The organism is Flavobacterium chungangense LMG 26729 (assembly GCF_000735715.2).
Classification (GTDB): Bacteria; Bacteroidota; Bacteroidia; order Flavobacteriales; family Flavobacteriaceae; genus Flavobacterium; species Flavobacterium chungangense.
In genome coordinates this window covers 1-57,671 of sequence record NZ_JASY01000015.1, presented here as the reverse complement: position 1 = coordinate 57,671, position 57,671 = coordinate 1, and the positions used below count along the sequence as shown (strand labels likewise).

At 33.7% G+C, this 57,671-nt stretch carries 46 protein-coding genes and 3 pseudogenes (1 of these 49 running past the window's edge); 19 read left to right on the top strand and 30 right to left on the bottom strand.

Going from position 1 to position 57,671, the window contains the following annotated elements; genetic code table 11:
* The 11 genes from JE46_RS19310 to JE46_RS19260 all read right to left on the bottom strand — a co-directional run.
* Window positions 1–351: the 5' portion of a DUF4280 domain-containing protein gene (locus JE46_RS19310; protein ID WP_031456928.1), read on the bottom strand. It extends 147 nt beyond the left edge of the window; 351 of the gene's 498 nt are visible here — the first part of the coding sequence; it begins with the start codon at window positions 349–351; its stop codon lies off the left edge, out of view.
* A 10-nt stretch (window positions 352–361) separates the two neighbouring features.
* Window positions 362–1,552: a hypothetical protein gene (locus JE46_RS19305; RefSeq protein WP_031456927.1), complete on the bottom strand. Its 1,191-nt coding sequence runs from the start codon at window positions 1,550–1,552 to the stop codon at window positions 362–364.
* A 526-nt stretch (window positions 1,553–2,078) separates the two neighbouring features.
* Window positions 2,079–2,882: a PRTRC system ThiF family protein gene (locus JE46_RS19300; protein ID WP_031456926.1), complete on the bottom strand. Its 804-nt coding sequence runs from the start codon at window positions 2,880–2,882 to the stop codon at window positions 2,079–2,081.
* Window positions 2,879–3,595 (bottom strand): PRTRC system protein B, encoded by a 717-nt coding sequence (locus JE46_RS19295; protein WP_031456925.1) that lies wholly within the window; start codon window positions 3,593–3,595, stop codon window positions 2,879–2,881. Before JE46_RS19295 ends, JE46_RS19300 begins: the two co-directional genes overlap by 4 nt.
* On the bottom strand, window positions 3,592–4,683 hold the full coding sequence (locus JE46_RS19290) for a hypothetical protein (protein ID WP_157505948.1): 1,092 nt from the start codon (window positions 4,681–4,683) through the stop codon (window positions 3,592–3,594). Before JE46_RS19290 ends, JE46_RS19295 begins: the two co-directional genes overlap by 4 nt.
* A 56-nt stretch (window positions 4,684–4,739) precedes the next feature.
* Window positions 4,740–4,958 carry a PRTRC system protein C gene (locus JE46_RS19285; RefSeq protein ID WP_031456923.1) on the bottom strand — a complete coding sequence of 73 codons (219 nt, stop codon included), beginning with the start codon at window positions 4,956–4,958 and terminating at the stop codon, window positions 4,740–4,742.
* Window positions 4,952–5,491: a PRTRC system protein E gene (locus tag JE46_RS19280; RefSeq protein ID WP_031456922.1), complete on the bottom strand. Its 540-nt coding sequence runs from the start codon at window positions 5,489–5,491 to the stop codon at window positions 4,952–4,954. The genes JE46_RS19285 and JE46_RS19280 overlap by 7 nt, the downstream gene beginning before the upstream one ends.
* A gap of 4 nt (window positions 5,492–5,495) precedes the next feature.
* Window positions 5,496–5,702 (bottom strand): hypothetical protein, encoded by a 207-nt coding sequence (locus JE46_RS19275; protein ID WP_083480911.1) that lies wholly within the window; start codon window positions 5,700–5,702, stop codon window positions 5,496–5,498.
* A gap of 47 nt (window positions 5,703–5,749) precedes the next feature.
* On the bottom strand, window positions 5,750–6,811 hold the full coding sequence (locus tag JE46_RS19270) for a DUF932 domain-containing protein (protein ID WP_031456920.1): 1,062 nt from the start codon (window positions 6,809–6,811) through the stop codon (window positions 5,750–5,752).
* Window positions 6,812–6,841: 30 nt separating this feature from the next.
* A complete protein-coding gene (locus JE46_RS19265; protein ID WP_031456919.1) occupies window positions 6,842–7,228 on the bottom strand; it encodes a single-stranded DNA-binding protein in 387 nt (128 codons plus the stop codon).
* 579 nt (window positions 7,229–7,807) lie between these two features.
* The gene (locus JE46_RS19260) at window positions 7,808–12,685 is read right to left on the bottom strand and encodes a DEAD/DEAH box helicase (protein ID WP_031456918.1); all 4,878 of its coding nucleotides are present in this window, start codon (window positions 12,683–12,685) and stop codon (window positions 7,808–7,810) included.
* Window positions 12,686–12,951: 266 nt separating this feature from the next.
* Between JE46_RS19260 and JE46_RS19255 the strand changes: the two genes are divergently transcribed.
* On the top strand, window positions 12,952–15,012 hold the full coding sequence (locus JE46_RS19255) for a hypothetical protein (protein ID WP_031456917.1): 2,061 nt from the start codon (window positions 12,952–12,954) through the stop codon (window positions 15,010–15,012).
* A gap of 225 nt (window positions 15,013–15,237) precedes the next feature.
* Here the strand turns inward: JE46_RS19255 and JE46_RS19250 are convergent, their stop codons facing one another.
* Genes JE46_RS19250 through JE46_RS19235 form a run of 4 tightly spaced genes read right to left on the bottom strand, consistent with a single transcriptional unit; the run spans window position 15,238 to window position 19,914 of the window.
* Complete coding sequence (locus JE46_RS19250) at window positions 15,238–16,200, bottom strand: PDDEXK nuclease domain-containing protein (RefSeq protein WP_236010690.1); 963 nt, start codon at window positions 16,198–16,200, stop codon at window positions 15,238–15,240.
* Window positions 16,201–16,229: 29 nt separating this feature from the next.
* Window positions 16,230–18,212: a conjugal transfer protein MobC gene (gene mobC, locus JE46_RS19245; RefSeq protein WP_031456915.1), complete on the bottom strand. Its 1,983-nt coding sequence runs from the start codon at window positions 18,210–18,212 to the stop codon at window positions 16,230–16,232.
* A 17-nt stretch (window positions 18,213–18,229) separates the two neighbouring features.
* A complete protein-coding gene (locus tag JE46_RS19240; RefSeq protein ID WP_031456914.1) occupies window positions 18,230–19,534 on the bottom strand; it encodes a relaxase/mobilization nuclease domain-containing protein in 1,305 nt (434 codons plus the stop codon).
* Complete coding sequence (locus tag JE46_RS19235) at window positions 19,519–19,914, bottom strand: plasmid mobilization protein (RefSeq protein ID WP_083480910.1); 396 nt, start codon at window positions 19,912–19,914, stop codon at window positions 19,519–19,521. The genes JE46_RS19240 and JE46_RS19235 overlap by 16 nt, the downstream gene beginning before the upstream one ends.
* 628 nt (window positions 19,915–20,542) lie before the next feature.
* On the opposite strand from JE46_RS19235, the gene JE46_RS19230 reads away from it, so the two are divergent.
* From JE46_RS19230 to JE46_RS19220, 3 genes are all read left to right on the top strand, one after another.
* Complete coding sequence (locus JE46_RS19230; RefSeq protein WP_317041411.1) at window positions 20,543–20,833, top strand: hypothetical protein; 291 nt, start codon at window positions 20,543–20,545, stop codon at window positions 20,831–20,833.
* A gap of 358 nt (window positions 20,834–21,191) precedes the next feature.
* A complete protein-coding gene (locus JE46_RS19225) occupies window positions 21,192–22,682 on the top strand; it encodes a DoxX family protein (protein WP_236010693.1) in 1,491 nt (496 codons plus the stop codon).
* Window positions 22,683–22,761: 79 nt separating this feature from the next.
* Entirely contained in the window at window positions 22,762–23,049 is a 288-nt protein-coding gene (locus tag JE46_RS19220) for a DUF6520 family protein (protein WP_031456910.1), read from the top strand.
* A gap of 51 nt (window positions 23,050–23,100) precedes the next feature.
* On the opposite strand, the gene JE46_RS19215 is transcribed toward JE46_RS19220, so the two are convergent.
* The 3 genes from JE46_RS19215 to JE46_RS19205 are packed head-to-tail and all read right to left on the bottom strand — an operon-like array spanning window position 23,101 to window position 30,132.
* Entirely contained in the window at window positions 23,101–25,731 is a 2,631-nt protein-coding gene (locus JE46_RS19215) for an alpha/beta hydrolase family protein (protein ID WP_031456909.1), read from the bottom strand.
* Between the two features lie 12 nt (window positions 25,732–25,743).
* On the bottom strand, window positions 25,744–27,150 hold the full coding sequence (locus JE46_RS19210; protein ID WP_031456908.1) for a RagB/SusD family nutrient uptake outer membrane protein: 1,407 nt from the start codon (window positions 27,148–27,150) through the stop codon (window positions 25,744–25,746).
* Between the two features lie 15 nt (window positions 27,151–27,165).
* Window positions 27,166–30,132 carry a SusC/RagA family TonB-linked outer membrane protein gene (locus JE46_RS19205; protein ID WP_317041410.1) on the bottom strand — a complete coding sequence of 989 codons (2,967 nt, stop codon included), beginning with the start codon at window positions 30,130–30,132 and terminating at the stop codon, window positions 27,166–27,168.
* 1,002 nt (window positions 30,133–31,134) lie between these two features.
* On the opposite strand from JE46_RS19205, the gene JE46_RS19200 reads away from it, so the two are divergent.
* From JE46_RS19200 to JE46_RS19170, 7 genes are all read left to right on the top strand, one after another.
* Window positions 31,135–31,479, top strand: coding sequence for a helix-turn-helix domain-containing protein (locus tag JE46_RS19200; RefSeq protein ID WP_031456906.1), 345 nt, complete (start codon window positions 31,135–31,137; stop codon window positions 31,477–31,479).
* 179 nt (window positions 31,480–31,658) lie between these two features.
* A complete protein-coding gene (locus JE46_RS19195) occupies window positions 31,659–34,634 on the top strand; it encodes an HsdM family class I SAM-dependent methyltransferase (RefSeq protein WP_031456905.1) in 2,976 nt (991 codons plus the stop codon).
* Window positions 34,634–35,320 carry a hypothetical protein gene (locus JE46_RS19190; protein WP_031456904.1) on the top strand — a complete coding sequence of 229 codons (687 nt, stop codon included), beginning with the start codon at window positions 34,634–34,636 and terminating at the stop codon, window positions 35,318–35,320. Before JE46_RS19195 ends, JE46_RS19190 begins: the two co-directional genes overlap by 1 nt.
* Before the next feature lie 762 nt (window positions 35,321–36,082).
* A complete protein-coding gene (locus JE46_RS19185) occupies window positions 36,083–36,415 on the top strand; it encodes a hypothetical protein (protein ID WP_051872942.1) in 333 nt (110 codons plus the stop codon).
* Between the two features lie 448 nt (window positions 36,416–36,863).
* Window positions 36,864–37,286, top strand: coding sequence for a hypothetical protein (locus JE46_RS19180; protein ID WP_031456902.1), 423 nt, complete (start codon window positions 36,864–36,866; stop codon window positions 37,284–37,286).
* A gap of 171 nt (window positions 37,287–37,457) precedes the next feature.
* A complete protein-coding gene (locus JE46_RS19175) occupies window positions 37,458–38,516 on the top strand; it encodes a phosphoribosyltransferase-like protein (protein ID WP_031456901.1) in 1,059 nt (352 codons plus the stop codon).
* Between the two features lie 20 nt (window positions 38,517–38,536).
* On the top strand, window positions 38,537–39,157 hold the full coding sequence (locus JE46_RS19170; protein WP_035136872.1) for an NADAR family protein: 621 nt from the start codon (window positions 38,537–38,539) through the stop codon (window positions 39,155–39,157).
* A 254-nt stretch (window positions 39,158–39,411) separates the two neighbouring features.
* Here the strand turns inward: JE46_RS19170 and JE46_RS19165 are convergent, their stop codons facing one another.
* Window positions 39,412–39,588 (bottom strand): histone H1, encoded by a 177-nt coding sequence (locus JE46_RS19165; RefSeq protein WP_031456899.1) that lies wholly within the window; start codon window positions 39,586–39,588, stop codon window positions 39,412–39,414.
* A 104-nt stretch (window positions 39,589–39,692) separates the two neighbouring features.
* Window positions 39,693–41,381 carry an AraC family transcriptional regulator gene (locus JE46_RS19160; RefSeq protein ID WP_031456898.1) on the bottom strand — a complete coding sequence of 563 codons (1,689 nt, stop codon included), beginning with the start codon at window positions 41,379–41,381 and terminating at the stop codon, window positions 39,693–39,695.
* 354 nt (window positions 41,382–41,735) lie between these two features.
* Between JE46_RS19160 and JE46_RS19155 the strand changes: the two genes are divergently transcribed.
* From JE46_RS19155 to JE46_RS24750, 5 genes and pseudogenes are all read left to right on the top strand, one after another.
* A complete protein-coding gene (locus tag JE46_RS19155) occupies window positions 41,736–42,452 on the top strand; it encodes a hypothetical protein (RefSeq protein ID WP_157505947.1) in 717 nt (238 codons plus the stop codon).
* A gap of 337 nt (window positions 42,453–42,789) precedes the next feature.
* Entirely contained in the window at window positions 42,790–43,653 is an 864-nt protein-coding gene (locus JE46_RS19150; protein ID WP_157505946.1) for a helix-turn-helix domain-containing protein, read from the top strand.
* A gap of 108 nt (window positions 43,654–43,761) precedes the next feature.
* Window positions 43,762–44,442 carry a hypothetical protein gene (locus JE46_RS19145; RefSeq protein WP_031456895.1) on the top strand — a complete coding sequence of 227 codons (681 nt, stop codon included), beginning with the start codon at window positions 43,762–43,764 and terminating at the stop codon, window positions 44,440–44,442.
* A gap of 31 nt (window positions 44,443–44,473) precedes the next feature.
* Complete coding sequence (locus JE46_RS19140; RefSeq protein ID WP_031456894.1) at window positions 44,474–45,022, top strand: hypothetical protein; 549 nt, start codon at window positions 44,474–44,476, stop codon at window positions 45,020–45,022.
* 259 nt (window positions 45,023–45,281) lie between these two features.
* Window positions 45,282–45,552, top strand: a pseudogene (locus JE46_RS24750) (hypothetical protein); the annotation flags it as partial.
* Between the two features lie 228 nt (window positions 45,553–45,780).
* Here JE46_RS24750 and JE46_RS19130 read toward each other — a convergent pair.
* The 8 genes and pseudogenes from JE46_RS19130 to JE46_RS24740 form a co-directional block, all read right to left on the bottom strand.
* Window positions 45,781–46,236: a hypothetical protein gene (locus tag JE46_RS19130; RefSeq protein ID WP_031456892.1), complete on the bottom strand. Its 456-nt coding sequence runs from the start codon at window positions 46,234–46,236 to the stop codon at window positions 45,781–45,783.
* A gap of 94 nt (window positions 46,237–46,330) precedes the next feature.
* Window positions 46,331–46,849, bottom strand: a complete 519-nt coding sequence (locus JE46_RS19125; protein WP_031456891.1) for an AidA/PixA family protein — start codon at window positions 46,847–46,849, stop codon at window positions 46,331–46,333.
* Window positions 46,850–47,180: 331 nt separating this feature from the next.
* The gene (locus tag JE46_RS19120; RefSeq protein ID WP_031456890.1) at window positions 47,181–48,509 is read right to left on the bottom strand and encodes a beta-1,3-glucanase family protein; all 1,329 of its coding nucleotides are present in this window, start codon (window positions 48,507–48,509) and stop codon (window positions 47,181–47,183) included.
* 217 nt (window positions 48,510–48,726) lie between these two features.
* Window positions 48,727–49,473, bottom strand: a complete 747-nt coding sequence (locus JE46_RS19115; RefSeq protein ID WP_031456889.1) for a LytR/AlgR family response regulator transcription factor — start codon at window positions 49,471–49,473, stop codon at window positions 48,727–48,729.
* The gene (locus tag JE46_RS19110; RefSeq protein WP_035136870.1) at window positions 49,460–51,202 is read right to left on the bottom strand and encodes a tetratricopeptide repeat-containing sensor histidine kinase; all 1,743 of its coding nucleotides are present in this window, start codon (window positions 51,200–51,202) and stop codon (window positions 49,460–49,462) included. Before JE46_RS19110 ends, JE46_RS19115 begins: the two co-directional genes overlap by 14 nt.
* Window positions 51,203–51,283: 81 nt before the next feature.
* Window positions 51,284–51,790, bottom strand: a complete 507-nt coding sequence (locus JE46_RS19105; protein ID WP_031456887.1) for a hypothetical protein — start codon at window positions 51,788–51,790, stop codon at window positions 51,284–51,286.
* Window positions 51,791–52,470: 680 nt separating this feature from the next.
* A pseudogene (locus tag JE46_RS24745) lies at window positions 52,471–52,566 on the bottom strand (IS1595 family transposase); the annotation flags it as partial.
* Between the two features lie 78 nt (window positions 52,567–52,644).
* Window positions 52,645–52,884 (bottom strand): annotated as a pseudogene (locus JE46_RS24740) (IS1595 family transposase); the annotation flags it as partial.
* A 189-nt stretch (window positions 52,885–53,073) separates the two neighbouring features.
* Here JE46_RS24740 and JE46_RS19095 point away from each other — a divergent pair.
* The 3 genes from JE46_RS19095 (at window position 53,074) to JE46_RS19085 (ending at window position 56,794) form a co-directional block, all read left to right on the top strand.
* Complete coding sequence (locus JE46_RS19095; protein WP_031456886.1) at window positions 53,074–53,451, top strand: hypothetical protein; 378 nt, start codon at window positions 53,074–53,076, stop codon at window positions 53,449–53,451.
* Window positions 53,452–53,557: 106 nt separating this feature from the next.
* Entirely contained in the window at window positions 53,558–55,684 is a 2,127-nt protein-coding gene (locus JE46_RS19090) for a TonB-dependent siderophore receptor (protein WP_031456885.1), read from the top strand.
* A gap of 21 nt (window positions 55,685–55,705) precedes the next feature.
* Entirely contained in the window at window positions 55,706–56,794 is a 1,089-nt protein-coding gene (locus JE46_RS19085; RefSeq protein WP_031456884.1) for a PepSY-associated TM helix domain-containing protein, read from the top strand.
* Window positions 56,795–56,998: 204 nt separating this feature from the next.
* Here JE46_RS19085 and JE46_RS19080 read toward each other — a convergent pair whose 3' ends face one another.
* On the bottom strand, window positions 56,999–57,325 hold the full coding sequence (locus tag JE46_RS19080) for a helix-turn-helix domain-containing protein (RefSeq protein WP_031456883.1): 327 nt from the start codon (window positions 57,323–57,325) through the stop codon (window positions 56,999–57,001).
* A gap of 61 nt (window positions 57,326–57,386) precedes the next feature.
* Window positions 57,387–57,671 (bottom strand): hypothetical protein (locus JE46_RS24290; protein WP_035136860.1); only part of this gene is annotated, 285 nt, incomplete at its 5' end.

Genomic DNA, 57,671 nt, shown 5'->3' with positions numbered 1-57,671 from the left:
TTCAATACAATCGGGAGTTCCCATTTTGCAGGTAGCTTTACTATCTTCGAGCAGTATATTTCCGCCATTGCTTAGCGTTACCTTATCGTAAAAGTTTTTCCATTCAGAAATATCTACTTTGCATGGATTGTAACTTCCACTACCGTTTGGCTGCATTTTACAAGTTCCAAAAGTGTTCTTCTCTAAAGTTTGTCCAATATCTTTTGTACTGGCTGTTAACTTTTCAGAACCATCTTTATCGTTTGTATAATGTTTTGATTGTATTTTTACTTTTAAAACATCATTTTGTGATTCATTGCTGTACTTGCATGTACAAGTCGCACCTTGTACGACAATATGTTTTTCGCTCATAATTATTTATTTATCGTCCTGTTATTACTTCAAGAAACAACTTAAAAATGCTTGATTTTTTCTCTGTTATTTCTTTATCTAAAAATGAAAAATTTGAACTTAAGTTCAATTTGGCGTTTTCCTTTATATTTGAAATAACAATAGTTAGTTTTTGAGGAATATCTAATTTAATTTCACAGTCCAAATAAACGCTTTCCAGGACGTTGGTATTTGGGTCCAGAAAATAATACGCTGTATAGCTACCTTCTGCTTTTTCGGCATTGTTTTCTTCTGAATCATCTTGAGGAAATAACAAATTGTTTTCAAAGTCATTTTTGCTTCTTAGATCCGAAAGCATACCGGTTTGCGTTATATTAATTAAATTATATGCATCAAGAGTGGGTAAAATAGTCTGCTCAGCAGTAAATGACACATTTCCTGTTTTTTGTGATATAGGAAATTCTATCACCTGTTGAATGGTAAGGTTTTGGGTATATTCAATGTTTAGGCTGTTAAAAAAGACTTTTAAAAACCAATCTTTGGATAATGAATCAAAAATAATTTCATCATTTTGCAGCCTGTCTTCAAATTTAAGCAGTACTTCATGTAATACTTCTCCCTGAAAATCCTTAAGTACATTTCGCTTTACTTTTTGCCAGCGGTTACGGATATCTTCATAATTATATATGGCCACCAATTCTCCTTTTGGATCAATAACTACTTGCAGGGGATAAAAGACTTTAGCCGTTTTCTCAGCTAATTCATCGGCCATTGTATCAGCCTCTTTTCCATCAACATATACTTGGGATATTCTATTAATTTCTATTAGCGAAAAATCATTTTTATCTTTATTTATAAACTTTACATTAATTTCTTCTTTTACTGTGTGCTGCTCTTCACCATTTTCCATGGTGTACATTGCTAAGTAATTATTGTTAAGTCCTTGGGGTGTAAATGGTAATTTGAAGTTGTTTGCAAAATGTACATTTTCACGATGCGTCGCTCTGGCGATTTTAGATTCTTCTGATTCAATTATTAGAAACTTCAAATGTGGTTTAAAGTCAGCTTCGATTAAATCATCCAATGGACATCGCATATTGTGAAAAGCCCTCAAAGAATAAGAATCGACTTCTAGTTCTTCTGCTACCTTTTTTAAGGTGTCACCTTCTTTTATTTTGTAAACGAAATGATCTTCATAAGAAAAATCCGGAATATATAACATGGGGCTAAATTTATTTTTCGGGTTTTTATTATATTGTTATGATGTATTCTCTGCATTAATTCTCTTATAGCCATCCTTGTTTTCAATAGGCTATTGTGAAAAATAAAATCTATTTATTTAATAATTGTAGGTAAATTATTAAGTAAGCATATTAGGGTTTTAGCCCGTAATTCATATTAGTTTTATTTTTCGTACAATGAGTATCTAAAATGGAATAAAATATTAACAAGTTTAATAACACTTTTGAATGTGAATTTTTTTGCGAATATATGTATTAATTTTTGAATCTTGTCTTGAAAAAATCGATAAAAAGTAAATTAATACGCTGATAAGAAACTAACTTATATTTAAAGCGTAGAGGTGTGTTTCTCCATTATTGAAGTGTCTAAAAATAAAATACTAAAACACAAACATCATTAGCTATATTGCGATTGCGTAATGAGCAATATAGCTAATGATGTTGTTCCGTTTTAAAGCGCCCCGCAATTGCCCACCCGTAGGAAGCTCAATTGCGGTTCGGTGGGAATCAGCCCACCATTATGGGTTCTGTTTTAAAATTTCCCAGATTCAGAAAAAATCCTCTGTGGGCGGTCATTCCTTCACGAAATAACTTCCATAAAAGCGATGCTCCCATACTGGCAAGTGTTGCATTTATAAACAAATCCTGTTTTTCGAGTGCCTCGGCAAGGGAACAACTCGGCTCATTGTTATCGCTCTGGGCTTGCAGTAATTCCTTAAATTCATCGGTTACCATTGGAAGACTCGACACAGTGTTGTATAGTTTGGAATCAGGCTGTTGGATTTCGCTGATTGTGGAAAGTATTGCCTGTCCTGTATTTTGAGCATTGCCGAGGTCAAGCCAATATAGGGATTTGGTACGTTCAAAATCGCTGTTTGCGTTGCAATTCAGCAGGAAATCTGCAACATCAAAACGTGCCGATATGGTATCCACACAACTTACATAGAGGTTCGACCTGCCACGATTGGGCAGGGATTTCAGATTTGCTGTTGAGAACTGCTCGATTACAGCTTTCCAATTCGTTCCGAAAAAACGGTTGGTGCGGTTGATGAGTGCTACGGCTTTAGGAAGTCCTACCTCAGCATCAGCAAAAAGCTGTCGTCCCTGATTGGCATTAGTGACTACATCATCATCAAATAAATTGACCTGCAATCCTACATGACCCAAAGCGATAAGGCTGTGGTTCATTCTTGCGAGTTCGGTGAGCATCCTGCTTCCTGTCCCTCCTGCCCCAATGAGATTTACCGTTATTGGGTTGGCTGGGTTTATCAGGTAATTGTGCGTATAATGCATGGTATTTTGTGTGTTCATGATAGTATATTTTTAATTGTTAAATCATTTTTAAGTAAGGATTTTAACGGGAAATGTTTTTCTGTATTTACAAGTTTTTGCCACATTTGGACTAAATTAGTCTTGATAGGACTTTTTTCTATAATCAAATGACTGAAATAGCTGTTAAAAAAATACTGCTCCCAAAGTAAGATAAACTCTTCCAAATGGCAGTTGGGCTTTATGTTAACTGATACCGTTCCCATACAAACCCTGCCATCGGTGTATACATTAAAAAAGGGTGCATGATATAAATTAGTCTGTTCATTTATCTGCGTTTCAGTATCCATTGCATAAATGTAAAGGGTGTTTTTAGAAGCTTTCCACAGCAAAGGCGGTACAAATGCTTCGCCGTTTTTTATCCCTAAACTTTCCACAAAAAACAAACTGACTTTTTGGGCAGGCGTGAACCAAATAGCAGAACCATTCTGCTCGGGATTGAGATGCAGTACATTTTTAGGAAGCATTCCTGATGGTTTTAGAAATTTACGTGTGAGTTCGTCTGACGTATCAAGGGTACTGGCGAGCTGTGTACTTTCTTTCAGGCTTAAGGGATGGGCGTTTATGGGACAGCCATTTTTATCCATGTCATAGGCTTCCACATAAATGGATTTTTCAGCAGAATCTTTCTGATAGACCACAAAGGCTTTTACAGGATTGTATAGGCTTCCGAATTTTTGGGTTATATCTTTCATAGCGTATTATTTAAAAGGGTGCATAAATCATTTAGAAGCGGAAACAATCTGTATTCAAAATCGAGCGCTTTAGGTCTTAACTCGTTTTGGGTATCATAGATTTGCAGTAGTGTCGGTTCTTCTATTTCGGAGCACTCGTTAAATTCATCATTGATTACCCGTGCAATATTCTCATAAAGTGCTCCATCGGTATCTGCGATAAAAGAAATATACTGTTCTGCCCTTATAATCCCTTCCTCACTTTCAAATTCCCGATTCGATGTATTTTGAAAAATTGTACCCGAAGGATATTCGAACATTAATGCCAATGCCTGTTTGGCAACACTCAGACAGTCTTTTTCAAAATCAGTATTGGATTTATAACTGTGGATACGTTTTTGAAAGACGTTTAAATGATAGGGATTATACATTTTACGGTGCATCACATCTCCATAGTAAGAAGCTGTGTTTAATTCTGAAATCATACTATTTTCGCCTTGGCAATCTTCATCCTCCAATTCATCAATCAGCCATTCTTCCATACATTCATAATGATAATACAGACAACTGCTGTCTTCCCTGTAATAGGGAATCCCTGCAATATGGTAGAGATAAGCAAAAACAGAGAGCAGTAATTCTGCGGTTGTTTTCTGTTTCCTGTTTTGCAACAGTCTGTACAGGGGCAGTACAGGAATATAGTACAGCGTATTGCATGTATTATATATATGTCTGGTCGCTAATTTTATACTTCCATCATCATCCTGCATAATAGACAATTCAATATCACACCCCAAACCATTAAGCTGTTTCTGCGCATCCGAATGTGCCAAGAGTATATTATAGGGATAGGATTTGCCTGTGGTATCCAAAACTTCAAAACCATACAGCCCTGTAAGTAGAGCAAGCGAACTGAAAAAATCTTTTTCCACCTGATTTTGGTTTGGCATTTTTTTACCCATCTCGAACAACGGCAGAAAGGAATGTCTTAAAAAACCATCGGCAAAAGGGCGAGCGGAGCGGAGCTGTTCGGGCTGTTTTTTACTTCCTGCGCATCTGCAAGCCGGTCTGTGTTTTCTGCCCATTTTCCTAACTGTCTGTATAGTCTGCATAACTTTTTATTTTTGGGTAGTTTGATACTGCCTGTTATCGTTTGCGTTTTCATGGTTTATCCTTTTGTGCCGATTTGTGATACAAATTTGTACTGCACTGCATCATCATTTATAACAGGTCCTTCTATGGATGCGGTTGTCAATATTGGATAGGTCTGGGCATAAAAGTTTAGTACCGCTTCGGGACTGAATGACGGAGATGGGTCAGCGAGTTTAATATCTATTTCTTTATCCCTAAAAGTAAATATGCGCTCTAAGGTGGTTGCTGTTAACATGGTTCATCTGTATTAGGGTCATTGAAAAGGTCTATTGGGAATTTATCGGAAAGCTCTGCTTTGCGGGCGTGAATAATGTCTTTATATTCAGGATAAAGTTCAGCAGACGGCACTTTCATCCATGCTTCTTTAAACTTTCCTGCTATTTCGAGTTCTTCTGCTTTTTTCATAGCAGATTCGTACTGTTTCTGCAATTCGAATTTTTCTTTGCCCATCTTCAGAATGTTGTCTTTTTCCATCTGCGAGGTCACTTTAGCCTGCTCTTTTTCTTTAAGGAACTGCTCCATATTGGCAAAAAGCTGTGCGGTATCTCGTACAGGCTGTGCAATCGCTTCAAAAAATCCTTTGTCGAGTTCCTCAGCCGTACCTTTGAGCAGAATAGGCGGTACTTTTTTACGGGCATCATCGCCAACAGTATCGTTAAAAAACAAAACCGATACAATGAACTTGTCAGTATCTTCCCTGGCTATGTTTATTTTCCAATTCCCTGCTACCTGCAAGGAAAGGACTGCTTTAAAAAAATTGGTTTCCATTGCTTTACTGTTTTGTTTCTTTTACCTTTAAATCGCTAATTTTTATAAGTTTTTCATACATATCCTGCCAATAGGCTTGTCGTTTCTTATCAAACTTTTCAAAGAGTTTATCGGTATGGGAAAAATTTTTGAAATAATCTGCCTGCTTTATTGCTTGGTTTAAATTGGTAACCTCTACATTTTCTCCGTTTTTATCTTCTATCTGTATCATGCTGTCAGGGTTTAAAAGAAGAGGCAGAAACTGCCTCTCCTGATTGGTTAATTAAGAATCAAAGCATCCGAACCTTTACTTGCAAAATCCACACAAAGATTAAAAGCCGATTGTGTGCGAATCTGCGCTGTGCCACCCATCAAAAGAGAAGTTAATTTGGCTTCTTCATCTTTGTAATTTCTCATATTCTGGAAGTAGCCCGTTACGGCGTTGTACGCACCAAAGACAGTTCCTTTAGTGGTGTCCATAAGCTGTGTGGGGTTGCTCATAGCATACTCGAAAGCACTATCAACCATATTGGTAAAACAAGTTGAAAGTTCATCCTCTTTACCATCTTGTATGGTTTTAAGCACTTCTTTGCTCGGAACAAGGGCAGACTGTATTAGTTTTTTAACTTCATTGTCTGTGATTCGGATTTTTGTCCAATGGTTAAAAATGGATTCCATCTGTGCTGAGAGCATATCGGATATACCCATTACTTTGTGTGCCTGTTCTAAACGCTGTTTAGCATTAGAAGTATGACGAATGCGAACGGTATTGGTCTTGTTGTTCATAGCGGCATTAAGCGTATTGTTACATACTATTCGTATGGGTGTGAATGCTGCTGTAATGCTTCCGCTTCCGTCATGGGAAGTTGTTAAGAACAAGTATTTTTCGATCAAATCATCGTTACCAAGCCTGATATAATCAGGCAGTTTTGCTGTTATAAAAATGCGTTCTCCTTTTCCGAGTGCCCCTGCGGTTTCGTATAGGATACCGTCACCGCCTACGATACTGTCAAAGAAAGAAAAGGCATCCCTGTTTTGTACAATTTGGTAATCTTTGCCGACAACGCCAAGTACGGCATCATTATCGGTGCGCACCGTACTGAAATAATTGGGTACTTCTATTTTATTATGAATGGTCTCATTATCCAAAATAATTTCGGCTGAAGTGGGTGTAAACAGCTTTCGTTTTTCTACTTCATAATCCAAACCTGCGTGCTGAATTGCTTCGGCACTTGTTGGGTAATCGGTAATAATCTGCCCCAAATTGTGCCATGCTGTCTGTTTAGTGCTGAAAAAACTGTGTTTTCCTGACTGCTCGTTGTAATTGATATTGTGTGCCATGATGTTAAATTTTAAGTGATTGTGATGTTGTTAAAAAGGTACGTCCTGTGCTTTTTTTGCTTTTTTTTCCTTTACTGTTGAACTGGCTTTAGCTGTTTCTTCTTTTTTAGGAAAAACCAAAATTTTAATGTTATTGGTATGAAAGGTCAAAGTGCCCACTGCTGTACCTTCGCTGTTATTGTACACATTCAAACCAATGCGCCCAAAGAGCTGTACGAGTGTTCCTTTTTTAAGCCACTGTGCTGTATTGGCATTCAACCAATAGGAACAATTGATATAGGTTGTTACTTCTTTTACTTCACTACTGCCTTTAGGCTTGTAGGTATCATTGATAGCAATACTGAAATTGACTACTTGTTTGTCGCCGTTCACTTTTTGAACTGATGCATCTGCTGTTACTCGTCCTGTGATTTCCATAATTTTAATTTTTAAAGATTACTACTGTTTACTTTTCTCTAATCCTGCCCTAACAAAAATTGTTTTCAAAAGAAAAAACGGAAAAAAAGAAAGCAAGATGCCAGTGGATTAAGGATGCGCAAGTGCTATAAGTCCCGAAGGGTGGCAAGGGAAGCGCCGCCATTATGCGCACGCAGCATGCTTGAGCCACTATCTTAGCTGCCCTTTTAGTCCGTTTCGAGTGAAAGCTTTAATTAAATTTCTTAATGGACTCTAAATGGAGATACCTTTCGGTTGTAACTTAAGAAGACTTCTATAATTGATTAATGGTCTTGTGAAAAGTTTTTGAAGTGTTTTTCAAGCAAAAAAATCTGACACTTTAGGTGTCAGATTAGGTAAGGATTTCTTAAGAAGAAAAATTAATATATTAAAGGAGTTTATAAAAATGCATTAGAAAACAAATCATTAGTTCGTTTTACTTATCCACTTTTTTCAGTAGTAAATGTATAAAAAGGGTTACCTTATAAATGATCGAAGGTTATTTATTGACATTAAGAATGTAAGAATAAAACTCAATGTTATTTATAAAACTAGATATTGTTACTCAAATTTGACTTTAGGCAATCCCTTAACAATCTCTACAGTCTGAACACTTACATTGATAATACTCAAAATCAAATCTAAAATATATCTCTGATTCCCAACTTCGGTAGCCCAATCGTTTGGGTCATTTTTGATGCCGCTGTCTTTGTGGGTGGTTACTGCGTAACGCTCCATAACCCATTCGATGGCGGATTTACCATTTACCACATATTCGTAAGCTATTGCAGGGATATTTGAAATAGAAATACGACTGTTGTAAATGATGGTGTCTTTTTGGTCTTTCTTCGGGAAACGCATTTTTTCTACGGTATAGAATTCGCTTTCTGCTCCTTTTACCTGGACGGCATCAAAAGCCGGAACAGTTTCATAATTGATGTGCAATTCTGCCAGTTTACGACCCGCTTTGCTGAAAGCCCAAAAATCCTTGACATCTTCAATCAAAGGCAAACGAGGCAACATTTTCTTTAAATCATTGGCGAACATTTCACGATATTCCAGGCAATGTAAAAAGCCATAAACATAATAGAAAATATCTTCTTTGGTTACGTTTTTGCCATATTGTTTTTTGGCTCTTTCTAGTATAAAATCACTTACTCCATCACGACGGATGTAGTCGCTGTTATCACCTGTATCGAACAAACCTTTTTGGGCGTTATTGTTTTCTTCGTAATAGAATAAAGGGAAGCATTGAGTATCTCCGTTAAAGTGAAGATTAGCAATTTCATCAGTTATTAATAATGAAAGGCCATCATTTGGACTTGGAGAAACACAGATAACAATATTATTAATTTTTTGGTTTGGAAAAAGTTTTGAGTTTAATCCTGGTCTTTCAATAAAAGGTTTGTCAAAATATAATATTTGTTTAAAAAAAGGTCTGTAACTTGATATTTTAAGCTCTTCAAGATTCATTTCTTGAATTTTATTTTTCTCTAAATCTTTTTTTAAATTAACAGTCCAACTTATTTTAGTTGGGTTTGTATCTATAAAATCATCCATTTTTCTTTGTAAATTTTCCAATTGTACTTCTGAAAATGACTTTTGTTGATCATTATAAAAATTAATCATTCTTGTCATGTTTACTTCAACAATCTTTTTGGAAGAATTGGAAACCCAAGCATCACGCCCTGTATTAACTCCTAATGAATATGTGTTAAAAAAGCTTTGACTTTTTAAATCAAATTTCTTCTCAGGATTTAATGGAATATACTCATCAAAAACAGAATTACGCATACTAATCCAGTCTCCATATTCATTTGGTTCTAAGGTTTTCCAAAACATTTTTTCATTAGAAATTGAACCAAATTTTGTGACGATTTTAAGTTTATCCTGTTGGGTTAAATAGTCGCCAATATCGTGATAATTTACGGTTGCTTTTTCTTGTTTGGCAGCAGGATTTTTTATCAAGAAAGTAATTGATATTGGAGTGCGGGAACCAGAGCCGAATATTTTTCCACCCTCTTTCCTTGATAGTTCTCCGCTGGTTCTTTGATTACCTCTTAAATTGAATACATAAATTGAGCTGAATTCATTTTCTAAACTTTTACGGAATCCGTCCGTACTGTTGCCATCTAACCAAGCACCATTGGAGATAAAGGCAATGATACCGCCATTTTTATCCAAACGGTCGGAACTCCAGCGAAAGGCTTTTATATAAGCATCATATAAAGATTTATTCAAACCAGCATTGGATTCTTTTGCATATGTATTTGCAATACGGCTGTCAAGAATAGGATAGGATTGGTTTTGCGCATTATCATTGGCGGATTTTTGACCAATAGAATACGGCGGATTTCCTATAATTACGCGAAGCGGTGCTTTTTTTTGTCTCTGAACCCGTTCGGAGTTTTGAGGAAACATTTCCGAAAACATTTTTTCGCTGTCGTCTGTTTCTCCCAATTGGAAAGTGTCGGTTAAACAAATGCCATCGTAAGGAATGTATTTTTCTTTGCCAACACCATCATCGGGGTCGAGCGTGGCATCGTGGAAAGCGTTTTCGATATTTACAGCTGCAATATAGTAGGCTAATAAAACAATTTCGTTGGCGTGGACTTCGTATTTGTATTTACGTTCCAAATCTTCCTCTTTTATCAATCCACTTTGGAACAGTCGCGTGATAAAAGTTCCTGTTCCGGTGAAAGGATCCAGAATGTGAACATTTTCATCTGTCAAGTTTCTGCCAAATTCTTTTTGAAGAATATCATTTACTGAATGGATAATAAAATCTACACATTCCACGGGTGTATAAACAATACCCAGTTGCTCGACCATTTTAGGAAAAGCAGTTTTGAAAAACTTATCATAAAGTTCTATAATGATACGCTGTTTTCCTTCGGCATTGTCGATTCCTGCAGCACGCATTTTTACGGATTCGTAGAATTTTTGCAGTACATCAACATCTTTTTCCAGAGCCTGTTCATCCAAAAGAGAAGTCATTTTTTGCATGGCTATTGAGACAACATTGTTTTTCACGAAGGAATACCCCTCAAACAAGGCTTCGAAAACTGGTTTAGTTATGATATGTTGCGCCAACATTTCGATGGCTTGATTTTCATCAATACTCGGATTTATATTTTTTTGCAATCCTTCTAAGAAATTAGCAAAAGCAATTTTGTGTTGTCCATCGGTTCTTATTAGTTTAGCAATACGTTCCATATAGCGCTCAGCAATTTGCGCCACGTCTTTGGCCCAAACTTCCCAATAGTTTTTGTCTCCTACTTTTTTGACCATACGGGCAAATATTGCACTTTGTAATTCTTCAAAATGCAAATTCATTTGGTTGTTTAGATCATTGTTTTTGTTTGAATCCGAAGAGGAATCATCTTTACGAACTGGATTACCATCGTCATCAAAACCGTATTCAGAACCACCAACGATGATTTGATTAGGGCGAACTTTGTTTAATTCTATTTTATTTACAAGCGCATTAAAACGGTCATCATGTGCACGAAGTGCATTAAGAACCGTCCAGACTACTTTGTAACGTTCATTGTCATCCAAGCCTTTTTCAGCAGCTATATTGGAAGGAACGACTACCGGAATAATAATATAACCACATTTTTTTCCTGGTGATTTACGCATTACACGCCCCACAGATTGAACTACGTCTACCTGAGAATTTCGGGCAGATAAAAATAAAACAGCATCAAGAGAAGGAACATCAACACCTTCACTCAAGCAACGAACATTTGTTAATATTCTGCAATCACCTTCTTCTATATCGGATTTAATCCATCCTAAAAGTTCATCACGTTCAGGAGCTGACATAGAGCCGTCAATATGTTTGGAAGCGATGGAAACCATCGTGTCTCTTTTCTCTTTTGGTAAAGAATCAATATAAGAATCAGAAGCGGTATTGTATGTTTCTGTAATTTTTCTAGAAACTTTTATATTTGAACAAAAAGCAACCGCTCTTTTCATTGGGAGAGGGTCTGAATCTTTTATAATTCCCTCGTCTCCCAAAACTTGTTTTGAAAGTGCATTAATGCAACCAATTAATTTTGACGCATCATCGGTAGATATTTCGCTATTTTCATCAGCAATCATTTTTTGAATTGCCGGAGGAATATCGTGATCGTTCAAAGTAAGAATCAAAACTTTGTAATCGGTTAATAAATCTTTTTCTACGGCTTCTCCAAAACCTATTCTGTAGATTTCTTCTCCATACAAATTGACATCATCCATTGAACATAAAACGGCTTCCGCCTGAGCTGCTTTGCTTTTCACTTCGTCATTATACAAACGAGGCGTAGCGGTCATGTAAAGTCGCTTTTTTGCTTTTATAAAATCATTGTCATGTACTTTTGTAAAAGCGGATTCATCGAATCCTGCAATTTTTAATCCTGTAGTTCTGTGCGCTTCATCACAAATAATAATATCAAACTCAGAGAAACCATTTTTAAGGATAACGTTTTGCGCTTTTGCGATAACATCAATTGATTGGTAAGTAGAAAAAACTACTGTCATACCAGATTTATTTGTGCTTTTGAAAAGATTAAATTGTTTTAAAATTTCTTCTGGGTCAGTTGATGCTGGCAAAGCCAAATCGACTGTGCTAAAAGTATCAGTATCTTCGTCTTTTGTTTTCTTTTTTGAAATATCTGGGTCAGAACAAATACAAATTGCGTTGATAGGTTCTTTTGCAAAAGTTGACCATTCGCGCAAAGTTTGACCAAGCAAAGAAATAGATGGTACTAAAAACAAAATCATTCCGCTACCATTGGTTTCGTTTTCAGCAATACGAAGTGACGTAAAAGTTTTCCCAGTTCCACACGCCATGATTAATTTACCGCGATCCGTACTTTGAAAATTCAGGTGTGTTTTATCTAATGCTTCTTTCTGATGATCTCTTAAATCTCTTCCTGTAATACGTGCTATTTCACCATGAACACCAGATTCCATTTGCGCCCAATCTACGGGCGCATCCTGTAAATCGTGAAGATGAATCCTTGATACTGGAGGATGTTGGTTTTTAATTGCCTGAGTTGCATTGGGCCCCCATTTATTCGTTGTTGAAATCCAAAGACGGTGTGAAAAACCAACGATTTTTAAATCTTCGTTTTTAAATGTGCGGCTTGAAGTAGATAAAAAAGAATCTACAGCCGGTTTGTCTATTAGTGATGTTTCTTGATAACATTTACATTGAATAGCCCAATAATCCCCGTCAATAGTGAGTGCAACTAAATCTATACCAGTATCACCACTACCTAAATCATTTTTCCCAGGGAATTCATCCCACATCCAAACTTTTTTGAATCTGTAGGCATATTGTGGGTCGGTTAAAAGATAGGCTTGCATTAATCTTTCAAAACGAGCTCCTTTGTCACGCTCGGAAAATGAAATTTTACGATATTTTTCTAGTATTTTATTAAAGCTCATTTGATTTTTTTATATGTAGGAAAATGATTTGCCGAAGGTAATATTAAATTGGGGAAAATAAATTTGTAAGTTCTATTTTTACGTAGTTAATATAATCGTTTTTTTTTAGCTTTTCCTTTTTATTTTAGCCTATGCTATTTAATTTTTCTTTAAAAATACCTCTAGCTCGTTTACGAATTTAGATATTAATGAAAAAGATAGGGGTTTTGTTTTAAGAGATTTTTCTATCTGCTATTTAATTATATTTGTAAAAAATGAGTACTAATATGGATGATATTCTAATAATCGAGCAAAAGGTTAACTATACGGGGTTAATAAACAGCATTGATATTAAACCGGATGAGTATTTATTACCTCTTCACGAAGTTATTGTAAATTCTATACAAAGTATTGAAGACAGAGTAAATCCTACTGATTCCGGGTCCATTATTATTAAAATTCATAGAGTTTTTCAAGAAAAATTAGAATTAGAAAATGCGGATGATTATCAGCCTATTACTGGCTTTACAGTAACCGATAATGGCGTAGGATTTACCACTAAAAGAGAAACAGCTTTTAGTACTCCATTTACAAATTTTAATTACGAAAAAGGCGGTAAAGGAATGGGTAGATATACTGTTTTAGCCTGTTTTGGTAATATGGAAATAGAAAGCTCTTTTACTGATGAGAAAAGTGTTTTTAATAAAAAATATAAATTTGATAATTTAACAGGGCTTCAAAAATACCCTGAAAGTGTTGAAAATTTTACTGACGATTTTAAAAATAAAACTACTGTTAAATTAAACAATTATCGTCCCGAATATTTCAACTTTGCTAATAAATTAAAAATAAGTATCAAAGATATTGCGGATGATATTATACAGCATTGCCTACTTTTTTTTATTGGCTCAGCAGACATTCCTACAATAAGAATATTATATGATAATGAAAAGATTGAAGACGCAATAGTTCTAAATGACATATATAAAACTGTAATTGAAGTAGAAAAAAATGAGCTTAACTTGAAGTTTTCAGATATTGAAGAAGATTTTAATTTAAGATACATTAGAAATTACAATGGAGTCCATTCGCACTCCATACATCTATGCGCAAATAAAAGAGAGGTTGGAAAAAAACAATCTCTTACTAATTATTTGCCCTCTTTTAAAGAACTTTACAACGAAAATAAAAAATATTATTTATCAATATATGTTGAAAGTAAATTTTTAGATGATAATAACCATCCCCAGAGAAATAGGTTTACTTTTCCTGAGTCTTCAAATAAAAAAAGTGACTACGATTTATTTTCATTAGAAGAATTATTTACTCATGTTTCTGATAATGTAAGGCTAAATTTTTCAGGACACATACAAGAGGCAGAAAAAGAGAAAAATAAAAGAATCGAAAATTACATTTTAAACCCTCACAAACCTAGATTAAGGTATCGCCACTTATTAAGTGTTGATAATGCTTTTTTAGATATTCCAATTAATGCATCAGATGAAACATTAGAGGCAAAACTTCACGAAAAGGAGTTTAAATTAGAGCAAAAAAGAAGCAAAGCATTTGAAAAAGTATTTAAAAAAAACGAGTATGATAAGGAGGCTTTTGGTGAAATAGTCCATAATATTTTAAATGAAGAGGCAGCATTTTCAAAGGATAAATTAGCCGATTTGATGATTAAAAGAAAATCGGTTATTAAATTGTTTCAGAAATATTTACAATGGCGTAAAGATGATAATTTTATGTTGGAAAAAGATTTGCACAACATTATCTTTACGATGGGTTCTGAGACCAATACTATACCAATCGATTACCATAATTTGTGGCTTTTAGACGAAAGATTTACGTTTCATTCTCATACTTCGTCAGATGTTAAAACAAAGTCAGTTAAAAATGTTTTAAGTGACGGTATAAAGGAAGCTGATTTACTCATATATGATGTTCCTTGCGCATATTCAGATAATTTAGATAAAATTAATTCACTTGTAGTATTCGAATTTAAGAAGCCCGGAAGAGAAATAAGCGGTAGTAGTAATTTAGATGATTTAGTTTTAAAGTATTTTAGGGACCTTATGAAGAGTAAGGCTCGAAGTAATAAAGGAAAAATTTTAAATATTGAAGATAATACGCCTAAGTTTGGTTATATAATTTGTGAATTAAACAAGGATAACATTGAGCATAATATAAAGTGGAACGGCTTTAAGAAAAGTGCTCATGGTCATCTATATAAGATTAATCCTGAATTAAACCTTCATATAGAAGTTATGTCTTATGAACAAATGTTAGATTTTTCAGAAAAAAGACATGAGGCCTTTTTTAAAGCCCTTGGAATAGATAATTTGTAAAATATAATATACATTATTACCTTTTTTATTCCTGATATCGGTACCTAAATTTAATTAGTATTTTTTTTACATATTTACAACTAAATATTTTATTAAATGTAAATAAAAATTAAGAAATATTTTAGATTAATTCAAAAAATAGAGATTTAGCTTATTATGAGACTTTGTCCCGGATTATGATGTTCTATTCTGAAAACTTCAGAAAAAACGTCTTAAAGTTTTCGTCTATAGGGTATTTAACTTTTCCTTTAGCAAATGCTTGTCTGGCAGTTGAATTTTATATTCCGCAACCATCGTTGGAGAGAGACTTCTGCTTAAAGCATATTCTACTACTGCATGGTCTTGGTCTTTGCATAATAAAATACCAATACTTGGGTTTTCATTCTGTTTTTTCACATCCCGGTCTAATGCTTCGAGATAAAAATTTAACTGCCCCAGATGTTCGGGTTTAAACTTATCTGATTTTAATTCAAATGCTACCAAACATTGTAATCCTCGATGATAAAAAACCAGATCAATATAAAAATCACTATACCCCACCTGGACTTTATACTCTTCTGCGATAAATAGAAAATCCTTACCGAGTTCAAGTATAAAATTTTTCATCTGATTAATCAAGCCCTTTTGCAAATCACTCTCGTTGTAGGAATCAGAAAGGTTTAAAAAATCAAATATGTAGCTGTCCTTAAAGGTATTTTTGATATCGGGATGTAATTCTCTCATCACTGATGAGACTTTTGAATTTCCAATCATTGTTCTTTCAAAAACGCCACTGTTTATCTGCCTTTCTAATTCCCTCGAACTAAATTTCTCCTGACTTGAGAGACGCAGGTAAAATTCCTGTTCTTCGACTGATTTAGTCCTGCTTAAAATAATAAGATTATTGGTCCAGCTAATTTCTCTCAGCAGTGCTGAGAGTTTTGGAAAAGCTTTATAGGTCTGATAAAACTGCTTCATTCTCCAAAGATTCTTATCCGAAAATCCCTTTAAATACGGTTCGCTTTTCTGGAGAAAATCGGCCAGTTCTTTCACAACTGATTTTCCCCATTCTTCAGTTTCAATACGATTTTGGATATACTGTCCAATATTCCAGTACAGATTGATCATTTCAGTGTTAACTGCTGTAATAGCATTTGATCTGGATTGTTTTATTAATTGGATTATATCGGTAAATTGTTCCTGTATCATTATTTCTAGGTTTAAGTTTTTATTTATTATCATTTCTTAATTACCAGATGGCTCAATTCAATATCATTTAATAATCTTTCCTTTTCAGCAAAAATACTGTCCTTGATATCCTTTTTTATCTGTAGGTAATTTCGTTGTACCATCGAATTATCGACTTTTCGAATGACAGGAATATCGACGTAATTATCCTGTTCTTTTTTCAAGGCTTCATGGTCATTTATTATTTCAGAATGAAATGTTTTGAGTTCAATTTTACAATCAGGATCATCGGCTACCATACCTACAAACTCACCGGAACTAAGTCCGGAAATTTTGGATGGAGGCACTGCAGATTCCAATTGTTTGGACCGGCTAATTGAAGTATCTACACTATTAATGGAAAGGCTTTCTCTGTCCTGCATGATTTTCCCAAAACGCTCTGATAATTGCTTGGCAGTATCTCCAGTAACCTGTCCGCTGACTATGTTCCCAACAATATTCATAATCACATCCGCCTGTTCTCTTCCATAATCTTTACGCAGCTGGCTAAAATCCTGAATCCCCAAACAAGTTGCTACTTTATTACTTCTGGCCGTTGCAATCAAACTATCCATATTATTGAGATAAATAGTTGGAAATTCATCGAATATCAAACTGCTTTTCTGTTTATTTTTTTGGTTTACCTGCTTTACCAATCGGTTTACATAAAGAGACAATACAGCTCCATATATCTGGATTTTCTGCGGGTTATTGCCCATACATACGATCTTAGGATCGTCAGGATTATTGATGTCCAATGTGAAATCGCTGCCGGACAAAACATAATACAATTGTGGTGAGGAAAGCCTTGCCATGGCAATTTTTGCCGAAGCAATCTGCCCCTCCAATTGGTCCATTACATTATTTAGGTAGGCATTGACAAAAGGATTAATAAGCACCTCTATTTCTTTTTCCGTTCGGAGCAGTGTAAAAAGATCATCGTAATCAACCTGCATAAGTTCAATTACATGGGGAAGCGTACAGAATTCACCGTCTTTGTATTTTCGTAAATACCATATTATGGCTGAAAGAAAATTAATCGGAGATTCTACAAAAAAATCACCCTGTCTTTTGATCCATTCCCTGTTGAGTCCGAGCAAAATAGTCCGAGCTGATTCTGAAGCATCGGTAATATCACTCATACCTGACGGTTCTAATGGATTACACCGGTTGGTTCGGGTCAGATCATCAAAATTAATAACATAAAACTGAGGTAATTTTGGGTATTGATGTTTGTAATTAAGCCAGGTATTGTATACAATTCTGGTCAGGTCATCAAACTTGAAATCATAGACAAACATGGTGAATTTTTTACGGATATGCTGGGTAATAACATGACGTATAACGAAATAGGATTTCCCAGATCCGGGAGTACCAGAAACCAGCAATCCTCTAAAGGGATTAATAATGTTTATCCAGCTGTCCCGTAACTTATCCTTTAAATGATATTTGGCAGGCAGATTAATAGAATATTCATTTTCCAGAAGTCTTTCTTCCTGAGGAAAAGTTTCATTTTCTTTATTAAAAATATCTTTACTGTTGAGCCTGTTTTTTATAATACGCGAGAGTAATGTACCACCAGTAAGCATCAGAAGAAATCCAATGGAAGTTATAGTCATGTATGCAATTGCTGCCAGCATTAGTTCAATTTCCAGGTAAAGTGAAAGACCACTTATAAAGTAAATAAGAATCCCAGTTATGATGTAAGCCAAAGCTGTTTTGTAATTCAGCTTTTCGTCTTTTCGCCCTTTGGCACCAATTAAGGAAATGATTAAAAATCCCAGTGCAAAAAGTTTAGATTTATGAAAATTACTGAACAATCCTGTCTGGTAAATATTCCCCATAATTTTATCACTAAACCCGCTGACCAAATGCCACTGCTGAAAGGCAGCGTAGCAGTAATAATAAAAATGGATTACTAATATAATAATACTGATGAGTCTTGTCATATCCAAGATCTTTCTCAGTGCCTGTTCGTTTTCTCCTGTCTGCATAGCCATAATTTCAAATTTTATCGATTATTAGACTGTCCTCTTCTTTTTTTCTTTTTGTTTCTGAGCTCGTATGGAAGGTAAGCAGACGTCTGTTCAGATTGCGTAAGCATATCCCATAGCTGCCCCATTATGTTATCGGTTCCTATGTATTTGTTATCTCTAAAATCATCACCAAAAAGTCCTGCAATTATTTCCGCTTTCAACGTTTCAAATGTGATTTTGTGTAATTTTGTACTAATCAAATTTGGATTTTTTTGCTCGGAGGGATTAATGGATGCACAGCGTTCCTGTATTGCTTTAACACTGTATTGTTTACCAAGTGTACTTCCATTAAAAACACATTTTGTGGTATGGTCAACATAGGTAATTCCATAAAGTAATCCTTCTGCGTTCTTTCTAAAAACGGTATTGATTCCTTCTTTTTCCAGTATTTTGACCAGTTCTGAAAGTGATATTTTCGTTCTTAAAAAAGCCATATCGATAGCATTTTTTACCCTTCTGATATCTGAAATTTGATTGGTACTATTGGATTTGAATTTTCCTTCTAAAAACTTTAGAGTTGGTTTATAATAAAAATCACTAGCCTTTATAGGTACTCCGATAGGCTTACCATTTTCATCAAGTATGCGATACACTAACCCTTTAGCTTTAAATATTCTTGAATTTTCATTGCCTCGGTCAGCCAAAACATTATATTGTTTGAGTACGGCATTGAGCTCTGCAAGGCTGGCAAATTTATAAGACGAAAGAACCTGAGACAATACATTTGAAATTGCTTTTTTGGACTGAATTCTTCCATATCTGACTTTACCTTTTGAAATAGGATGAAGTTCAATATTCTGATCATTTTTACGTCCTTCAGCTATGACGAGTCCAAAGGATTTTTCGATTTCTTTTCTTGCCGTTTCAGATTGATTGCGGCCTATATTATGCATATCGATTCTACTTCCGTCTGCTCTAACTTTTATGGAGGTGATGTGAATGTGCGGATGTCCGGAATCGTGATGCTGGTATACCAAATAGGGCTGTTCTCCAAAACCAATTTTTCTCATATATGAATTAGCAATGCTCATCAGTTTATCTTTAGAATAATTTTCAGATGGATCAAAGTTGAGTGATATGTGTACGCTGTTTCGCTTTACATTGTCATTTAAAGCGGCTTGTTTTAGAAACCGGTTTAGTTTCATAGTATCACTCATTTTATCCACATCCAAAGGATAATTTCCTTCGCCGATACATTCTGCTACTCCTTGTTTTACTTTGTTTTCGTTGTAGTTAAAAATACTATGTATCGAATGTCCGGTTTTTATGATCGCAACCACCTTACTGAAATTTGCTGGATGTATTGTTTGATTTCTTCAACCTTCTCCAAGAGTTTTTTTTTATCCAGTTCAGCGCTAATAATCCATACTTTAAATTCCGGAATCTGATTCAGTGTATGCAGCTTTTTTACTGCCTGGTTAAAGTTGTTTCCAATGGCATTTAGTTCCCCTCGAAGCCGTATAATTTCCAGCATAAATTCGTCAAGGGATTCGTTCCGAAATTTAGTTGTAACAGGTTTGTCAAATAAGTGTCTGCGAATGTAGTCACTTAGCTTTCGGGAAGTACTGGCTTTCCATTTGCGCTCAATTTTCACATACTCTTCGGGTGTAAATCGTAACCCGACAATGCGTGTTCTGTTTGAATTTTCTTTTTCCATCATCTCTCTTTTTCATTGTTATCAAACTCTTTTTTTATCCTTGTAGTTTCACTGCTCACGAGTTCCGAGTGTAGAGCAGCCAGATCGGTTGTTTAACAACCGGACATCTGGCCGATTGCAGGAACGTTGCAATCTTCCTGATACTTTAAATGTTCTTTAGACATTCTAGTATTCTTAAGATTTTAAAAATTCAAAATATCCAATTATTACCTCCTTTGGACAATTTCTTATGTTAATTGTATTGTTCCTGGAACTCTATACACTATTTAGAAAGTCATTAAAATTTTAGCTTTTTCATAAAATCTATTTCATTTTTAGAACTCAAAGAAAGTGCACACTGCATCTAATTTGAAACTACTGTAACGGGCTAGCTGCAATGTCAATTTACCCTCTCGATTTTAGATTTAAAAACGTGCTCTTTCAAACCAATAACCCAATTTCAAAACAACAAAATCCTGACTGTTTTAAGGAAGGTTTTTGATTGTTCTTTTTAACCTTTCCTGTTATTTCTGATACAAAATTAAGTAAGCGAAATGGATTTTACCTATGATGGACATATTATGTCCATGACACTTTAAGACTGGCTTTATACCTTTGTATAAATAAATTATTAATTAAAAACGTGAAGATTATGACAACAAATGATGTAGCCAGGGTTTTTGATACTGTGCTTAGTATACCTGGCATGAATGATGTAGTGAAGATTGATTTGAAAATTTCACGAAAAAATGTATTGCTATTAAACCATGTTATTGAACGTGGATTATCTGCTAAGGACAATGATAAACCATCGATTCTTATGACAAGTATTCAAGAAGAAAATCTTCAGGAGTTAAAACTATTTGGAGAGGAATGTTTACAAAAAGCCGGGCTAATTGAACTTAGTGAAAAACTAAGTTTACTTGGCGATACAATAAAGTAGCAACAGTTAAAAATTACAAATTACTTTGATGTCATTAGAAATTATTTTTCTAATGACATCTTTTTCATTATAAACTGCACCTTATCCTGTTTTTTAACTACGATTGAATGTTATTGAAAAATCTTGGCAGGTTTTTGATAATAATTTATATCAGCAAGTGATTTAATTTTGTCCATGACATTATAAATCAATTCTTTAATTACAAGTTGTTAATTTCTGCCAGGCTTAAAACTTATTAAATACTACAACTAAATTGGTTCTTGAATAAAACCTCATCTAAAGAATTGCTATTATTTCAAATATGATTAATTGCTTCGTTTAATTAATTTCAATTACAATGAAATCAAATGCAAAACTTATGACTGTAATTTTGGACTCAATCTGCTTTTTGCTGGTGTTATTGTTTGTCTATGCGGCAATAAGTAAAATGCTTGACTTTGAGAATTTTCAAATACAGTTAGCACAATCTCCATTACTTAGTGCATTTGCCGGACTAATTTCCTGGGGAGTTATCATTTTAGAACTTTTCATTTCAGTTTTACTTGTATTTAAAAGTACCAGAATATTGGCATTATATTCTGCTTTTGGGCTGATGATCATGTTTACAGTTTACATATACATTATTTTAAATTACAGTTCTTTTATACCTTGTTCCTGTGGAGGCATACTGGAAAAATTAAATTGGAAAGACCATCTGGTTTTTAATATTTTCTTTGTTGTTATATCCACAGCCGCCATAGTAATCATTCCATTAAAAAGTTCTGCAGAGGAAGATTTTAGAAAAGAAAAAAAGAGAAAATATTTCTACCTGACAGGTTCTACTCTACTTGCTGTTATGCTAATGGCTGGATTATTTATCAAGTCAGAAAATATAATGCATTATGATAATTCATTTATAAGGCGCTATCCTCAGGGCACAGAAAAAAAATATGACGCAAATCTGCAATACAATTCTTTTTATTTCTCAGGTTTCTCAAACAGCAGAATCTATCTGGGTAATACAAGCAGTCCATTGCTGGTATCGGAATTGGACACTTTACTTAGAGGCAATACGAGACATAAAATCACAGTGAATAGTGACCTTTTGTCCACCGCTGTACAGTTAAAAGTTATTGATTCTTCTTTTTATTTGATTGATGGAAATGTTGCTTCAATATTTAGAGGCACTATTTCAAATTGGAAAGCAAAGTATAAATGGAATGGTTCTATTCGATTCACACAGCCTAAGGTGATTGATTCGGTTCATGTATCATTTAGAACTGTTGACAAACAAAGCAGTCAAAGTGAATTAGGAATTTTATACTTTGGAAATCCCTCTAAAGTAACTGTGAAGCATGATTTATTACAAAAGCAAGTTGATGGAATCTTTGATGTTGACGGAAGATTTTATTATGATTTTTATTCCCGGAAACACGTCTACATCTATTATTACCGCAATGAATTTATAGCTGCTGACCAAAATTTAAATCTTGCTTTTAGAAGCAATACGATCGATACGCTAAGTCCCGAAAAAGTAAAAGTTGCTTATGTAAGCAGCAGAGGCGAAAAAAAGTTTGCCGCTCCACCCGTAATTGTCAATAAATCTGCTGCCATTTACAAAAATCTGCTGTTTATAAATTCAGGAATAATAGGACGATATGAAGATAAAAAAATGTGGAATCAGGCTTCTATAATTGATGTGTACAATTTGAATGACAAATCCTATATATCCAGTTTTTATATCTACCATATTGATAAAGAAAAGCTAAAAGATTTTATTGTGACTGATAAACAATTGTATGCCCTAATCGGAACTCATTTGGTCAGTTACGGACTTAGCAGTGCCATTACAAAACATTATAAAAAGTAATTACAATATACAGCGCAGTATCAGGAGAAGATCGAAAACCTGTGATAGAGTAGATCATTAACCACAAATTATTTTAATCATGAAAACATTTTTTTCAAAACAGGTACTTCCTGTTGCGGTATTTGCCCTTGCAATAGCAGGTGCTTTTACAACCAATGCCATGGAAAGAAACAGTAGATCTGTAGATGCTATCGATGGTTTTAAAAGGCTAAATCCAGCAGGATTATGTGATGATGAACAGTCCTATTCTTGTGAATCGGTAAACACAGGAGCAATCTGCCGAGTGTCTGCTAGTCCTTCTTCACAACAGGTCTATGCTAAAAATGCCAATGGTGCCTGTACGGTCGAAGTTTACAGACCGCAATAAAAACGGTAAATGCAGTTCCAAAAGAACTGCATTTATTTTTTTCATTTTTATTTAATTTGCTTTAACAAATTCAGAGTTGCTCTTTGCTGATAAGTAATGGTCAAACCACCGCATGACATATTCTGTTAAATGTTTTTGCTGTTCTTTATCACTTAAAACATGCTGCTGATCCGGATATAAAAGCATTACATGTTTTTTTCCCAGACGGCGTAAGGCAAGATAGAATTCTAAAGTCTGATAATAATGTACATGCCTATCTGCCTCTCCTGCCCACGACAAGAGCGGCGTTGTTACCCTATCAGCATAATATACAGGGGAGTTAGCGAGATAACCGAGAAAATTTTTAAAAATTGAGCCGTTCATTCGAAGCTGCCCATACTCGTACTGAAAAAAATTGGGACGGTTGAAATTCCAGGACACATAAAGGTACCCGCTTATAAGATCAGTAATTGCGGCACCCGCTACGGCTGCAGAAAAAATATTAGTTTGTGTAATTATATAATCGGCTTCATATCCTCCAAATGAATGCCCGATCAGGCCTATCCTTTTTGGATCAACGGGAGCAATTTCCAACACTTTTTTTGTTGCTGCCACTACACAATCAACTGCAGAATTTCCCGGATTTCCAAACTCATATACAATGTCCGGGAGCAAAACAAAATACCCATTATTGGTATAGTGGCTGACATTAAAACCATTGCCGCTGTATAGTGATGGATTAATATAATCGTGTACCGTTTCTGACTGTTTTTCATACACGTGAACGATCATAGGATAAAGTTTTTCGGAGCTGTAATTTGCAGGATAAAATAATGCTCCATTTATACTATTTCCATTGCTATTACGGTAGTGAATTACCGAAGAGGTTCCTGAATTGAAATTTTTAAAATGAGAATTACTCTGATAAAGTGTGCGTACTTTTTTGTCTTTTTTGTCTCGTAAAAAAAGCCCTGGCGGTGTTTCAAAACTTTCTTCTTTGTAAACTACAGTTTCACTTCCTGATGCTAATACAGGATCTGATATTTTATTTTCGCTGAGCACAATTGAACGTAATAAATTATTCTTTTTATACCACCATAAACCAGTTGTATTTCCATTTTTTGACTCCATAATAATTGATTTACCAAGATTAATTATTCCTGAGCTTACACCATCAAAATTGTTTTTTTGCCTTTGTTCAATTGAGGTAGTCTTAATACGGTAAGTTCCCTTTTCCTGTCTTCCGTGTGTTAATTTTTCAGCTTTCAAATTTTCGGCTGTTATTTCCCATACATCATACTGATCATAGAGCAGAATGGATTGATCGCCCGGTGTCCACGCGGGATTTCCATAAGGAAACGAACCCTCTCCACGATCCAAATCTTCAACAGAGAAAGATTCATCTAAATCTGCAGTCAGATTAGTATGTATATTTTTCTGAATGTCATAAATCCACCAATGATTATTTTTAAAGTATGTAATGTATTTTCCTGCTGGAGATAAAGAGATGTTATTAACACGATAATTAAAATCTTTTAAAAAAAGCTGCTGCACCCCATTATCCAGATTGATTGTTTTGTAATCTCTGGCGGAATGAAGATAAGGCTGAGGCTCATTGGCGACCGGGTTCCATAATACTGCAAAATTTTCACTTCCCGCCAGCATAATTTTAGAAAAAACGGTATCGGTGAGTATTCTAAAATCATTTTTTTCAGGCTGCCATACAGCTATCCTGGGCATCTTAACACTCCCGTCTTTTTCCCTTTCAGCAGGTTCTAAATATTTATCATCTGCATTCCATACCTGCACAATTTTTTTCTCTGCCTGTTTTAATTTCTGATTTAGGGTCTCAATTTTAAAAAACACCCGTTTACCATCTTCTGATATGATCAAATCTGTCACAGTTTCCGGTTTTATCCTGTATTTTTCATCAAAATTAAAAGTACTGTCAGGCTCGAAAACAAATATTTTTTGTGTATCGGTTTTATAGCAAACCAATTCTTTAATGTCTGAATCTGCAGCTGTTTTTGACCTTATAAATACTGCGGATGCAGCATTTGGCTGCCAGACAAAATTTGTATAATTATAATTGCCGCTTTCTGTGATTTTTGATTCTGAAAATTTTTCGTTTAGTGTTAAAATACAAACCCTGCAGCCGCTTGACGCAGATTTGCTGTAGATCAGCTGGTTTGATTTTGGATTGTAAGCATACCCCTTTACATTTTCTATTTCATAAGCTGCAGAACTGTCTAATGGTTTAATGACTATTTGTTTTTTGTTGTCTGTACGGAGAAAAATAATCAGATATTTTTGATCCGAAGTAAATAAGTAGTTATCTGCATTTTTTATCTTTTCAATTTTTCCTGAAACCAGATTAAGCAGTGAAAGTTCATTTTGATCGTTTCGGCTGCAAAACCATTTTTCTTTCAGAAAAGTTCCCTTGAGAGTTCCTGAAAATGCATAGTTTTTATTTGCCTTACTGCTTTTTACAAACAGCGTATCAGCACCTTGCTCATAAGATAAACTGTAGGAGTACCATTGCCCATTTTCTGAAATGTCTTTTAATTCCATGGTGTTCCATAATTTATAATCAGCGTCAGTGATATTTTTTTTGATTAGTCCCTGTCCCGATGCGGAACAGGTTACTAATTCAAATATGAGTACAGAAAGTATTCCGTAAACAAATCTTAAATCCTTTTTCATCTTTATACTGTATTAATATCCTGGATTCTGAGGAAGTAAATTAGGATTGAGTGTCAATTCAGATTCAGGAACAGGGAGAAGATTGTCGGTGGAGTTCCATCCATTTTTTACTCCTGTCAACTGAGAATCCAGCTGTCCGTTTCTTTTCAAGTCAAAGAACCTGTGGGCAGATTCCGTAAACAGTTCAAATCGGCGTTCCCGCATAACAGCTTCCAATATTTCCTGCTGTGAAACAGCTGCGGTATTGCCTAATCCTGCATTCTGCCTTATTTTGTTGAGGTCTTCTTTGGCCCCAATCAGGGCTCCCTGCTGCGCCCTTGCCTCAGCGCGTATGAGATACTGTTCGGCAAGCCTGAACAGAATGGAATACTCAGTTGATGAAGCGGTTTTTAACTTCACTTTGTACTTGCTGGCAAAATACCATGTCGATGTCCCTTTTGTTACTGAACCAATCCATTTTTGCCTTCTCTTGTCGCCTATTTCAAAAGCATTGACAAAATTTGGATTAAGTGCTACATCGGCGGGTGGTCCGGTAAGTAAAATCATTGATCCTCCCTCTGCGCTATTCTGACCTTCAACTCCAGGCTTGTACTGCCAGATGGTGACTGTGCTTCCTTTTAGGAATACTTTATTCAGATCGTTTTCCCATTTGTATGTTGCGGTATTGTTTAGGAGATAAGAAGCTGCATTGGCTGCTTCAGCCCATGCCTTGGAATAAAGATAAACCCTTGCAAGAAGTGCCATTGCTACTGCTTTATTAGCACGTGTGCGATCAGCGGACAAATAACTCTCAGGAAGAAGTGCATGCGAAGTTTGAAGATCTTCTATTATTTTCGAATACAACAGGTTTGTACTGGTGCGGCCTATTGCAGTGTTCTGTTTGTAATCTGTTGCTGTAACATAAGGGACATCACCATACAGATTCAATAAATAGAAATGCAAAAGCGATCTTATAAACAGGGCTTCACCAATGAACTGGTTTTTATCTGCACTGGTAAGAGCAGCGGAAGCCGTTACTCTCTGTATTACTGAATTGGCCGCATAGATTTGAGAGTAGGCAGTTTTCCACCAGCTTACCACTTGCGGGTTAGTCGGCAGCAGTGTATTGTTGTAAAAATTCAATGTCGTACCTGAACTAATACCGTAAAAATTAAGTTCATCGGTATAAGCTCCCATTTTTGTGGTTATCGATACACTGTTTCCTGTCAGCATCCCCGAATCGCGCAGGCTTGCATAAATATTTGAAACTGCGGCATTGGCTGTACTCTTATCTTCAAATACTGCTTCTGCAGAGAGCTGTCCCGAAGGGCTGTTAACCTCGACAAACGATTCACAGCTGCAGCAAAAAATCACTATTAAAGCGATAATTATTCTGTAAAAAAGGGCTATTTGCTTCCGTAGATATAATTTAGTTTCCATAATATTAGTATTAGTTTAAAAAGTTAGATTAAGCCCCGTAGTAAATACTTTCAACGGCGGCAGGTATCCGGCAAACTTAAATTCAGGGTCATTGCCTTTATAGGGAGTAAAAGTCAACAGGTTCTGCCCTTCAAAAGAAAGACGGCATCGCACTCCTTTTATCCAGTCTTCAGGTAATGTGTAGGATATTGCGATGTTCTTCAAACGTATATAAGAGGCGTCTGTGATGATTCCGTCACTGTTGAAATATTTATCCGAAGCATCCAGAACCTCTCCATCTGCACCTGTACTGAACCTTTGAAATTCTGCATTGTCTCCGCTGTTCTGCCATCTATCGAGGATTCTGGTTGTCTGATTGCTCTTTGTTCCGGGAAGCCCCAGACTGTATTCTTCGCTGTAATTTTTCTGCTTTGAGAACTGGAGCAGAAAATCGACCTGCCATCCTCTCCATTTAATTTGATTCTGCAATCCGCCAAAAAAATCAGGGCTAAAATCTATAACAGTCTGCTTGTCTTCGGGAGATGTTATTCGACCATCGTTATTAATATCCTCAAATTGATAAATTCCGGTCTGCGCATCTATTCCGGTGTAATGGTATGCTTTTACTATAGTAAGGGGGGCACCGATTACAAATTGGTTCTGGTAAGTTGAACCCTTTAAATTGGGAAAGGACAATAATTTATTTTTGGCAAAAGAGATATTGAAGTTCGTGATCCATTTAAAATTCTCTTTTTCAAAATTGACCGTTCTTAAAGTAAGTTCCACTCCGCTGTTTTGCACTGATGCATCCAAATTGGACTGAATAGATGCAAACCCTGTTGTTGCCGGCAATGGTATGCCAACAAGCTGATTGGAGGAACGGTTTTGATACCACGCGCCTGTAAAGAAAATCCTGTCCCTGAAAAAGCCTAGCTCTATGGCTGCTTCCGCTTTTTTATTGATCTCCCATGCAAAGTCTGCGTTAAATAAACGGGTTGGAGCTATTCCGGTTACGCCTCCATAATTTGTGCTGGCAGAAGAATAGGTGTCCATGAACTGATAATCTCCAATCTGATCACTTCCCGTAGTTCCGTAACTGGCTCTTAACTTACCAAAACTAATAACAGGATTATTGGTTTTAGTTTGATTTTTATTAAAGAAAATCCATGCGCCTCCAACAGCGCCAAAATTAGCAAACTGATTTCCGGGGCCAAAACGGCTCGAACCGTCACGCCTGCCGGTGAGGTTTAAGATATACCTCTCGTTAAAAACAAAATTCAAACGGGCAAATACGGCCTGATATTTATAAATAGATTCCGTATCAGCTATTGCCTTGAGAACCGTTGCCGAAGATAGGCTGTAAATTAGACTATTGCTTGTAAATCCGGTTGCTTCCTGTACCAGCTGGCTGCCGGAAAGTTTCTGAAATGTACTACCCAATAATGCCTGCGTTTTTAATTTCCCATAGGATTTCTGCCATTCGATTTGAGGTTCTATGATCCATGACTGCCTTTGTGTATTATTTGCAGTAATAACAGAATATTCGCTTCCGAGCTGATAAGCAGGATCAAACATCATGGAAGGCTGAGTGCGAGTTTCATTATGGCTTGTATTGGTAAAGCCTAAACTTGCTTTCGCCGTTAAACCCGGCAGTATTGCATAGGACAGCATTGTATTTGCAATCAGGTCATTAGTTGCAGTTTTGTATTTGCTATCCAGATAAGACAAAGGGTTTTCCCAAGTACTGTTCTCCCAATTAAGGTTTCCGGATTCATCATATAAGGCAGGTGCATTTGGAGCCAGCAGCACCACATACTGTGTCAGATCAATTCCGGGCTGATTATTTTTCTGTGCTGTAAATCCTGCTGTTGTATTGATTTGAAATCTGCCATCCTCCGACTGATGATTAAGATTAAAGCGAACGTTTGCCTTGTTGTAATTATAATCCCCCGGAAAAACGGTTGTTTCGCTATGCAATGCCGAGCTAATAAGGAACTGTGTTTTGGATGACCCGCCGGATATTGATGCCTGAACATCTGTATAGCTTGCCATTCCGCCAATAAGCTCTTTCTGCCAGTCAGTATACCTATTTTGATCCCAAGTCCCGTTTACATCATAATCACTGGGACCATAAGCAATACCGTCATTGACAAACGCCTCCCGACGCATCTCCAGATATCGATCGGTCTTTAACAGCTTCATAAAATTGGTGACCTTGCCTATACCCTGCCGTATATCTACGGTATATCGTGTGAGCCCTTCTTTACCTTTTTTGGTTGTAATCAAAACCACCCCATTGGCACCCCGTGAACCGTAAATGGCAGTGGCATCGGCATCTTTCAAAACTTCTATGCTTTCGATATCCGAAGGATTAATAGAATTTAATGGATCAGAGGCAACAGGGAGCACAACAGTACTGCGTCCGCTTCCGACTGCCTGCGAAGAATACGGCACCCCATCAATAATATAGAGCGGCGAATTGCCATCACTCCGAATACTGTTTCTTCCTCTGATCTGAATGTCAAATCCTCCTCCGGGAACCCCTGTAGTCTGAACAATACTCACTCCTGCCATTCGTCCTTGCATAGTGGCCAGTACATTGGTAACGGGTTGGTTCTCTATATCTTTGGAAGTTATTTTGGTTATACTTCCGGTACGTTCACTTTCTTTTACAGAATAATACCCTGCATTCACTCGGACTTCCTGCAGGGTTGTAGTATCATAAATTAATTGAACGCCAATTTTCGTACGTCCTTTTACAGGTACCAAAGCAGTTTTAAATCCTATAAAAGACACGACTAGAGTATCCAGGGGTGAAGCAGAAAGAACAAACTGCCCATTGTAATCTGAAATAGAAGTGACATTAAGCCTGTTTTTTATGGCAATAGTTACTCCTGGCAAAGGATTAATGCCATCGGTTATAGTTCCTTGAATTTGCTGTTGTTGTTTAAAAACAGTACTGTAACGGGCTGTATTTTTGGCATAAACAGATGAAAAAGACAAGCAAAGCCAAATAAAAAATAGGCAATAAAGACCTTTCCTATCCTTGTAAAATGAAAAAACATTCATAATATTGAATTGGTTAGTTAAAAGAAAGATTTGATTAGCTACGGCCCTCTAGATTAGTTTGATCGCCTGATAGAGGGCCATTTTTTATGTATTAAGTAAACGGCTTAATGGTCATAAGGAGGATGAATTATTTATTTCATAGATATAAACGTATAAAAGGTTAATAATTGGGAACCTACACAGTCGCTCCTAGTTCCAGACAGTGTGTTTCCCAATTAATTCAAATGAATCCAATCAGATAGTATGTGATAGCTATTAAATCTGATAAAACAGTTTCTATGTAAAACTTTTAACGAACATTTTAAACTTTCAGTTGTGAAATAGAAATAAAGGATATATTTTTAAAGTGCGAGTTTAAAAGAGATTTATCCTGACATTCTAGGTGTAAAATGATAGATTGGTTAGGGGTTTAATGAGGGCTATTTATAGTTTTCTATAGAAAAGCTGTCATTAGACGGCTTACATGAGTTAACGCTCCAAGGAGAGTAAATTAATGATGTACATGCCCCACTGTTTGTTTTACAGAGAAACAAAAGTTGACCTTGATTAAGGTGGGTGGACGATAAAGAGTTTTAAGTATTTCGTTCTCATACATAAGTTTTTATGGAACGATGTTTCTGAATGTGAAGTGACTTGCAAAAAAGCAAGGAGCGGTCTCACACTTTCAATCCGTGGGTGTCCTAATACCCTACAATAATAAATTATTATTTGCAATTGAAAGCTTACGTGAGAACCGCTCACATGCCGTATACAAAAGTAAGAAACTTTTTGACATGGAGCGATTTCACGATACTCTCGTCTGCTAAATTTAGGACTTTACGGAACGAGAAATCATCGTTTAATTATGCGCAATTGGCTAATTATCATTTCGCTACAACAAATATAATAATATTATTTACATATCCAACATGTTGGATGTAAAAAAAACTAAACGTAATGAATAAAACATTAGAATTTGAAACGACTCAATTTGATTTTGAGTTAGTAAATCATGTGAAACTTTTGAGAAAAGAACAAGGTATAAGTAAGGAAAATTTAAGTATAAAAATGGGGCTTTCCAAAACTTTTGTAGGTAATGTAGAATCATTTACTCAGCGACATAAGTATTCCACTCGTCATTTAGCTTTATTAGCCAAGGCTTTCGGTTTTAAAAATATTTCTGACTTAGTGCAATTTCCTACTCCCAAATATGATAAAATTAAAGTTACTGTAAAGCAAACATTCAATGAAAGTGGTAGTAAAGTAATTGGTAATGAGGTATTGAGGATTGAAGAGTTGTAAGAGGGTAATTCTATAAAAAGTTTGCATTATTACATTAAAATGATCTGTTATTAGCTTTAGATAATTAAGTATAGACCATGTTTTTGTAAAGTAGGCATTATAATTATGAAAATACAATCCAAAATCTTATATAGTTTAATCAAATTTTCGCATTTTTGTATTCTAAGAAAAAATAGTAAATGGATAAACAAACAAATGAATATATTAGTGGATTATCTCAGCTAGAGATGCTCAATGCTGATGGTAATTCTTTTGGTTTAATCCATACTTCTGAGCTTGACAAGTCAAACATCAACTATTATCAACGTTTGTCGCTTGAAAAAGCAAAAAAGGTTGGAGCGGATGCTGTTTATTTTAGAAATTTTCCGGATTTAAATAGACCTTCAAAGCCACAACTTTATATCTTTGATTTTACCACAAAAGAACAAGATGTTGTAGAAATTCATAAAAATGTTTGGAGTAGTACAGAAGTTCGTTTGTACCTAGTAATCACTAAATCGCAAATAAAATTCTTTAATTCATCTAAGCCTGTAGAGCAAACCAAAAGTGGAAATTTACAAGTATCTCCTTTTGAGACGCTAAAAATAGCAGGTGATGCTGTAAAAAAATATAAAGAATATTCAGCAAAGAAATTTGACAATGGTTCTTTTTGGGAACAAACCAAATATGATTTTGGTTATGGTGAAACCGCTTATGAAAAACTTATTTCTCAACTTAAAATAACAAGAGATCAATTTCTTGATGTAATAAAATTAGATAAAACAATTGCAAGCAAGCTTTTAGTTTTAGGGATTTTAGTTAAATACTTGGAAGAAAGAATAGATATTGACGAAAACGGAAAAGAAACAAGGGTTTTTGCAGCTGATTTTTTTAATCAAGAAAAATTTGGATTTTCTACTGATTTTACAGAAACAATTCGAAAAGGAAATCAATATACCTTAAACCTTTTCGAATATTTAAGCAATCATTTTAATGGTAAAATATTTTATTTATCAGATGCTTATAAAGAACAAATAAAAGGAAAAGACTTGTCTCCTTTAGCTGATTTTTTATCAGGAGTATTAGATAAAAATCAATTCGTTTTTTGGAGATTATATTCATTTAATTATCTACCTATTGAGTTAATCAGTAGTATTTATGAAATGTTCTTAGAGGCTGATAATAGTACAGGAGTTGCTTATACACCGTCGTATTTGGTGAGCTTTATGATTGATGAGTGCATGCCTATCAATCAACCAAAAGAGAATTTTAAGATATTAGATCCAGCTTGTGGCTCAGGAATATTTTTAGTTTCTGCTTATAAGAGGATTATTGATTGGTGGAGAGTTTCAAATTATGAAAAAACAGGCGAATGGATTTTTCCTGGTAAAGAAAACTTAAGTGAGTTGAAAAGGCTATTAAAAGATAGTGTTTATGGTATTGATATTGCGACTGAAGCTGTTGATTTAGCTATTTTTAGTTTGAGTTTAACTTTATGCGATATTTTATCACCGAAAGTTATATGGGAAAATCTACGTTTTGATGATTTAAGTGATAATGTTGTGGGGTCGGACTTTTTTGATTGGTATCCTAATAATACAGATAAAAAATTTGATTTAATTATAGGGAACCCACCTTTTATTGAATATGGACTAAGAGAAACTAAAATTAATAGTTTGATTACTGGTTTAAAATTGGTAGAACAAGTCCCTAATAATCAAAGTGCTTTATTATTTACTATACTTGGGATGAATCTTGTAAAAAAAGAGAAAGGACTACTTTCTTTTATTTTACCTTCTGGTCCATTATTGTATAATAATTCTCAAAAACCTATAAACTTTAGAAAATGGTTGTTCGCTGAATATAATATTCCTCAAATAATAGATTTTACCTATTTAAGTAATACACTTTTTAAAAATAAAGGAAACGAGAAAAATGTCGCTGTTTCTGCGTTTTTTCTTGAAAACAAAGTTCCTGACAAAAATCCTATTTATCACATTACGGTAAAAAAATTAAAGACAGCAAAAGAGCGTCAATACTTTGAGATTGATCATTATGATTTTCATAAAGTAGGTAAATCTGAAGCTTTAGATAATCCTTTTGTTTGGAAATCTAATTTACTTGGTGGTGGCCGATTGGTTCCTTTTATTAATAGACTAAATAGTTTTCAAAGTTTAAAAGATTTTTTAGACCAGAGAAAGAAAAAAGGATGGATTTATGGTGATGGATTTATCAAAGGAAAAAAAGATGAAGAGTTGGTAGAATCTGATTTTGAAAAGAAAAAGGGAGGATATTCGGAACCCAATTACCTTATGGATCTTGATTATGTTGAACCTGAAGATTTTTCTGAAAAAGGAATAAAGAAAACACAAAAAAACACTTCAAAATATTTTCAGTGGCCTAGAAATGAAAAAATATTTAAGCCCTCATTACTATTGATTAAAAAAAATATCGGTTCTCATTCAATTCCTGTTTTTTTTAGTGATGTCAAACTGGGATATAAAAATGAAATAATTGGTATTCATTCTCCTTTAAACGGAAGGGAAGAATTAAAAAATGTTTATATGAGGATTAAAGATAATCCTCTTTATAGGTTTTATATACTAACAACTAGTGCCAGAAGCGGAGTAAGCCGTTCAACAAAAACCACATTACAGAAAGATATTTTAGGTATCCCATTTCCAGAAGATGAGAAAGAAATTGAATTAACGAAATTTGATAAAATTTTGATAAATGATACATTAGATTACGGTTTAGAATTTTTAGGAAAAGATAATAATGTAAAAGTTTTAGAAGTTACGACTGAAAAAGAGTTGAATCATTTTGGAGAAATATTTACGGATATTTTGAATTCATTGTTTAAAACGGAATTCAAAAAATATTTACAAAAAAGTATTTATCAAACAGAATCTTTTATTTGTTCTATTTTTGAGTATGGAGATGAAAATAACATTATTTCCAAACCTCTTAAGGCTGAAATAGAGATCGAAAACCATATTGCTGAATTAGTTTATAATAAGATAGGAAGTAGTTATAGAATAAATAGAGTTGTGAAAATTTATGATGGAGATTTAATTTATTTGATAAAACCTAAAGAGTTGAGGTATTGGCTGCAATCAATAGCTTTGAGAGATGCTGATGAAACTATTGTTGATCTTTATAATGCTGGATACTAATGCTAAAAGACAACCATAACCCAATAGCTAATGTTCCTAATCCTTCAATAAAGAAAGGTACAATTAAAGATAAACTACTTGTTTTTTTAGAAGACACTTTATATAAGTTTCAAGAACATTTTAAAGGTAAAGTAATTGATTCTGAAGAAAATTTAAATGAACAGCTTGGTAAAACATTAAGCTATTTTTCCAAAAGTCAAGCTTTCATTTTTCAAGCAGAAACTAAACAAAAACAACCAAAAGGTATTGATAGGCGGGTTGATATTGGTGTGTTTAGGCATTTTTCTGACCCAACTCCTTTTTTTACAATTGAAGCTAAACGATTAACAACTTCAATGCCTAGTAATAGAGAAAAAGAATATGTTTTGGGTAGTGATCCAACTAAGTTTTCTGGAGGAATTGAACGATTTAAGCATAATGTTCATGGAGTAAATTTAGACCATAGTGCAATAATTGGCTATATTCAAAATGAAGATGGAAAGTACTGGCATTACACTATTAACAATTGGATTCAAGAATTGATTGATGGAAAAATGAAATCTCCTTTGAACTGGTTTTCAAGTGATTTACTTTTTAATACTTGTAACTTTCAAGATTTGAGGCTAGTAAAATCTATTTCTGAAAGTGAAAAAACAAATCAAACCAAGATTAGCTTAAATCACTATTTTGTTGATTTGTGTAAATAATATTGTTGCTTTATTGTTTAAAATACTGCCATTTTTTTGTTTTATGTCATCCGCTAATACTTTCGCCTTCGAAACATAATAGAGATTAGCAATTAAATGAATTATAATATTTTATGTATTTGTTATTTTTACAGCAACAGTGTATCTCTCCGAAGTGTTCTTCTGAAATGCAGGAAGAACGTCTCTGACTCGCGCTTTTTTATTTCTTATAAATCTTAATTTTTTTTGTCCGATAAATCGTCTTTTATAACTTCTACAAAATTTGCAATATCTGATTTAATTCTCTCCTTAATTCGTAAATACCTCTTGGAGAATTATGAATTATATCCTATTTTCTTAGTTGAGAGAAGTACATTTTAATGGTGTTTCCTGACCAAGATATAAAATCTTTTTAATAGCTAAAACAAACTCCAGTTTCGAAAGTCTTTTATTGTAACCAAAGTAATCATGTATTTTATTTTCTATGTTTTGTTCAACTTATATCAGTTTTGAAATGTGAAAGTAATCATTTTTCAATTATAAATATAATTTCGGCAAAAAAATAATTAATTGCCAATGTTATATAGTTGTCTTAAAATAAAACTTGCAATGAAACATGCTTAAAGTATTATAATCAAAATTAAAAACAGGTATTTATACTGGACAATTTTATTAATGAAAAGAATTAATTTGCTAATAAAAAGATACTGTTACGGAAAACTTTAATAAATAGATTTTTCCACTTATTACCTTTATGAAAATTTTAATTAAAAATGATTAACTATGAAGAGATTTACTGTTAGGGTGCAACTACATACTAAAGAGGGTAGGCAATATGAATTAGATTCTGATACTTATAAAGTTTTACATGCTGAAATGGAAGATTTAGGCTTTACTAAAACAATCCAATCAGCTAAAGGGAAAACCCATGATTTACCTTCAGCAGAATACAATTATATATCAAGCGATGATTCTATCACAAGACATGACATATTGGGAGCAGCTAAAGGAGCTGGTAAGGCTACTGGAGTAAATTTTTCAATTTTAGTAAATCCTATTGCAGATGTTGGCAGATGCTGGTACAATCTTGATGAGACCGAAGAAAGTGAAGATTAGTTTCAATACAATTTAGTGCAGAACTAGTCTAAATAATAAGAAAAACGATTAAAAGAAGTTCCCTTCAACATCGAAAATATACAGAAAGGGCTGTCTTTAAAACAGCCCTTTATAATAATAATGAATTTTATTTTTTAGATTTATCAATAGAAACTTTTCAAAACTCTTTTAAAAGTTCTACCCAACTGGCGCTCGTTTTGAATTAGTGACTAGTTAAATTGTATTAGGAAAAGAGCATTTCCGGTTTAAATAAATTCTTAGCCCTCCGAAGTTTACTTATGAATGTTTGTCATTTGTTCAAAAGAACAAAAACTATAAAAGTAGATTTAATCAAATTAACGAAGAACAAAGATCTACTATCAGAACTTTCCAAAAAAAACAGTTGTAGATACAAAGGTCCATGAAACACGGAAGATAGGTAATTGTTTAATTAGATTATTAAGATATCATGGAATTTCCAAAATCAACTTCAAGAGTTCCGATAATTGTAGATGAAAATCTAAAGCAGAAAATATTGGAATGGGAGCAGAAAAATATATTTTATGGTGCATTTCCTGTTGTTGGAGATAGTATGACTTGTGACGATCAAAAAAAGACAATACCAAACGGGTCTAAAGTTTTAGCTTATCAATTACAAATAGATTTTGAATCCGGTTTTTATCCATGGTTTGAAATACCTACGAACGAACCTCTTTTAATTATGGGCACAACATCCAAAGGAAATGATTTTTGTTTGTGTAAAACTATATTTTTTTTAGATTCAGTTAATAATATGGTCTCATTAAGATCTTATAATCCAAATTATAGTGACCAAATTATCCCAATATCCTATATCAAAACTCTATTTAAAATTGAGTTGGTTATAAAATAAGCCTCTCAAGTTTTTCAGACTTGGAAATTTACAAGAATCCTGTTAAGGTAGTAACCAATATATTAATAATCTTTCACAGTGATCTAAAGAGCATGTAAATGTTTAAAGATTGTTCCTTGTATCTTATTAAGCATTATCATACTTTTATCCTTTATTGAAAATTTAAAATAAATGAAGGAAATAGCGGGAAAGATATTTGAGATTCTACAAGATTATCACTGCGATAGTCCTGAAACTGATCATAGAATGTCAATTGAGCATATAATTGAATGGGCAAATCAATTTGACGATGATGCAGAATTTGTTCTTACTGAATTGTTATATTTTTTACCGCAAATCTATATTTCAAAAAACAGAGCAATAGAATTACTAGAGAAACGCCTTGTCGATTTTCAAGCGTTTTATAAATATAGTTCAATGCAGGAATTCATCAATAATACAAACTTTATTGATACTCAAAAACCAGAAAAAAGTCAAAAAGAAGTCCTTTCAATTCTGAGAAACATTTTAGATGAAAAGTATGGAATTAATTACGATCTTTTGATTGATCAGCCCAAAAAGCATTATATATATTTTGATGATGTATTAGCTACTGGGGGAACTGTTTATAAAGATCTTTCAAATTGGTTATCTGAATCTACTCATCTTAAAGATGTTTTAAGTAAAGAAAAAACAATAGCACTAAGTTTGTTTTGTTATCACAAACTAGGTTTTGATAATATTGAATGGCGGTTAATGAAAGCGTTTGACGATCGAATTAAAAATTTTCTGCTAGTTGGATTTGATTATAAAATAGAAAATCAACTCAAACCCAAATGGATTGCAGAAAAGCAAGCGCTGAATTGTATTTATCCTTTGGAAAAACAACCTAAAGAAGTCTTAGAATATTTAGCATCACTTGAAGGAGAGAATACTGGTGTTGCAGCTTTTAGACCAGAAAATCTTCCTCTTAAGGAAATCTTTTTTTCAAGTCCTGAGAGTAGAATACGTTTTGAAAATATAGTATTAGAAAAAGGATTGGAACTAATTCAAAAAATAAAAAAAGCTGATCCCGATCCTCGAAAAAGACCTCTTGGAGATACTGTGAGATCTCATCGCACCCTAGGAACTGGCACTTTATTTTTTACATGGAGAAACATATCGAATACCTGTCCCGTTGTATTTTGGTGGGATGTTCCCGGTCATGACTGGATTCCATTATTTTGTTTAAGAAATAGAGGAACTAATTAATTTTTTCATTAATTTGCAATATGAAAATATCTGAAAGAACATATAACACGGCTGATGTTATTGCTTTTAAAAGTACAAAAGAAGAATTTGGAGGATTGTCTAATATGGCTCCTGGATATTCTTTACGTGTCAATGATATAATTATACCTTCAGCTGAAGCTTTATATCAAGTTTGCCGTTTTCCTTTGTTTCCTCATATTCAGGAAGAAATTATATCTCAAAACAGTCCTATGACTGCTAAAATGATTAGTCGTAAGTATCATGGACATACAAGACAAGATTGGGAAGAAGTAAAATACGATATAATGTACTGGGTATTGAAGGTAAAGCTTTCTCAAAACTTAGAGAAGTTTTATAACCTTTTACAAAAAACAGGAAATTCCCCTATAGTTGAACTATCTAATAAAGATAAAGACTGGGCTGTCGTCCCTGAAGGGCATAATTCTTTAAGAGGTAAAAATGCATTAGGAAGATTGTTGATGCAACTAAGATCTGAATATATTAATAACAATAATTCTATTGATTGTGTTTCTCCTTTAAATATAAACGGCTTCCTTCTTTATGGTTCGGAAATTGAAACTGTCTGCAATCCAGAAATTGAATATGAAAACCACTTCCTTTTTGATTTAGATTATGCTTAACTAAGAGTTATTTGCTATTTTTCTTAAAAAAACAGCAAATAAACCTACTGTTAACTTAATGATAAAACAATTTAGCTTTGGCAAAAAAATATAAATTTTGCCAAAGTTAGATTTCAATACCTCTACCTCTACCTTAACACTCCTGAAAAATGGAATGATTTAAACCATTTCTAAGGTTTATCGATTTGCATATTTCGAAAATAAAAAACCTTCCAAAAATCTGTAAGGCTAATTAAGTAAAAGTAAGAATGAATTTATTTTTTAGATTCCTCAATAGAAACTTTTCTAAACTCTTTTAAAAGTTTTTCAATTTCCAAAGTTGATTTACGAGCTCTCGCTCCTGCTGCTTTAAAACCTTTATCAATTAATGATTCAGATTCTGTTTTAAATGTTTCGATTTCAGCGTTTATTTTTGCTACTAAATCTTTCATGATATTTTTTTTAAATTTAAGATGGCAAAAGTAAAGTTTTGCTTTTTTTATAAAGCAAAACTTTACGACAAAAATTAGAAAAACTTTAATCTGTATTTCCTATATTATCGAACCTCATTTTCTTGAGACATCTTATTTAGTTCATCAATAAAATAAGAAGTTGGACATCCGACTTCTGCAAAAAAGGCTTGGCTGAATTTTTTAGTACTGCTAAAGCCAACTTCTTCAGCCAATGCACTATTTGAATATTTTCTTATTTTACTGTCCTCTTTTAACAACTTTATTAGATAATGTATTTTAAGATCAGCAATGTATTTTACAAATCTCTTCCCTCTGTATTTATAAATTACATTTGATAAATATTTTGGGTTGGAATTGAATACAGCAGCAAGCTTTACGGAAGTTAAGTCTTTTAAAAGAAATTTTTTATCCCTTTCAAATTTTTCTAATTGCCTGAGTATATCTGCAACAGTATCTTTATTCATATTTCCAATTCCTCTATCTACATTTTTGACTTCCACTTTGGAATCAGCTTCATTCTTTGCCATCAATTCCTCAAATCTCTGCCTGTAAATATTCTTATTTCTGATATGTCTGTAAGCAATGAATAATACAACTAAAAAAAACAGAACTACTATACCAATGTAAATAAAGTCATTATACTTCCTTTTCTTAAACAAGATTTCAATATGCAGCTTGTCTTTTAATAATACTTTCGTATCATAATCTTTACGCACCCGACCTGAAAGATAGATGAACTTGTTATCTAATATGCTGTCCGCCTTTAGGAGCTTGTCTGTATAATAGAGCTGCTTATGAAGATCTTTTTTTGATTTGTAATACTTTAATAGCAATTCATAGTTCTGACGAAGATCTGGACGTATGTATCCTTTGGTATCAAAAATACGATCTACCTTAATAAAATACGGAAGTGCCATTTCAGGTTTATGAAGATTCCAGTAGCTTTTACCAATATAAAAATATCCGACAGACACATTGCCAAAATCTTTGTTTTTATTTATAGACGGAATTGAATATTTAATTTTTTTTATAGCTTCTGCATAGTTGTTTTTAAAATACTGATTGATTCCTTCTGAATGAATAAAGTAATCTTTCATTTCATAATTGTCGAGTCTTATACCTTCCTGAATACCCTTTTCATTTATTTTAGAACATAATCCGTAATTGCCAATTCTATTTTGACATAAACCAAGTAAATGCAATGAATTTAAATATGCCCTTGCGTTTCCCTTTCTAAAATAATCCGTACACTCTATCAATAAAGAAATTGCTTCATCATAGAAGCCCAGAAAATATTTTATACTGGCAATATGATATTTAACCTTATGTATTAAGTACTGATCATTGGTTTTAGATATAAAATTATCAGCAATGAGATAATTATCCAGCGCATTTTTATGCTCTTTTCGTGAATAGTAAACAATTCCTTTAGAAAGATAAGAGGATCCTATAAGCTCATTGTCATGTGATTTTCGTGCTGTTAAAATCATGCTGTCAGCATAAGCTAGTTGAAACTTATCGGAGGTATAGTGTACATAATTTTTATATCCGTTTACTATTTCTTTAGAATTTCTCTCTCTTTTAGCTTTTTGTAGAAAGTATTCAAGATAAAATGCCTGCCGATTTTTAATATCTGCGGTTGATTCTATTCTCTCAAATAGATAGTCATACGTTTTTCTTATAAGTGAATCGGAGGCTCTAACTTTATTTTCCTGAGCATGAAATTGATCTCCAAATAAAAAGACCAGTATCATTATATATTGTTTAAACATAAATTAAGTTTTAAATTGAAGCAATTGTCCTTAAATGCATTTTTTTAAGCAAAAAGCACTATTTGGTAAATATAATTTAATGGGAAGCTTAAAAGAGTATTGATGTTAACGTAATTAATTGATTTTTAGTATGATTTACCATGAAAAAAGGGTGTCGATTTTCGGAAAATCGATACCCTAAATTCGGAAAATCGATATACAATGTTTTGCAAACTAGAAAATCTACATTTAGATTTGTTTCGAATTCAATAGCAAAAAAAACATTTGGCATCGTGTCGGATAAAAGTTCTGCTAGCCCGGGTGAAATGAACTGACTGAAAAAAAAGCAGTCGTTACATTTAACACTTTTTAATCATGAAAAATTTTTTATTATTGTTGGTGGTGATTCTTACATCACTATTGTTTTCTTGTACAAGCGAGAATATGGAAAGCTCAATTGGTAATTTGGTTGAAGAGAAATCTAAAAACACAGCAAAACTATTTCAAAATCTGAGTCCTGAAAATCCTGCTAATACATATGATATAGCAGGTAAAATACACAATGATCTTCTTGATGTTTACCTGTCGTGTAATTACACATTTAATACAATTCCTCAAATAAGCCAAATAGTAGATTCCATTTCGGCTTTAAATAATGACCTTTTAATTTTGGGAACAAATCTTCCAGTAAATTTTCAAGAAATACAAGAAACTGTAGATAATCCTCAGACAAAATTAGAACAGGCGATTGCAAACTCCTCAATGACAAATGCTGCTAAAATTTGTCTGTCCAACTACATGGCATCCTTAATTTTATGGGAAATAAATGAATATTCTGTAATTCATCAGTCCATAATTTCATTTGAAGCATCTGTTATAGCGAATACGCAGTTTAGCAGTGAGGATAAGAGAATCATTCTGACCACTTCATCTATAGTAAGATATTCTACCTATTACGCAAAAGAGCGCAAAGACAAAGACTGGGAAACTTCTGTTGGCAATCGTGTTGGTGCGGTACAAGGCGCGGTAGCTAATTCTTCAACTGCAGTTAACAAGTCAATCTTGACTGGACTCCTGATTCACAATCTCTAAGCTTAATAGTGATGTACTTAACTGAGTTGAAGGAAAAACAGCTGCAATATCTCTATTGCATGTTTTTGATTCTTTTCAACCTTGTAAGCCTTTATTTCATCATGGATTTATTATCCTATGATGAAATAATAGGCTATTTAAGTGATGGCGGGATAAAAACTGATTGTCCCAGAAGACTGGCCTATTTATTTTTTATAAACGGAGTCTCTAATTTATTTTTTGTCTGCGTTTCATTGATGGCCAGATTATTTGACAAGTAGTACTTTGTGTTTGATTTCATCAATACAAAGCAAACACTTAGAGCACAAATAAAATTAAACTTTATAAAGCATTTATTTTGGCATCTATTAAATCAATTTATAATCGCTTAGGCATACAAATTTACATTTTTGAAGCCATCACATCCAGGATTGTTTTGAGAGAAATACTTACAGTAGATAGATTTACCGTCTTGATGATAAATTCCGGGGCTGTATGTATGCACGTTAACAGCAGAAAGATCCATTTGTTTGTAAACGAGGTTATCGTTATTCCAAAAAGGTCATTATGTGAAATTTTAATCATAACTAATCCCTTTAAAATTAGCCTGCTGTCTTTTACCTCTGAGTTTGCTTTTCATAATAGTACCAGATGGCCCCATGTAGGATATTTTGAATTTTTTGTTGCAAAAGATGCTACTAAAATTTTTTTAAAGGACAAAGAAATCGGATTGCTGGTTGATTTGCTTAAAATAATCAATAGTAAAGTAAGTCGTTCAAATAAGCACATTTTTAAAAAGGAATTATTGCTTTTGAGTTTTAATCTTTTTCTCTACGAATTGGCAAGGTCTTACTATAGATCGGCATGGTATGAAAATGTAAAGCATACTGGAAATGAAAAAATCGCTATCCATTTTCTCAGATTACTAGAACTTAACTGCAGAAAAGAACACAGTGTAAAGTTCTATGCAGATGCTTTAAATGTAACAACAGGCCATCTTACTAAAACTATCAAACAAGTTATAGAAATAACAGCAAAACAATGTATCGAAAATGCAATAATTCTGGAAGCCAAAATTCTTCTTCAAAATAATGATTTAACCATTTTACATATTTCAGAAGAATTGAAATTTGCAAATACTTCTTTTTTTAGTACTTTTTTTAAAAAGCATACTTCCCTGTCTCCTTCCGAATACCGATTACAATTAAACTCACATAAATAATTAAATAATAAAGTTTTTTGACTGGGAAAAGGATGTTCTATAAGCATTGATTCAGAGTACTGTCGGCAATAATCCGAGAGAAATATTTACTAAGTAAAAGTAAAAGAAATGACTCAAACCTATCTTTTAGAATGGATGGACTTAACGGTAACCTCAACCCTTAATCCTAACAAAACAGATCTTACTATGATTACTCCAGCTCAATCAAGGGCGATTATAGAAAAAGCTGCTGAACAAACATTTTTTATTCAATCACAGTTTACTGTACAGGTTTTTTCTCTTACCAAAGAGAAACAGATCAAAATTTTAGTTGGAAATTATTATTCTTCATTACTCTTTCTTTTAAATAGAATCAGAGAGATAAGCAATGATACAGATCTTAACAAAGATAATCTAACGGAGGTCACAACGGCTCTAATATCTTGTCTGGATGAGTTAATAACCTTTCTAGAATCAAGATTTTCAATTTATTTAAATGCCAGCGTTCAAACTACTGAAAAGAAAACAGATGACCGTTTAACAATCAATAACCCTTCGAGTAAAATTTTATGCAAGCTTTCAACAGATCAGACTGCCTTAATATTGAGAGCATCCGATGAATTAAAAATTCTTATTTCAAAATCAATGAATCATTTATTTAAAACAATTGTTCCTTTTCTATCCACTCCAAACAAAACAGATATTTCTTATAATTCTATGAGAAGCAAAGCATACACTGCTGAAGAGAGAGATAAGGAAATAGCAATCGAAACATTGGAACGGATGATTGAGCAGATTAAAGAATATTAACTAAAACATTAATAATTTAAAATTAAAAAACATGAAAAAGCTATCTTACATTTTAACCTTTGTCTTTATTATAGTGACTGGCTGTACCTCAAAAACATTAGATGAAAAATTGGCTACTGAGCTTATCTTAGAAAAAAATAAGTATCCTCGTGTTGTAGATCATGATATTTTCTGCGGTGATCCTTCACACGCTTATACCATTTTTAAATCCGGGCTTGTAGAAAAAGGATTTGTAAAAGTGCTTCAGTCGAAGAAATTTGGTGATACAACTTCCTTTATAAGTTTTACTATTGCAGCAAAACCCTATTTACAACCGACGCCGAAAGACGACAAAATATCTAAAATTCAACGTGTAAAAGTAGCAGATGAAGAATTTGGAGCAATCAAAGAAATAAGAATGATGAGTTCCGGCAATAAGGCAATTGTAGAGTATACTACGATTCGAAGAAAGAATATTTTTGCTGCAGCAATGAAAAATGGGCTGAAAGACACACTCAATCATGAAGTGTATTTTATACAAAGCGATGGTGGCTGGCAACTGTTGGATAAAAAGTCGGAGATTGATTTTTTGTCATTTTAGAATAGGGATAAACGATCCTAAAATAATTGATTTGATCATAAAAAAAGCCTGAAAATCTAAAAAAATATTCTCAGGCTTTTTTATAGTGGTCCTTACGAACTGTTTAAGAACCATTTTTACAACATTTAAAGAAAATTTCAATGGTGAATTTTATTTATAGTAAAAAGGTTAGTGTATTGCAGTAAAAACATTCATTTCCTTCAAGTTTCAAAATTGAAAAATGATGTCTCCACCACTCAAGTTTTTCTTTTCGGGTAAAAGACTGAAAAAGAATATTGCGATATATGCAGCAGTCTCTTTGAGAAAAAAAGCTATTATTGAAACAATTTTTGGTCAATTAAAAATTTTTTTTCAAGTTGAGCATTCAAGAAATCAATCACAAACCAATTACTCTAGCAACATATTTTCAGCTTTAATCGTTATAACTGTGTTGATAAATCCTCTTTAAAAGGCTTTTTTTTGAGACTAAACAACTATTTTTTTTAATGATTAATATCAAACTCACGTTAAATATGCAAAAATTTAGTTGACAGTTAAAAATCTCCAAAATATTTTATCGAAGATTGTTCCTTTAATCTCGTAAACGTATGATTATTTATAGCACATAAGGTGTATGGAAAAACTTTAAGTATTAGCCAAAATTAATACCAGATATTTAGGTTTCGTTTTTCATGTCGGACAAATTTATACAAAGAAGCCACGAAAACTTTCATGGCCTCTTTAAAAAAAATAATGGTAATCTTTTTTCAAATAAATTATTATCCTTGTAATTGTGGGTTTAAAACCCCAGCTGTAACGGTATAAATTAATCCATTAGGGCCTTCTTGCGCAAACCCAAAAATACCATATTGTCCTTCCTGATAAATTTGGTTGTCTCTTTCATTATAAGGTATAGCTGCCCATTTTTGAACATCAGAAGCTTTAACTGTTATTTTGGTTGTAGGATAGCCTGAATCTGATGGACAAGAAATCTCCAGGTTGAAAGAAGTGTCCAGAATATTATCATCTGGAACCAAAAACCAAGTAGGTGTAGGTCCGGAACCATTTTGTCCGGGAGGTATTGGCAAGGCTACCATTTCGTTAATTGAAAAAGAGCCGGTTCTTAAATTTCCATTAGTAATTTTTGTTACTTCACAGAATAGTTGACTTCCGTCTGCTGCTCCTGCATCGTTTTGACTTAGAGCAGATAATTGAAATACTGTATTTGTCGCCATATTTTTATGTTTTAAAAGTTCTTTGTTTTTTAATTACTGTTTCCTATTTATTCTGGTAAGTGTCACTTATTTTTTAGATAATTTCCAATGTCCACTAGTTTACCTTTACGAAGGGATCCCAAAAATAATAACCAAGGCTATTCCCTGAATTATCCATTATTTGAAAAGTAATTGAATACTGTGTAGTTCCTGAAGCCAGTACATTAGAGTTATAGTCCGTCTGCTTAACCACTTGATAACCAGAAGACCCCGCTGTATCATAAATATTTCGGTAAGTAACAACAGAAACTGGAACAGAAATTGACGGGGGATTAGGTTGAAAGCCTGGAGTTATACCTGCAATTATTGCATTATGCTGTAAACCAGATCCTGGACATGTTAATTCCCATTGAATAGTATCTCCTACATTAGCATCAATTTCCAATTCGGAGCTAGCCCTGCCGTTATGCTCTTTACTATCTATGTAGCCCCTGCTTGTTATCATATACACATATATATCTGAATCATCGTTTGATCCCAGAGATGTTGGACTTGTTGCTGTTCCTCCTTTAAGATTCTTTGCAAGAATCGTTTCAACATCTATTACACTAAGAATGTTTATTGTTTTTGCCATGATTTCTAAAATTTATTTAGTTGTTCCTACTCATAAGGCTTTTCGGATTTCACCCCGTTTTTATAGTGGTTTCTGAACTCCACTTTTAAATAAATGAGTAAAAATAAAACTAGCTAGCTTTTTAATTTCTTTAGTAAAAGTATTGTTTTACAATAGTTTAAATTTAAAAAATCCCATAAGTATGAAGTTTTTATCCATAAGAAGGCGAAACTACGGAACAAGAATTTTTTATCAGCATTTTTACAAAACAAAATAGGTTTGCCTGTTAATTATAATATACAAAATGAGCTCAACAATTGTTGAGCTCATTGGATTAAAAAAATGTATTTAATTAATTGTCTTCTGCAACATTAAGCAACGAAATTTGCAATGTATCTGCAATAGCAGGATTCACTGAAACCAATACAGCTGAAAAACGATCGGAATAAGCAAAATTATAAGCATCAGAAAGTTTTTGTAAAACAGCAGCATATTGGTTGTAGTACAATGGGTTATTTTGCAAAGCACTAAATAGAGAAGTACTGGGTATGGAAAACCAATCAGTACTTGAAATCGCTCCCACTTTTGTTTTGCCAATTATTGTTTCAGAACCAATCGCTCCAATATTAAATCCTGCCAATAAATCGCCGGTTATCCACCCATAAACGTCGTTTGCAGGATTTTGAGAAGTTTCTCCATTAATTGAAAAAGAGGCATTGGCACCATAAATACCACTTGGATTGATTAAATCATTTTTTTTATAAACGATAATTGTTGTCCCAACTACACTGCCTATAGTCCCGGTTAAAGTAATATCACCTGTATTGTCAATTGTAGCTGTTAAATTATAAGCTTGGGCACTTTGAGGCCCGGTGGTTGGTACATTTGGCCCAACGCCATTAAACTGACCTGCAATTGTGGCTATAATTCCATTTCCTAATCCGGGTATCACTTTTCCAACCATCGTATTGGGTCCAAAATTTTGAATCAGTGAGTTAAGATAGTCCTCAAAAAGATCATAAGGCGTAACTGGAACACCACCAATTGGCGGATAAGAAGAAGGCCCAATAACACGTGCAAAACCAGTTCCAGGTTGCGTTGGCAACTGTTCAAAACTGCCAGGGACAAGAGCAGGCAAAGCATTGCTTAAACCAGACTGTGGTGTAGCTGTAATAGCACTTAATTGTGTATAAATCATTTGAGAAGTTTTACCTGTTTTAATGCCATTATCTGTTTGTACAATTGCCTTATGCAAAAAAGTCTCTAGCTGCATGGGAATACTCCAATAGTCAATACTGGTTAAATCGGCTACATCAGTCGGATTTCCATTAAACGTTAATTCCATTTTATCATAGCGAAGAAAAAAATTGGGGTCGGTAATATTTTGGGCAGGCTCATAACCCGCATTCAGAACAGACCATGTCTGACCATACGATATATAAATCCTGCCACTAAAATTTTGAATGGACACTCCTGCACCCAAATCAGTTAAAGAATACCAGTTCCCTTTTCCTGCTTCTTTATTTAACGGTTGTATTTCGAGTTCTAAAGGTTGTAACTGATTTGGATCCGGATAGTGTATGCTAAATAGAGCTGTATCACTTCCGGAAACAAAACCTATTGATACAAGTTTATCAGATAAGCCACTGTTGTTCTTGAAAATTACTTTTAATGTTGCCATACTATTGTTTTTTTTAGTTTATGAACTATTTATAATTTTAGTCCAATAAAGGTAGTATGGCAAATCATTCCGATTTAAAAAAAAGGAACGAAACCGTGATTTTTTTGAATAAGAATAGAAAATCAGTCCTAAAAATTATTTTCAGATGTTTTATCGTGATGCAAAAAAATAAACCAAGCGAATGGATGTCTTTTTGGAACAAAGCAGGACATAGAGATTATTTTAAAATGTATGTCTTGCTAATGATATCTTTGTATTTATCACTTAGTATCACTCTATGATTTCCTTGTAGTATAATCAAATTATCTGCAGGAATAATCTCTGTCATTTTTTTAGTGTTCACAATAAAATTTCTATGTGTCCTGCAAAAAACAGTACTGTCAAACAATTCTAAGATTTTTGTTAATGATATAAGGATGATAAATTTTTCTTTTTCTGTTATAATATTACAATATTTTTCTTCGACTTCAATATAGATAATATCACTGATATCTACCTTTTTAAGTGATTTCCCTTTTTTAATAAATAAATATTCTTTGCTAATTACTGTGTTTTCTTCTTCGCTCAGAAAAACATCATCTTGGGCATAGAATTTTTCGACAGCCAACTCAAGAGCATATAAAAGTTCAAGCTCATTAAATGGTTTCATCAGATAACTAAATGGCTTTGTCAATTTTGCACGTTCAAATATTTTTCTGTCTGTAGAACTCGTTAGAAAAACAAAAGGCTTTGAAGCATTTGGAACGGCATTGATGCTTTCCGCAAAAGCAAGACCATCAGGCGAACCATTCAAAAAAATATCAATTATCACTATGTCAACCTTATTGTTATAAAACAGGGATAAAGCATCTTTATGATTTCTAGCCAAGCCTGCAATTGTATAGTTATTGGCTTGTAATCCTTTTATTAGAGCATCACTTTCTGATGGTATGTCCTCAATAATTAATACATTAATATTGTCCATTGTGGTACTTTTTAGCCAAAGATACGATGATTTTTGTTCCTTTCCCTAATTCGCTTTCTATATCCAATTTCCCATTATTTTTTTGGATCATTGATTTACACAATTGCATTCCTAAACCAGTACCGATTATTTCTGCATTCTCTTTTTTAGACATTAAGGTGGTTTCTTTCAGAAAAGATGTTCTTGTGTTTTCGCTCATGCCTATCCCGTTATCTTCAATAATCAACTCGCAATACTCTTCATTAGTATTTTGAGTATAAATTTTCAAGATTCCATTCTGTTTTGAAAATTTAATTGCATTGTCTAAAAAATTACGAAGTATTATTTTTAAAGATTCCTGATCGGCAAAAACTATATCTTTCTTAGAAACTGAATTTTCAAAAACAAGATTTTTTTCAGATATTAAAGGGAGATAATTATATGCCATCAGCTCTACAATAAAATACAAACGCATGGAAGTTACCTCAAAGAAAGATTGTTTTGTCTGGAGTAGAGCCCAGTGCAATAAATTATCCAATAAGTTATAAGTACCATTTGCAATAGCACTGTTTTGATGTAAAAGAGAATCCAGTTCGTCCAGATTTTTGGTAGCTAAATTTTCCCTTAATTTAGTATTGCTGGTTTTCATTGCATTGACAGAGGAACGCAAATCATGACTTACTATAGAAAACAAGGTATCTTTAGTATCATTCAATTCATCAAGTGTCTCTTTCTGGGTTAAGATGATTTTGTTGGTTTTTATTTTTTCTCTGTAAAAATAAACAGCCGTTCCTAATAACAATAAAAGCACAATCGATGAGTAGAACAGCCCATTTCTTTCGGCCATTTTAATTTTATTTTCGGCTTGAAGCAAACCTACTTCTTTTTGTTTTTGTTTTATTGCAAATTGTTTTTCTAGCTCCGCAACTTCCCATATTTTATTTTGATTGTTCAAAGAATCTTTCCATTGATCATATTCTTCTCTGTATGTTAATGCCTTTGCGAAATGGTTACGGTTTTTTTCTACTACAGCCATATTGAGTGCTGCATTTTGTTTTAATTGGTAATTTTTTACTTTTTTGGAAAGATTATACGCTTTCTCAAAATAAGGAATGGCCAGATTATCTTTGTACTGGTCATAGTATAATGTGGCAATATCTCCATAAGAGCCTACCAATATTGAAGAATTATTTTGTTTTTCCTCTAATTTTATACTCTCCAGTAAATAATACTCAGCTTTTTTAAATTCTTTTAAATGCAAATAACACAGCCCCAGATTGTGTTTCACACTACTTTTTTTTATACCCAAAAGCTTATCTTCATGGAGTTTTTCAATTTCCTGAAAGTAATTAATTGCCTCTTTGAATTTTTTTTCTTCCAAAACTATTTGACCAAGGAGCATTTTACTGTGATTAAAGAATTCAAAATCTTTAGAAATTGAAGTAAATTCCTTTTTACTTTCCTTTAAAATTTTTTTCTCTTTAAAACTAAATCCTCTAAAAAAATGGCAAAAGTTTTCAATCTCCTTACTTTGATTCCCAATACTCAACTGTTTCATCGAGTAAACTAAAGTTGAATCCCATTCTTTTTGCAAAAAAGAATATCGTGCTTTATTAAAATTAGATTCACCCATAATTTTTTTGCTTTTCGCTATAATTTCTTTTTCAAAAGCACTATGATTTTGTTGGGGAAAAAATAATTGAGGAAAAAGTAAAAAAATAAAGATTACTATTTTAGAAACAACTTTCATTTGCTAATTTTTGTTAGCAATTTAGTCAAAATAAAAAAAACAGAGACTAACTAAGCCACTGTTTTTTTACTTCCCTGATTATCATAAACCAGTTTGCACAGTCGTTACTGTTCCTCTGGAACCCGTTGGATCTTCATCCCACAAAAAAGTAACAATTTCCTTTAATTTTAAAAGGTCTGGTATTGGCAAGTCTTTAGGCAATATCCTATTGGGAGTATAATCTTTAGGATTTGCTTTAAAACTCAATTGAAAAATATTGAATGTTGAGCATGGTTCAGGAGCTACATCATAGCATACATAAAAATTAGCATAAGGCATTTTATTATTAGTATAACTGAAATCCTGTATAACCGTCAATTGATCAGCTGTAACTTTTGTTTTTTCACTAATAAATACGACAATACTAATCTGCATCTCGTATTTTTTATTTATTGTTACTTGCGCAATCGGAGGTAGCGGTTTTTTATGTCTAGGGTTAGGGAATTTTATTTGATATCCCAAGCTCTTTACTTTAACTCCTTTTATTTTAATACCAGCCGGTTTTTCTATTCGACAGCAAGAAGTATCTTGTTGATCTATTGTACTCATAATTATTTGTTTTTAGATTAAAATCTATTAAATTAAAAAAATAAGATTCCGTTTTAACGAGAGCTTGTTTTTATGATCCTAATACGATATACAATTGTTTACTTATTGTTTATTCCGCTTCTTGTTCAACAGTATCGTTGAATCTGTATTTGTAGTACAGACCACTTCTCAATAGTATAAGAAAATGGATCCGTTGATCTCGTTCGCCGCCTGATAGCGTTTAGCATTCATAAATACAAACGCCAAAACTAAATACGAATCCTGGGTAGTACTTTGTTATTTTGTTTGTTATAATTTGATTAATTTACTTTAACAATCAAAATTTTAAGAACGTAGGCTATTTTAAAATACCAAGGTTCCTAACGAAATTTTTTCTTTTGCAGGAACAAATCGAATTGATCTGGGTTAAAAGCATTAATTTAATACTGTACAAAGAAAATTAAAAGGATAACTTTTATTGAGTAAATTGGTACGAAGTGGTCTTTTTTTGGAACGAAGTAAAATTTAAATGAGACGAACAAAGATATGAGCATGAACATCATACCTTTTTTGCCACAAAAAGTTAAGGTTGTCTCCTTTTACTTTAATTAAAAAGTCAAATCCCATTATTTTTAAACTTACACACTTTTTAGGACAGTGTCCACAGCTTTTGTCTTTCCTGTCTCATAACCTCAACCTTATTTTCCTCCAAGGACAAATTCATATACATGTACAGTTTCAGACAAAGGATATTGTTGACTAATCTTCATGGCAACTCTTACTTTTTGCATAAAAAACAAGCTGTGGTCTGACCTATACCATAAAATTTTAAAAATCAAACAATTATACAAAACACCAGTAAATATACTCATTTAAAACACAATTAAAAATACCTTTTGCAAACCAAATTTAACTTTATGAAAAAGGGTATTGGAAGTTGAACTCTCAACTTGATTACAGCCATAGCAGTGATAATTATGATATGATTTCTCACATCCTTTCTCTGATCCGCATTTACTACATTTAAAGCCATCATACCACTTGATTTTGCTTAAATCAATCATCTGGAATTTTGTTGTTAAATTGAGTATTTTTTGACCTTTAAATTCCTCCATTGTCTTAAAATTAAAGAAATAATATATAGAAACTAAATTAGTAACTCGTAAAATTTTATCTTCAAAAAGCAGGAGTCTTAAATGATTATCAATGAGCAGTATATAACCTTATAATTACGTTAATAAGAACTTTCTCGAAAATAAATCCAAAAAATGGTACTTTTGCACTGATTAAACAAAACAACAACTTTGAAAAAGTATCTAATCATATTGCTTAGCTGCATTATTTTAGTACCATCATTTGGTAGTGTGTTTGTTTATTTATCTTTTAAACTAGAGCAACAAGAGATTGTAAAAACCATCTGCGTACAGCGAAAAATGGTTTTTAATACCTGTAACGGACACTGTGAACTTCAAAAAAGTCTAAAGAAATACGACGACAACGAAAAGAAAATGCAGAACAACCTGAAAGAAAAAACAGAGTTGGTTTACATTTTACATACTTCAAATAATACTTTCAAATTAATAGAACCTATTGAAATCAAAGCAGACTTTCCAGCTAGATTCGACAATAAACCTATTTCTGTTTCAACCGAGACTTTCCGTCCCCCTTCTTTTTTTATATAAATTCTAATTTCAATTTCAATTCGTATTGGAATTACTTTTCATTGTTATACAACAATGAAATAGTGCTTGCACTCTAATAAAATTACAATTATATAAAAATTATAAAATGAAAAAAGGGATATTTTTTGCGGCAGCTTTGGCGGCTTCACTACAAATATATGCGCAAAAAAAAGATAGCATAACCAACAAATATACCTTAATGGACGAGGTAATTATTGAAGGAGTCAGAAAGTCCAAAGATGTTTCCAGTGAACTGGCTTCTAAACTCCCACTCAAGAATCTTGAAAATCCTCAGGTGACGGCTTCGGTTTCACCACAACTTATTAAAAACAGAAATTTTTTCACTCAAGGCGAAATGCTCAAAAATGCCACAGGTGTTGCGCCCAGCTGGGCGGGAATTTCACCTTATTATTCCATCCGGGGATTTCGTACGCGATCGAGTTTTAGAAATGGCGTAAACGGTTATGTGGCCTCTGATATGGATCCGGTTAACATCGCCCAGTTGGAAGTGATAAAAGGGCCGAGCGCCGTAATTTTTGGAGGTGGTGGCGCAACCATGATTACTTTTGGAGGACTCATTAATCGTGTTACTGTAAAACCCCAGCAGACCACTTTTGCTGACATTACTGTAATGGGCGGGTCTTACAATCTGCAGAGAGCCACTATTGATATAAATACACCTCTTGACAAAGACGGAAAGGTTCTTGCCCGATTAACCGGGGCTTATAACTACAATGATACTTTTCAGGACCAGGGTTTTTCAAAAACATTTTTTTTAGCTCCCAGTATTTCTTATAAAATCAGCGATGATTTAAATATTCAGCTTGATGCCGAAATTTTAAACAAAACAGCTACGAACAATACGCTGTACCAAGTGGCTTTGGGGACTGCTAAATCAGCTGATGAACTTAATTTAGATTATTACCGATCTTTCAATGACAACTCGGTTACGATGAATAACAAGGCGGTAAATATTTATGGAAAAATCATTTACAGGCTTTCAGAGAATTGGAAATCAGAGACCAATTTAATCTCAGTCAATAATAAGACTCCGGGGGATTACATTAGGCTAAGATTAGATGACGACAGCAAAAATGTGACACGAAGAGTGTACAGGATGTATCCGGAAAATATTACCAGCCAACAAATCCAACAGGACTTTGTCGGGAATTTCAAAATTGGCAATGTGAAAAACCGTCTGATTACAGGTGTAGAATATTATCATTATCTCTACGGAATTGCCAGTAAATCTATGAATTTTACTAAAGTTTCGGCTACTGCTCCAGATCCTCAAAATGCTTATTTCAATAATGAATATATTTCCGGTCAATTGGATTCAAAACCTTATGGAGAGAATTATAAGGCGATTCAAGATCATTATTCCCTATATGTTTCAGATGTTATCAACCCATTGGAGAATTTAAGTGTAATGCTTAGCGCCCGAATAAATTACATCAATAACAAAGGGACTGAGGATTTATTAACAGCAACAACTACCGGGGATTATACACAAACGGCTGTTTCTCCGAAATTGGGAATCAATTACCAGATTATCCCTGAAAGAATAGCATTGTTTGCCAATTATATGAATGGTTTTCAGCCGCAGGCACCACAATCAGTAAACGGACAAATGACAAATTTCCAGCCCGTTTATGGAAATCAATGGGAATCTGGAGTTAAAGTTTCTTTGAAAAAGAACCTTTTAGATGCCGTTTTGAGTTATTATAATATTGATGTAACCAATGCGGTAAGACAAAACCCAAATGATACGGCTTCCTACATGCAGGACGGCGAGCAGCGCAGTAAAGGTTTTGAGGCAGATTTAGAATCAAATCCGATAAGAGGACTCTTTCTGCATGCCGGTTTTGCTTATAATGACAGTAAACTTATTGTTTCAGATGCGCTTACTCAAGGTTTAAGACCTGTAGATGCCGGCCCTAAATTTTCCGGAACGTGGTATGTTAATTATGCTCCGCAGTCAAAAGCTTTAAATGGCTTTTCGTTTGGTATAGGGGGGAGTCATTATGGTAAAGATTTGATGATTAATAATACCAATGGTTCTTTTTACACGAATCCTTATACCTTGATCAATTCGGTTCTAAGTTTTGAGAAAACCCGTTATGTATTTTCACTTTCTGCCAATAACCTGCTCAATGAGCACTATTGGTACGGCGGTCGTGGTATGATTACTCCAGGAACTCTTCGCCAAGTGATTTTATCTCTAAAATTGTAATACTGTAATTCAGAACTTCTAGTGAAAAAAATTACAAAAACCTCATTTAAACTGCATAGTTACCTCGGATTGTTTTTCGGGGTACTGTATTTATTTTTTGGAATTTCGGGCGCTTTATTGGTTTTTAAAAAAGAGATCGAGTATTTCAATAATCCGCCGATGCATTATTGCGTTAAAGGCAGTAAAACCATTTCATTAAACCAGATGTATCATAAAGTCTCTGAGAGGTATCCCCAGGCGCGGCAGATCATGCTTCAGACTTTTCCCAGAAATACCTGCGACACCTATGAATTTATGATTTTTAATTATCAGGACAAGGCAAACGATAATTATCTCTATTGCTGTATGATAGACCCTTATTCTGGAAAAATTATGAGAGAGGGCAGTTTTGGTTCTTTGCAATCCCCTTTTTTCCGCTGGCTGTATGCTGCGCATTACTCGCTTTTAATTGATAAACCAGGCCGGCTTATAACGGCAATTGCGGCCATTACTTTATTATTAAACTTAATTACAGGTGTGATCATTTATCGTAAAAAGATATTTGCCGTACTTATTTTTAAAGAGAAGTTAAATCGTAAATCTTCCAGAACGCTTTCTTCTTCATTGCACAGGATTATTAGTGTCTGGACTTTGATGCTTAATTTCATTCTTTTTTTTACCGGTTTCTGGATGAATAAAAGTCTTTTTTTACCTGCTGAATGGGAATTAATTCCTAAGAAAGAACAGAATTATCAGGTAAAGGCAAATATTGACCAAGTAATAAAACAGGCTCGGGAGATTCCGAATTTTAATCCAATTGCCGTAAAAATAGCTGCTGATAAAAAAACAGACATTATAGTAAGCGGCGAGTTTTCGGATACTGAAAATCCATTGTATTTTGGGAAAGGCAGCGACGTTTATTATGACAGTGATAATGGCAATTGGATCAAAACCATACGCATTGAAGAAAAATCATTTTCTGACCGGTTTTATTGGATCATGAAACAGCTTCACAGAGGGGATTATGATAATTTTTGGATTAAAATTTTGTATGTAATTGCCGGATTTAGCCCTGGAATACTTTCTATTACGGGATTTATTCTTTGGAAAACAAAAGGCAAAAAGCAATAACTGCTTAAAAACAGTTTGAAACTTCATTATAAAAAATAATAGAATTGGGTGACAAATACTTATAATTTAGAATACATTTCTTGTAAATATTCATAAATAAATCTCCAATGAAGCAGGTCAGAATCATCGTAAACCTTAGCAAAAGAGCCCAAAGAACCTTATTTTACAAGATTGTAACGATCTTTTTTTCCATCTTTACACTTATTAAAAATGAGAATTTTTATAAAGAAACTGTAAAAACCCGCCACGATGAAGATCTGATGGTTTACAACCAAAGAAATGTTTAAAATCTTTTATAAAATGGGACTGGTCAAAGTATCTGAAATCGTGGGTTGCCTGCTCCCAGTCAACATTTTTTATCTGTTGTATTTCTTTGTAAGCTACATTTTCCCTTACAATACGGCTGTAGGTTTTTGGAGAAACGCCGATCTGCTGTTTAAAATGGTTTTGAAAAGAGGCTCTGGTCATTCCTACTTTATTGCGCAGCTGAACAATATCCATCTGGCCTAAACTTGTAATGATATGCTCCATAGCCACTAGAATTTCTGTCTTTGTTTTATTCTTAGACCTTACAGCAATTTGGAGGAGCCAATTATCTACTACTAGGAATCATACTGTCAATATCCAGACCGCAGTCATCCAGTTGATTATAAAATGTGACAGTATCCGGTAAAAAATTATCTGCTTCCATCCATTTATTGGTAAAATAGTTTTTGGGAATTCCAAACAATTCAAAAGCAGCACCCGCCTTAAGTTCTACCAGGATTTCTGAATTGACAATGGCTTCACTTGTAAAATATTTTACCTCATCAGTCTGCCCGCTAAAACGGATGCGTGCCGAGTGCTGTTCTTTCCTGCCAATATCAATTACACTGGC

Coding starts and splice junctions, on each gene's coding strand:
- JE46_RS19305 (WP_031456927.1), bottom strand. CDS start 1,552: ATGTTATATATTCCGGATTTTTCTTATGAAGATCATTTCGTTTACAAA.
- JE46_RS19300 (WP_031456926.1), bottom strand. CDS start 2,882: ATGAACACACAAAATACCATGCATTATACGCACAATTACCTGATAAAC.
- JE46_RS19295 (WP_031456925.1), bottom strand. CDS start 3,595: ATGAAAGATATAACCCAAAAATTCGGAAGCCTATACAATCCTGTAAAA.
- JE46_RS19290 (WP_157505948.1), bottom strand. CDS start 4,683: ATGCAGACTATACAGACAGTTAGGAAAATGGGCAGAAAACACAGACCG.
- JE46_RS19285 (WP_031456923.1), bottom strand. CDS start 4,958: ATGTTAACAGCAACCACCTTAGAGCGCATATTTACTTTTAGGGATAAA.
- JE46_RS19280 (WP_031456922.1), bottom strand. CDS start 5,491: ATGGAAACCAATTTTTTTAAAGCAGTCCTTTCCTTGCAGGTAGCAGGG.
- JE46_RS19275 (WP_083480911.1), bottom strand. CDS start 5,702: ATGATACAGATAGAAGATAAAAACGGAGAAAATGTAGAGGTTACCAAT.
- JE46_RS19270 (WP_031456920.1), bottom strand. CDS start 6,811: ATGGCACACAATATCAATTACAACGAGCAGTCAGGAAAACACAGTTTT.
- JE46_RS19265 (WP_031456919.1), bottom strand. CDS start 7,228: ATGGAAATCACAGGACGAGTAACAGCAGATGCATCAGTTCAAAAAGTG.
- JE46_RS19260 (WP_031456918.1), bottom strand. CDS start 12,685: ATGAGCTTTAATAAAATACTAGAAAAATATCGTAAAATTTCATTTTCC.
- JE46_RS19255 (WP_031456917.1), top strand. CDS start 12,952: ATGGATGATATTCTAATAATCGAGCAAAAGGTTAACTATACGGGGTTA.
- JE46_RS19250 (WP_236010690.1), bottom strand. CDS start 16,200: ATGATACAGGAACAATTTACCGATATAATCCAATTAATAAAACAATCC.
- mobC (WP_031456915.1), bottom strand. CDS start 18,212: ATGCAGACAGGAGAAAACGAACAGGCACTGAGAAAGATCTTGGATATG.
- JE46_RS19235 (WP_083480910.1), bottom strand. CDS start 19,914: ATGATGGAAAAAGAAAATTCAAACAGAACACGCATTGTCGGGTTACGA.
- JE46_RS19230 (WP_317041411.1), top strand. CDS start 20,543: ATGACAACAAATGATGTAGCCAGGGTTTTTGATACTGTGCTTAGTATA.
- JE46_RS19225 (WP_236010693.1), top strand. CDS start 21,192: ATGACTGTAATTTTGGACTCAATCTGCTTTTTGCTGGTGTTATTGTTT.
- JE46_RS19220 (WP_031456910.1), top strand. CDS start 22,762: ATGAAAACATTTTTTTCAAAACAGGTACTTCCTGTTGCGGTATTTGCC.
- JE46_RS19215 (WP_031456909.1), bottom strand. CDS start 25,731: ATGAAAAAGGATTTAAGATTTGTTTACGGAATACTTTCTGTACTCATA.
- JE46_RS19210 (WP_031456908.1), bottom strand. CDS start 27,150: ATGGAAACTAAATTATATCTACGGAAGCAAATAGCCCTTTTTTACAGA.
- JE46_RS19200 (WP_031456906.1), top strand. CDS start 31,135: ATGAATAAAACATTAGAATTTGAAACGACTCAATTTGATTTTGAGTTA.
- JE46_RS19195 (WP_031456905.1), top strand. CDS start 31,659: ATGGATAAACAAACAAATGAATATATTAGTGGATTATCTCAGCTAGAG.
- JE46_RS19190 (WP_031456904.1), top strand. CDS start 34,634: ATGCTAAAAGACAACCATAACCCAATAGCTAATGTTCCTAATCCTTCA.
- JE46_RS19185 (WP_051872942.1), top strand. CDS start 36,083: ATGAAGAGATTTACTGTTAGGGTGCAACTACATACTAAAGAGGGTAGG.
- JE46_RS19180 (WP_031456902.1), top strand. CDS start 36,864: ATGGAATTTCCAAAATCAACTTCAAGAGTTCCGATAATTGTAGATGAA.
- JE46_RS19175 (WP_031456901.1), top strand. CDS start 37,458: ATGAAGGAAATAGCGGGAAAGATATTTGAGATTCTACAAGATTATCAC.
- JE46_RS19170 (WP_035136872.1), top strand. CDS start 38,537: ATGAAAATATCTGAAAGAACATATAACACGGCTGATGTTATTGCTTTT.
- JE46_RS19165 (WP_031456899.1), bottom strand. CDS start 39,588: ATGAAAGATTTAGTAGCAAAAATAAACGCTGAAATCGAAACATTTAAA.
- JE46_RS19160 (WP_031456898.1), bottom strand. CDS start 41,381: ATGTTTAAACAATATATAATGATACTGGTCTTTTTATTTGGAGATCAA.
- JE46_RS19155 (WP_157505947.1), top strand. CDS start 41,736: ATGAAAAATTTTTTATTATTGTTGGTGGTGATTCTTACATCACTATTG.
- JE46_RS19145 (WP_031456895.1), top strand. CDS start 43,762: ATGACTCAAACCTATCTTTTAGAATGGATGGACTTAACGGTAACCTCA.
- JE46_RS19140 (WP_031456894.1), top strand. CDS start 44,474: ATGAAAAAGCTATCTTACATTTTAACCTTTGTCTTTATTATAGTGACT.
- JE46_RS19130 (WP_031456892.1), bottom strand. CDS start 46,236: ATGGCGACAAATACAGTATTTCAATTATCTGCTCTAAGTCAAAACGAT.
- JE46_RS19125 (WP_031456891.1), bottom strand. CDS start 46,849: ATGGCAAAAACAATAAACATTCTTAGTGTAATAGATGTTGAAACGATT.
- JE46_RS19120 (WP_031456890.1), bottom strand. CDS start 48,509: ATGGCAACATTAAAAGTAATTTTCAAGAACAACAGTGGCTTATCTGAT.
- JE46_RS19115 (WP_031456889.1), bottom strand. CDS start 49,473: ATGGACAATATTAATGTATTAATTATTGAGGACATACCATCAGAAAGT.
- JE46_RS19110 (WP_035136870.1), bottom strand. CDS start 51,202: ATGAAAGTTGTTTCTAAAATAGTAATCTTTATTTTTTTACTTTTTCCT.
- JE46_RS19105 (WP_031456887.1), bottom strand. CDS start 51,790: ATGAGTACAATAGATCAACAAGATACTTCTTGCTGTCGAATAGAAAAA.
- JE46_RS19090 (WP_031456885.1), top strand. CDS start 53,558: ATGAAAAAAGGGATATTTTTTGCGGCAGCTTTGGCGGCTTCACTACAA.
- JE46_RS19080 (WP_031456883.1), bottom strand. CDS start 57,325: ATGGAGCATATCATTACAAGTTTAGGCCAGATGGATATTGTTCAGCTG.